The organism is Pandoraea pnomenusa (assembly GCF_040391475.1).
GTDB lineage: Bacteria > Pseudomonadota > Gammaproteobacteria > Burkholderiales > Burkholderiaceae > Pandoraea > Pandoraea pnomenusa_C.
Genome location: NZ_JBEBXS010000008.1, coordinates 56,568 through 113,176, shown reverse-complemented (window position 1 = coordinate 113,176; position 56,609 = coordinate 56,568). Strand labels below are relative to the sequence as shown.

50 protein-coding genes and 1 tRNA gene (2 of these 51 cut by a window edge) are annotated in these 56,609 nt (G+C 64.2%); 22 read left to right on the top strand and 29 right to left on the bottom strand.

Annotated features, from left to right (window positions below; all coding sequences use genetic code 11):
• Positions 1 to 899: the 5' portion of a tRNA glutamyl-Q(34) synthetase GluQRS gene (gene gluQRS, locus ABWO90_RS10980; RefSeq protein WP_353191257.1), read on the bottom strand. It extends 148 nt beyond the left edge of the window; the window shows 899 of its 1,047 coding nt (coding positions 1-899); it begins with the start codon at positions 897 to 899; its stop codon lies beyond the left edge, outside the window.
• A complete protein-coding gene (locus ABWO90_RS10975; protein ID WP_353191256.1) occupies positions 833 to 1,714 on the bottom strand; it encodes a sulfurtransferase in 882 nt (293 codons plus the stop codon). The genes gluQRS and ABWO90_RS10975 overlap by 67 nt, the downstream gene beginning before the upstream one ends.
• A 329-nt stretch (positions 1,715 to 2,043) precedes the next feature.
• Between ABWO90_RS10975 and dnaE the strand changes: the two genes are divergently transcribed.
• Both dnaE and ABWO90_RS10965 read left to right on the top strand, forming a co-directional pair.
• Positions 2,044 to 5,622 (top strand): DNA polymerase III subunit alpha, encoded by a 3,579-nt coding sequence (dnaE, locus tag ABWO90_RS10970; protein ID WP_353191340.1) that lies wholly within the window; start codon positions 2,044 to 2,046, stop codon positions 5,620 to 5,622.
• Positions 5,623 to 5,732: 110 nt separating this feature from the next.
• On the top strand, positions 5,733 to 6,584 hold the full coding sequence (locus tag ABWO90_RS10965; RefSeq protein WP_353191255.1) for a glycosyltransferase family 2 protein: 852 nt from the start codon (positions 5,733 to 5,735) through the stop codon (positions 6,582 to 6,584).
• Between the two features lie 26 nt (positions 6,585 to 6,610).
• Here ABWO90_RS10965 and ABWO90_RS10960 read toward each other — a convergent pair whose 3' ends face one another.
• On the bottom strand, positions 6,611 to 7,417 hold the full coding sequence (locus ABWO90_RS10960) for a glycosyltransferase family 2 protein (protein ID WP_502922593.1): 807 nt from the start codon (positions 7,415 to 7,417) through the stop codon (positions 6,611 to 6,613).
• Positions 7,418 to 7,490: 73 nt separating this feature from the next.
• Positions 7,491 to 9,299 (bottom strand): DNA helicase RecQ, encoded by a 1,809-nt coding sequence (recQ, locus tag ABWO90_RS10955; RefSeq protein ID WP_353191254.1) that lies wholly within the window; start codon positions 9,297 to 9,299, stop codon positions 7,491 to 7,493.
• Positions 9,300 to 9,472: 173 nt separating this feature from the next.
• Between recQ and msbA the strand changes: the two genes are divergently transcribed.
• The 5 genes from msbA to rfbC all read left to right on the top strand — a co-directional run bounded on the left by msbA (position 9,473) and on the right by rfbC (position 14,457).
• Positions 9,473 to 11,224 (top strand): lipid A export permease/ATP-binding protein MsbA, encoded by a 1,752-nt coding sequence (gene msbA, locus ABWO90_RS10950; protein ID WP_353191253.1) that lies wholly within the window; start codon positions 9,473 to 9,475, stop codon positions 11,222 to 11,224.
• 71 nt (positions 11,225 to 11,295) lie between these two features.
• The gene (locus tag ABWO90_RS10945; protein WP_353191252.1) at positions 11,296 to 11,877 is read left to right on the top strand and encodes a peroxidase-related enzyme; all 582 of its coding nucleotides are present in this window, start codon (positions 11,296 to 11,298) and stop codon (positions 11,875 to 11,877) included.
• Between the two features lie 34 nt (positions 11,878 to 11,911).
• Positions 11,912 to 12,976, top strand: coding sequence for a dTDP-glucose 4,6-dehydratase (rfbB, locus tag ABWO90_RS10940; protein WP_353191251.1), 1,065 nt, complete (start codon positions 11,912 to 11,914; stop codon positions 12,974 to 12,976).
• A gap of 18 nt (positions 12,977 to 12,994) precedes the next feature.
• Positions 12,995 to 13,882 (top strand): glucose-1-phosphate thymidylyltransferase RfbA, encoded by an 888-nt coding sequence (gene rfbA, locus ABWO90_RS10935; protein ID WP_353191250.1) that lies wholly within the window; start codon positions 12,995 to 12,997, stop codon positions 13,880 to 13,882.
• Between the two features lie 26 nt (positions 13,883 to 13,908).
• A complete protein-coding gene (gene rfbC, locus ABWO90_RS10930; RefSeq protein ID WP_353191249.1) occupies positions 13,909 to 14,457 on the top strand; it encodes a dTDP-4-dehydrorhamnose 3,5-epimerase in 549 nt (182 codons plus the stop codon).
• Between the two features lie 69 nt (positions 14,458 to 14,526).
• Here rfbC and ABWO90_RS10925 read toward each other — a convergent pair whose 3' ends face one another.
• From ABWO90_RS10925 to ABWO90_RS10855, 15 genes are all read right to left on the bottom strand, one after another.
• Positions 14,527 to 15,843: a cation diffusion facilitator family transporter gene (locus tag ABWO90_RS10925; protein WP_353191248.1), complete on the bottom strand. Its 1,317-nt coding sequence runs from the start codon at positions 15,841 to 15,843 to the stop codon at positions 14,527 to 14,529.
• 30 nt (positions 15,844 to 15,873) lie between these two features.
• Positions 15,874 to 17,343, bottom strand: coding sequence for a ribonuclease G (gene rng / locus ABWO90_RS10920; RefSeq protein WP_353191247.1), 1,470 nt, complete (start codon positions 17,341 to 17,343; stop codon positions 15,874 to 15,876).
• A 44-nt stretch (positions 17,344 to 17,387) separates the two neighbouring features.
• The gene (locus ABWO90_RS10915; protein ID WP_353191246.1) at positions 17,388 to 17,987 is read right to left on the bottom strand and encodes a Maf family protein; all 600 of its coding nucleotides are present in this window, start codon (positions 17,985 to 17,987) and stop codon (positions 17,388 to 17,390) included.
• Positions 17,988 to 18,272: 285 nt separating this feature from the next.
• Positions 18,273 to 19,055 (bottom strand): glycerophosphodiester phosphodiesterase, encoded by a 783-nt coding sequence (gene ugpQ, locus ABWO90_RS10910; RefSeq protein WP_353191245.1) that lies wholly within the window; start codon positions 19,053 to 19,055, stop codon positions 18,273 to 18,275.
• A complete protein-coding gene (locus ABWO90_RS10905; protein WP_353191244.1) occupies positions 19,052 to 20,149 on the bottom strand; it encodes a sn-glycerol-3-phosphate import ATP-binding protein UgpC in 1,098 nt (365 codons plus the stop codon). The genes ugpQ and ABWO90_RS10905 overlap by 4 nt, the downstream gene beginning before the upstream one ends.
• Before the next feature lie 2 nt (positions 20,150 to 20,151).
• Positions 20,152 to 20,997 (bottom strand): sn-glycerol-3-phosphate ABC transporter permease UgpE, encoded by an 846-nt coding sequence (ugpE, locus tag ABWO90_RS10900; protein WP_353191243.1) that lies wholly within the window; start codon positions 20,995 to 20,997, stop codon positions 20,152 to 20,154.
• Positions 20,994 to 21,890 carry a sn-glycerol-3-phosphate ABC transporter permease UgpA gene (gene ugpA / locus ABWO90_RS10895; protein WP_353191242.1) on the bottom strand — a complete coding sequence of 299 codons (897 nt, stop codon included), beginning with the start codon at positions 21,888 to 21,890 and terminating at the stop codon, positions 20,994 to 20,996. The genes ugpE and ugpA overlap by 4 nt, the downstream gene beginning before the upstream one ends.
• Positions 21,891 to 22,027: 137 nt before the next feature.
• Complete coding sequence (ugpB, locus tag ABWO90_RS10890; RefSeq protein ID WP_353191241.1) at positions 22,028 to 23,359, bottom strand: sn-glycerol-3-phosphate ABC transporter substrate-binding protein UgpB; 1,332 nt, start codon at positions 23,357 to 23,359, stop codon at positions 22,028 to 22,030.
• A gap of 326 nt (positions 23,360 to 23,685) precedes the next feature.
• Positions 23,686 to 24,156, bottom strand: coding sequence for a 23S rRNA (pseudouridine(1915)-N(3))-methyltransferase RlmH (rlmH, locus tag ABWO90_RS10885; protein WP_353191240.1), 471 nt, complete (start codon positions 24,154 to 24,156; stop codon positions 23,686 to 23,688).
• Positions 24,157 to 24,173: 17 nt separating this feature from the next.
• Positions 24,174 to 24,614, bottom strand: a complete 441-nt coding sequence (rsfS, locus tag ABWO90_RS10880) for a ribosome silencing factor (protein WP_353191239.1) — start codon at positions 24,612 to 24,614, stop codon at positions 24,174 to 24,176.
• Positions 24,615 to 24,667: 53 nt separating this feature from the next.
• The gene (locus ABWO90_RS10875; RefSeq protein ID WP_353191238.1) at positions 24,668 to 25,435 is read right to left on the bottom strand and encodes a nicotinate-nucleotide adenylyltransferase; all 768 of its coding nucleotides are present in this window, start codon (positions 25,433 to 25,435) and stop codon (positions 24,668 to 24,670) included.
• A gap of 13 nt (positions 25,436 to 25,448) precedes the next feature.
• Entirely contained in the window at positions 25,449 to 26,384 is a 936-nt protein-coding gene (gene hemF / locus ABWO90_RS10870; RefSeq protein ID WP_353191237.1) for an oxygen-dependent coproporphyrinogen oxidase, read from the bottom strand.
• Positions 26,385 to 26,571: 187 nt separating this feature from the next.
• A complete protein-coding gene (locus ABWO90_RS10865; RefSeq protein ID WP_353191236.1) occupies positions 26,572 to 27,474 on the bottom strand; it encodes a mechanosensitive ion channel family protein in 903 nt (300 codons plus the stop codon).
• A gap of 284 nt (positions 27,475 to 27,758) precedes the next feature.
• The gene (purD, locus tag ABWO90_RS10860; RefSeq protein WP_353191235.1) at positions 27,759 to 29,036 is read right to left on the bottom strand and encodes a phosphoribosylamine--glycine ligase; all 1,278 of its coding nucleotides are present in this window, start codon (positions 29,034 to 29,036) and stop codon (positions 27,759 to 27,761) included.
• 1 nt (position 29,037) lies between these two features.
• Positions 29,038 to 29,763: a YebC/PmpR family DNA-binding transcriptional regulator gene (locus ABWO90_RS10855; protein WP_353191234.1), complete on the bottom strand. Its 726-nt coding sequence runs from the start codon at positions 29,761 to 29,763 to the stop codon at positions 29,038 to 29,040.
• Positions 29,764 to 30,091: 328 nt separating this feature from the next.
• Here ABWO90_RS10855 and ABWO90_RS10850 point away from each other — a divergent pair, with 328 nt between their 5' ends.
• Positions 30,092 to 31,552 (top strand): helicase HerA-like domain-containing protein, encoded by a 1,461-nt coding sequence (locus ABWO90_RS10850; protein WP_502922595.1) that lies wholly within the window; start codon positions 30,092 to 30,094, stop codon positions 31,550 to 31,552.
• A gap of 100 nt (positions 31,553 to 31,652) precedes the next feature.
• Positions 31,653 to 32,573 carry a DMT family transporter gene (locus tag ABWO90_RS10845; RefSeq protein ID WP_353191232.1) on the top strand — a complete coding sequence of 307 codons (921 nt, stop codon included), beginning with the start codon at positions 31,653 to 31,655 and terminating at the stop codon, positions 32,571 to 32,573.
• 45 nt (positions 32,574 to 32,618) lie between these two features.
• Here ABWO90_RS10845 and upp read toward each other — a convergent pair whose 3' ends face one another.
• Positions 32,619 to 33,269 (bottom strand): uracil phosphoribosyltransferase, encoded by a 651-nt coding sequence (upp, locus tag ABWO90_RS10840; RefSeq protein WP_353191231.1) that lies wholly within the window; start codon positions 33,267 to 33,269, stop codon positions 32,619 to 32,621.
• A 191-nt stretch (positions 33,270 to 33,460) separates the two neighbouring features.
• Between upp and ABWO90_RS10835 the strand changes: the two genes are divergently transcribed.
• The 3 genes from ABWO90_RS10835 to ABWO90_RS10825 all read left to right on the top strand — a co-directional run bounded on the left by ABWO90_RS10835 (position 33,461) and on the right by ABWO90_RS10825 (position 35,735).
• Entirely contained in the window at positions 33,461 to 34,240 is a 780-nt protein-coding gene (locus ABWO90_RS10835; RefSeq protein WP_353191230.1) for an SDR family oxidoreductase, read from the top strand.
• 21 nt (positions 34,241 to 34,261) lie between these two features.
• On the top strand, positions 34,262 to 34,675 hold the full coding sequence (locus ABWO90_RS10830) for a methylglyoxal synthase (protein WP_353191229.1): 414 nt from the start codon (positions 34,262 to 34,264) through the stop codon (positions 34,673 to 34,675).
• Between the two features lie 85 nt (positions 34,676 to 34,760).
• Positions 34,761 to 35,735 (top strand): quinone oxidoreductase family protein, encoded by a 975-nt coding sequence (locus ABWO90_RS10825; RefSeq protein ID WP_353191228.1) that lies wholly within the window; start codon positions 34,761 to 34,763, stop codon positions 35,733 to 35,735.
• 65 nt (positions 35,736 to 35,800) lie between these two features.
• On the opposite strand, the gene ABWO90_RS10820 is transcribed toward ABWO90_RS10825, so the two are convergent.
• Positions 35,801 to 36,082 (bottom strand): YkvA family protein, encoded by a 282-nt coding sequence (locus ABWO90_RS10820; protein ID WP_353191227.1) that lies wholly within the window; start codon positions 36,080 to 36,082, stop codon positions 35,801 to 35,803.
• A gap of 365 nt (positions 36,083 to 36,447) precedes the next feature.
• Here ABWO90_RS10820 and ABWO90_RS10815 point away from each other — a divergent pair, with 365 nt between their 5' ends.
• Positions 36,448 to 37,926 (top strand): gamma-glutamyl-gamma-aminobutyrate hydrolase family protein, encoded by a 1,479-nt coding sequence (locus tag ABWO90_RS10815; RefSeq protein ID WP_353191226.1) that lies wholly within the window; start codon positions 36,448 to 36,450, stop codon positions 37,924 to 37,926.
• 134 nt (positions 37,927 to 38,060) lie between these two features.
• Here the strand turns inward: ABWO90_RS10815 and ABWO90_RS10810 are convergent, their stop codons facing one another.
• Together ABWO90_RS10810 and ABWO90_RS10805 are read right to left on the bottom strand one after the other, a co-directional pair.
• On the bottom strand, positions 38,061 to 39,224 hold the full coding sequence (locus ABWO90_RS10810; protein ID WP_353191225.1) for a porin: 1,164 nt from the start codon (positions 39,222 to 39,224) through the stop codon (positions 38,061 to 38,063).
• 858 nt (positions 39,225 to 40,082) lie between these two features.
• Positions 40,083 to 41,324, bottom strand: a complete 1,242-nt coding sequence (locus ABWO90_RS10805; RefSeq protein WP_353191224.1) for a sigma-54-dependent Fis family transcriptional regulator — start codon at positions 41,322 to 41,324, stop codon at positions 40,083 to 40,085.
• Positions 41,325 to 41,505: 181 nt separating this feature from the next.
• Here ABWO90_RS10805 and ABWO90_RS10800 point away from each other — a divergent pair, with 181 nt between their 5' ends.
• A complete protein-coding gene (locus ABWO90_RS10800) occupies positions 41,506 to 42,450 on the top strand; it encodes a LysR family transcriptional regulator (protein WP_353191223.1) in 945 nt (314 codons plus the stop codon).
• Between the two features lie 99 nt (positions 42,451 to 42,549).
• On the opposite strand, the gene ABWO90_RS10795 is transcribed toward ABWO90_RS10800, so the two are convergent.
• The 3 genes from ABWO90_RS10795 to ABWO90_RS10785 form a co-directional block, all read right to left on the bottom strand.
• Positions 42,550 to 43,305, bottom strand: a complete 756-nt coding sequence (locus tag ABWO90_RS10795; protein ID WP_353191222.1) for an SDR family NAD(P)-dependent oxidoreductase — start codon at positions 43,303 to 43,305, stop codon at positions 42,550 to 42,552.
• A 102-nt stretch (positions 43,306 to 43,407) separates the two neighbouring features.
• Positions 43,408 to 45,270 (bottom strand): TRAP transporter large permease, encoded by a 1,863-nt coding sequence (locus ABWO90_RS10790; RefSeq protein ID WP_353191338.1) that lies wholly within the window; start codon positions 45,268 to 45,270, stop codon positions 43,408 to 43,410.
• A 15-nt stretch (positions 45,271 to 45,285) separates the two neighbouring features.
• On the bottom strand, positions 45,286 to 46,305 hold the full coding sequence (locus tag ABWO90_RS10785; RefSeq protein WP_353191221.1) for a TRAP transporter substrate-binding protein: 1,020 nt from the start codon (positions 46,303 to 46,305) through the stop codon (positions 45,286 to 45,288).
• A gap of 694 nt (positions 46,306 to 46,999) precedes the next feature.
• On the opposite strand from ABWO90_RS10785, the gene ABWO90_RS10780 reads away from it, so the two are divergent.
• The 4 genes from ABWO90_RS10780 to ABWO90_RS10765 all read left to right on the top strand — a co-directional run bounded on the left by ABWO90_RS10780 (position 47,000) and on the right by ABWO90_RS10765 (position 50,831).
• Positions 47,000 to 48,166, top strand: coding sequence for an acetyl-CoA acetyltransferase (locus ABWO90_RS10780; RefSeq protein WP_353191220.1), 1,167 nt, complete (start codon positions 47,000 to 47,002; stop codon positions 48,164 to 48,166).
• Positions 48,167 to 48,268: 102 nt separating this feature from the next.
• Positions 48,269 to 49,879, top strand: a complete 1,611-nt coding sequence (locus ABWO90_RS10775) for an acyl-CoA synthetase (RefSeq protein ID WP_353191337.1) — start codon at positions 48,269 to 48,271, stop codon at positions 49,877 to 49,879.
• Positions 49,876 to 50,421, top strand: a complete 546-nt coding sequence (locus ABWO90_RS10770; RefSeq protein ID WP_353191219.1) for a PPC domain-containing DNA-binding protein — start codon at positions 49,876 to 49,878, stop codon at positions 50,419 to 50,421. The genes ABWO90_RS10775 and ABWO90_RS10770 overlap by 4 nt, the downstream gene beginning before the upstream one ends.
• Positions 50,418 to 50,831, top strand: coding sequence for a PPC domain-containing DNA-binding protein (locus tag ABWO90_RS10765; protein ID WP_353191218.1), 414 nt, complete (start codon positions 50,418 to 50,420; stop codon positions 50,829 to 50,831). Before ABWO90_RS10770 ends, ABWO90_RS10765 begins: the two co-directional genes overlap by 4 nt.
• An 88-nt stretch (positions 50,832 to 50,919) precedes the next feature.
• Here the strand turns inward: ABWO90_RS10765 and alaC are convergent, their stop codons facing one another.
• Entirely contained in the window at positions 50,920 to 52,137 is a 1,218-nt protein-coding gene (gene alaC, locus ABWO90_RS10760) for an alanine transaminase (protein ID WP_353191217.1), read from the bottom strand.
• Between the two features lie 178 nt (positions 52,138 to 52,315).
• On the opposite strand from alaC, the gene ABWO90_RS10755 reads away from it, so the two are divergent.
• Entirely contained in the window at positions 52,316 to 52,645 is a 330-nt protein-coding gene (locus ABWO90_RS10755) for a DMT family transporter (protein ID WP_353191216.1), read from the top strand.
• Positions 52,646 to 52,675: 30 nt separating this feature from the next.
• Here ABWO90_RS10755 and rocD read toward each other — a convergent pair whose 3' ends face one another.
• On the bottom strand, positions 52,676 to 53,875 hold the full coding sequence (gene rocD, locus ABWO90_RS10750) for an ornithine--oxo-acid transaminase (RefSeq protein WP_353191215.1): 1,200 nt from the start codon (positions 53,873 to 53,875) through the stop codon (positions 52,676 to 52,678).
• 192 nt (positions 53,876 to 54,067) lie between these two features.
• On the opposite strand from rocD, the gene ABWO90_RS10745 reads away from it, so the two are divergent.
• Positions 54,068 to 54,144, top strand: a tRNA-Arg gene (locus ABWO90_RS10745).
• A gap of 354 nt (positions 54,145 to 54,498) precedes the next feature.
• Here the strand turns inward: ABWO90_RS10745 and ABWO90_RS10740 are convergent.
• Positions 54,499 to 55,473 (bottom strand): LysR family transcriptional regulator, encoded by a 975-nt coding sequence (locus tag ABWO90_RS10740; protein ID WP_353191214.1) that lies wholly within the window; start codon positions 55,471 to 55,473, stop codon positions 54,499 to 54,501.
• 91 nt (positions 55,474 to 55,564) lie between these two features.
• Here ABWO90_RS10740 and ABWO90_RS10735 point away from each other — a divergent pair, with 91 nt between their 5' ends.
• On the top strand, positions 55,565 to 56,410 hold the full coding sequence (locus ABWO90_RS10735) for an ureidoglycolate lyase (RefSeq protein ID WP_353191213.1): 846 nt from the start codon (positions 55,565 to 55,567) through the stop codon (positions 56,408 to 56,410).
• A 12-nt stretch (positions 56,411 to 56,422) separates the two neighbouring features.
• Positions 56,423 to 56,609 carry the 5' end (the start) of an SDR family NAD(P)-dependent oxidoreductase gene (locus ABWO90_RS10730; RefSeq protein WP_353191212.1) on the top strand. 566 nt of this gene lie beyond the right edge of the window, so the window shows 187 of its 753 coding nt (coding positions 1-187); it begins with the start codon at positions 56,423 to 56,425; its stop codon lies off the right edge, out of view.

Genomic DNA, 56,609 nt, shown 5'->3' with positions numbered 1-56,609 from the left:
AGCGGCGCTGCGCCGTTCTGTTTGCTCAGTTTTTCGCCGTCATCGGCCATGACCAGCGGCACGTGCAGATACCGTGGCGTCGGCGCTTCCAGGCATGTCTGAAGGTAGATCTGGCGTGCAGTCGAATCGAGCAGGTCCGCGCCACGCACGACATCGGTGATCTGCTGCAACTGATCGTCGACGACCACGGCCAACTGGTAAGCCCATTGACCGTCGGCGCGTTTGAGGACGAAATCCCCGACCTCCGCCGCCAAGTCCTGCGTCTGCGGCCCCATCCAGCGATCGTCGAACCGAATGCATGCGGCCGCGCCATCGGGTACCCGCAGCCGCCAGGCGCGCGGCGGCTTGCCATGCAGGCCGTCACGGCAGGTGCCCGGATAGGCCAGCGTACTGTGGCGCTCATGAACCCGGGTGAGGGAGTCGGCGATTTCGCGGCGCGTACAGCCGCAGGGGTAGACGCGACCTTGCGCGGTCAGCGTGTCCAGCGCAGCCTGATAGTGGGCGTGCCGCTGACTCTGCCAGACGATCGGTTCGTCGGAATGCAGGCCCAGACGCGTGAGGGTATTCAGAATGTCCTCGGCGGCGCCCGGTACGCTACGCGGCTCGTCGAGATCCTCCATGCGAACGATCCAGATGCCGTCGTGCGCGCGGGCGTCGAGCCAGCTCGCCAGTGCTGTCACGAGCGAGCCGCGATGCAGCGGCCCGGTCGGCGAAGGGGCGAATCGCCCCCGGTAGTGCGACGCGCGTGACGACTGCGATGCGTGTGACGCGCAGGCCGTCGAATCGACGGGCAACGTCGTGTCACACGCCGGGGCGGGGGCCACGGGCGGGATCAGGCCGATGCCGCCTGCGGCACTGCGGCGGAGTCCGCGCCGGCCGACGAGCGGCTCCCCGCGCATGTCGGGCACTGCTCGCCTTCGATGTAGTCGGCGCTGGCCTGATCCTCGGCCGTCACGACGGCGCGGCAGGCGAAGCACTGTTTGGTGCTCGAAGGGGCGAGTTCGGGCGTGAGCGCGGTGCGGTAGTCGAACACGAAGCAGTCGCCCTGGTAGTGTGCGCCACCCACATCCTCGAAGTACTTGAGAATGCCGCCGTCGAGTTGGTACGTGTGCTCGAGGCCGATGTCGCGCATGTAGATCGCGGCCTTCTCGCACCGGATGCCGCCTGTGCAGAACGAGACGATGGTCTTGCCCTCGTAATCGGCACGATGTTCGGCGATGACGTCGGGAAATTCCGAGAATTTCGTCAGACGATAGTCGACGGCGTTGTCGAACGTGCCGACATCGACTTCGAAATCGTTGCGCGTGTCGAGCATTACGACCGGACGGCCTTCGTCGTCGTGACCGGCGTCGAGCCAGCGCTTGAGCGTGACGGGGTCGATGCCGGGCGCGCGGCCGTCTGCCGGCTTGATGACCGGCATTTTCATCGTGATGATTTCCTTCTTCTGACGCACCAGCATTCGGCGGAACGGTTGTTCGGCCGAGAAGCTTTCCTTGGTCGTCAGATCGGCAAAGCGGGCGTCGGCGCGCAGTCCGGCGAGGAAGGCGTCAACGGAGTCTCGCGAACCGGCGAGAAACAGGTTGATGCCTTCCGGCGCAAGCAGGATGGTGCCCTTCAGGTCGAGTGCCTGACAGCGTTCGAGCAGTGCCGGACGCAGGGTCGCGATGTCGTCGAGCGTGACGAACTTGTACGCAGCGATATTGACGATAGACATGGCAACGGGAATTCGCAAAAGCGTGAAGCAATAAACCGCCATTATCGCCGATTCGCCGCTTGTTCGTGGTTGATTCAAGGCAAATGGAATGCGGAAGGCGGGCGATGGCGCTATCGGTCATGATCCGGCCCGCGCCGGGCACCGGCTGGCGGTCACGGACAGGCGCGGGCGTGGCGCCCGGGTCCCGCTCGGCGAAACGGGTTTGTCTCGGGGCGCGGCGCCGAGGCTGTGGCGGCCGCCGTGACACCGTTGGCACGACGGCCCGGATCGGCCGCCAACCAAGATTTCGGAATTCCGGAAGGAAGTGATTGGTCGGGCGGCGCGTTACAATATCGCCCATGTCAGAACCTCGCTTCGTCCACCTCCGTCTCCATTCCGAATACTCGATCGCCGATGGCATCGTGCGGCTCGACGACGTCGTCAAGGCCGCCGCCAAGGATGGTCAGGGCGCGCTCGCGCTGACCGATCTCGCGAACATGTTCGGCGCCATCCGTTTCTACAAGGGAGCCCGCGGCAAGGGGGTCAAGCCGATCATCGGCTGCGACGCCTGGATCACGAACCCGGCCGATCGCGACAAGCCGTCGCGGCTGTTGCTGCTCGCCCGCGACCGGGAAGGCTACCTGAACCTGTGCCAATTGCTGTCCAGGGCGTGGCTCGGTAATCAATGGCGAGGCCGCGCGGAGCTTGAGGCGTCTTGGCTGCAGCCCGACGGTCTCGCTCGCGGCCTGCTGGCGCTCTCGGGCGCGCAAATGGGCGACGTCGGCGCAGCGCTGGCGGCGGGGAATCCCGAGCTGGCCCTGCAGTGCGCGAAGCACTGGGAGAGTGTCTTCCCCGGCGCGTTCTACATCGAACTGCAACGCACCGGCCAGCCGGGCATGGAAACGTACGTGCAGCAGGCGGTGCAACTGGCGGCGAAGGCTGGTTTGCCGGTCGTGGCCACGCACCCGATCCAGTTCATGACGTCGGACGATTTCACCGCGCACGAAGCGCGCGTGTGTATTTCGGAAGGCGAGATGCTCGGCAATGCGCGCCGCGTGCGCCGCTTCACGCAGGACCAGAGCTTCCGGACGCAGGACGACATGATCGCCGCGTTCGATGACGTGCCGTCCGCGATTGCCAACACCGTCGAAATCTCCAAGCGTTGCAACCTGACGCTCGAACTCGGCAAGCCGAAGCTGCCGCTGTTCCCGACGCCGGACGGCATGTCGCTCGACGACTATCTCGTGCAGTTGTCCAAGGAGGGGCTGGAGACGCGCCTCGCGCTGCTCTTCCCGGACGAGGCCGAGCGCGACACGCAACGCCCCGACTATTACAAGCGGCTCGACTTCGAGACCGGCACGATCATCAAGATGGGCTTTCCCGGCTACTTCCTGATCGTGGCGGACTTCATCCAGTGGGCGAAGAACAACGGCGTGCCCGTCGGGCCGGGCCGGGGTTCGGGGGCCGGGTCGCTGGTCGCGTATGCGCTGGGCATTACCGATCTCGACCCGCTCAAGTACAACCTGCTGTTCGAGCGCTTCCTGAATCCGGAACGTGTCTCGATGCCCGACTTCGACATCGACTTCTGTCAGGACGGTCGCGACCGCGTGATCCAGTACGTGAAGGAGAAGTACGGCGCCGATGCCGTCTCGCAGATCGCCACCTTCGGCTCGATGGCCGCCAAGGCGGCGGTGCGCGACGTGGGTCGTGTGCTCGATCTCGGCTACAACTTCGTCGATGGCATTTCCAAGCTGATTCCGTTCAAGCCGGGCAAGCACGTCACCATCGATGATGCCCTCAAGGAAGAGCCGCAACTCGCAGAGCGCTTCCAGACGGAGGACGAGGTCAAGCAGTTGATCGAGCTGGCGCAGCGTGTCGAGGGCCTGACCCGTAACGTCGGCATGCACGCGGGGGGCGTGTTGATCGCGCCCGGCAAGCTGACCGATTTCTGCCCGCTGTACACGCAGGGCAGCGGCGAAGACGCCAGCGGTGTGGTGAGCCAGTACGACAAGGACGACGTGGAAGCCGTCGGCCTCGTGAAGTTCGACTTTCTGGGCCTGACCACGCTCACCATCCTGAATTGGGCGGAGCGCTACATCAAGCGTTTGCATCCGGAGATGGCGGACTGGTCGCTCGATCAGGTCTCGCTGACCGACCCGGCGGCATTCAGCATTCTCAAGAAAGCCAACACCGTGGCGGTGTTCCAGCTGGAAAGCCGGGGCATGCAGGGCATGCTCAAGGACGCCCAGCCCGACCGCTTCGAGGACATCATCGCGCTGGTGGCGTTGTATCGTCCGGGCCCGATGGACCTGATCCCGAGCTTCTGCGCCCGTAAGCACGGCCGCGAGAAGGTGGAATACCCGGATCCGCGCGTCGAGCCGGTGCTCCAGGAGACCTACGGCATCATGGTCTATCAGGAGCAGGTGATGCAGATGGCGCAGATCATCGGCGGTTACTCGCTCGGTGGCGCCGACTTGCTGCGCCGCGCGATGGGCAAGAAGAAGGCCGAGGAAATGGCCGAGCACCGCGAGATCTTCGCCAAGGGTGCCGCCAACAATGGCCTGACCCGCGAAAAGTCGGACGAAATCTTCGACTTGATGGAGAAGTTCGCGGGCTACGGCTTCAACAAGTCACACGCCGCAGCGTATGCGTTGCTCGCGTATTACACGGCATGGCTCAAGGCGCATCATCCGGCCGAATTCATGGCAGCCAACATGAGCTTGGCCATGGACGACACGGACAAGGTCAAGATTCTCTACGAAGACTGCCTGACCAACGGCATGGGCGTGCTGCCGCCCGACGTGAACGTGTCGGCCTATCGCTTCGAGCCGGCGGACGCGAAGACCGTCCGCTATGGCCTGGGCGCGATCAAGGGCAGCGGCCAGTCGGCCATCGAGGAAATTCTGCGGGCCCGAGAAGGCAAGCCATTCACCGATCTGTTCGACTTCTGCGCGCGTATCGACCGTCGCGTGGTGAACCGTCGCACCATTGAAGCACTGATTCGCGCCGGCGCGTTCGACACGATTCACGATAATCGTGCGCAGTTGATGGCATCGGTGCCGATGGCGATGGAAGCCGCCGAGCAGGCGAGCGCCGCAGCCAACCAGGTCAGCCTCTTCGATCTCGGTGACGAGAGCTTGCAAGCGCCGCTCGAACTCGCGAACGAGCCCGCCTGGACAGACAAGCGCAAGTTGCAGGAAGAGAAGCAGGCGCTCGGCTTCTATCTGTCGGGGCACATGTTCGACTCCTACGCGGAGGAAGTGCGTCGCTTCGTCCGCACGCGCATTCGGGACCTTACCGATGGTCGCGACAAGCTGGTCGCCGGGGTGATTTCGAGCCTGCGCACGATGATGACCCAGCGCGGCAAGATGTTGATCGTGCAACTCGACGACGGTACCAGCACGCTGGAAGTCACGATCTTCAACGAGCAGTTCGAAGCGAACAAGCATCTGTTCAAGGAAGACGAACTGCTGATCGTGCAAGGCAATGCACGTCCCGACAGCTTCACGGGGGGGCTGCGTTTTACCACGGAAAGCGTGATGGATCTGGGCCGTGCCCGCGCGCGATTCGCGCGCGCACTGAAGCTGTCGTTCAATGGCAATGCCGACTGGACTCGCCTGCGCGCCACGCTGCAGCCGCACTGCACGATGTACCGTGTCGCCGCGACGGCGGGCGCCGGAGGCGGCGGGTTCAATGGCAACGGCGGCGGAGGCTTTAACGGTGGCGGCGGTGGCGGCGGCTTCGGCAGGCGCAACGGCGATGGCGACGGCGACAAGCAGAACGGCTTGCCGGTGCACATTGTGTATCGTCGCCCGGACGCCGAATGCGAGTCGCGCCTCGGCGACGACTGGAAGGTACAGCCGGGCGACGAGTTGCTCGGTGAGCTTCGTCAGTGGCTGACCACCGACTCGGTGCAAATCGTCTATTGATACGGGCAGGGCGGCGCGACGCCGTGCGACGTGCATGCGCATGACGTGCGCAGCGTTGGACGTCGTCGCCCGGCTCGCGGTCCGCTGCAAGTCATAACAAGGAAATCCGGATGTTCTCCATCATCGTTCCGACGTGGAACAACCTCGCGTTGCTGCAACTTTGCGTGCGCAGCATTCGCCAGAATTCGCGCCACCCGCACCAGATCATCGTCCATGTGAACGATGGGTCCGACGGCTCGCTCGACTGGGTGCGCGCCGAGGGGATCGAACATACGGCCTCGCCGGACAACATCGGTATCTGCTACGCCGTGAATCAGGCGGCGGCGCTCGCACGCGAGAAGTACATCGTGTATCTGAACGACGACATGTATTGCTGTCCGGGCTGGGACACGGCATTGCTCGAGCGTGCCGAAGCCATGCCGGATAACGCGTTCATGCTCTCGGGCACGATGATCGAGCCGGTCGACACGGGCAACCCCTGCGTGCTCGTGCAGAATTTCGGCCGTGAGGTCGACACGTTCGACGAAGCCGCGCTGCTCGCGGCGGTGCCCACCTATCAGAAGCCCGACTGGTTCGGCGCCACATGGCCGCCGACGCTGGTGCACCGCGACTGGTGGTTCCTGGTGGGCGGTTACAGCACGGAGCTCAGCCCGGGCATGAGTAGCGACAACGATTTCTCGATGAAAATGTGGGCCGCCGGTGCACGCCGATTCGTGGGCGTGGGGGCGAGCCTCGTGTATCACTTCCAGTGCAAGAGCACGGGCAAGGTCGTGAAGAACGATGGGCGTACGCAATTCCTGCGCAAGTGGGGCATGACGCAGTCGATTTTCGACCGCTACTATCTGCGCCGCGGCAAGCCGGTGCCGGTGGGCAACGACGGCCGTCTTGCCGAGCCGGTCGAGGATGGGAAGCTGCGTTGGGAGCTTTTCCGCTCGCGGGTGAAGCGCGCGCTGGCGAAGTAACCACGCGCCGCACGCTGCTGAAGGCGCTAGGCCTCGCCGCGACGCAGCAGGTCGTACTTCAGGAAGGCGCTGCGGGCGTTCATGCGGGCAATGGCGGCACCGGTGGCGCCATCCAGGAATCCACGGCGCAACACGTACGTGCGCACGAATGCCCATCCGCCGTTGATCCAGGGCTTGAGCGGCGACACACGCTTGCCGCGCAGCGCCATCTCTTTCGCACCCGCTCGGGCATACCGCTGCACCTTGTCGTCGACCTGACGCGCCTCGGTGTAGCTGTAGTGAAGCAGGTGATGCGTCAGCGTACCGATCTCGCCCTCGACGATCACGCGCTCATGCACGAGGTTGTCGGAGAAGCGCCCGGCGTCGCGGCGGAACAACCGCAGCACGTAGTCGGGATACCAGCCGCAGTGCTTGACCCACTGTCCGAGAAACTGCGACAGGCGCGGCATACGGTAGCCGGCATGCGCGCCATTCGCGCCATTCGCGACGGCGGTCGCGATCTCGGCCGCCGATTCTGGCGTCACGCGTTCGTCGGCGTCCAGCGAGAGCACCCACGGTTGTGTGGCATACGAGAGCGCGCGATTCTTCTGCGGGCCGAAGCCGGGCCAGTCCGGGGTGACGTGGACCTCGGCACCGGCGGCGCGTGCGATGTCCGCCGTGCCATCGGTGCTCGCGTTATCCACCACGACAATCTGCGACGCGAACGATTGCACCGAGGCAATGCACTCGGCAATGTTATGGCGCTCGTTGCGCGTGAGAATCGTCACAGTGAGCGGCAGACGCTGCGAAGCAGCGTCGGCGCGCGCAGAGGCGAGGGTTGTGGCTTCGGTCATGAGCACTCACGAATGGGCAGCATTGGGCACGGCGAGTCCGGCAGGCGTCGCGCGAGACGCGGGTTCACGACCCTCAGGCATTCAGCAATTCGACGAGTGCTTCGCCATAGCGCTCGATCTTCGCTTCCCCTAGGCCGGTGATGTCGGTAAGCCCCTCGCGATGTCGCGGGCGGCGCTGGGCAAGTTCTCGCAGCGTGCGGTCATGCAGAATAACGTAGGCGGGGACCTGCTGGGTCTTGGCCATGTCCTGACGCCAGGCGCGCAACGTTTCGAACAATTTCTGATCCGCAACGTCGAGCTCGATGGCCGGCGCGGACGCGTAGCCCGCAAAACGCCCCTTCTTACCCACGGCGGCCCGCTGGCGCCGCAGAGACAGCGTCGTCTCCCCCTTGAGCACCGGGCGCGCCGCCGCGTTGAGCGTGAGGGCGCCGTACTGGCTGCTGTCGGGTTCGATGATGCCGTGCGCGATCAGTTGGCGAAACACGGCCCGCCAGCCCTGGTCGTCGAGCTCGCCGCCTACGCCGAACGTGGGCAGCGCCTCGTGGCCGAACATGCGGATCTTGTCGGTGCTGCGCCCGCGCAGGAGATCGATCAGGTGGCCAGCGCCGAAGCGCTGACCGGTGCGCAGGATCGCCGAGAGCGCCTTCTGCGCGGCAATGGTGCCGTCAAAGACTTCCGGCGGATTCAGGCAGACGTCGCAGTTGCCGCAGGGCTCGCTTGTCTCTCCGAAATAAGACAGCAGCACGGTGCGTCGGCAGCGGGGCGCTTCGCAATACCCGAGCAGCGCGTCGAGCTTCTGGCGCTCGATCCGCTTCTGCAGATCCGGCGCATTCGACTCGTCGATCCGGCTGCGGTGCACCACCACGTCGTTCAGGCCGTAGGTCATCCAGGCTTCGGCGGGCTCGCCATCGCGACCGGCGCGTCCGGTCTCCTGATAATAGGCTTCGAGGCTCTTGGGCAGATCCAGGTGCGCGACGAAGCGCACGTCCGGCTTGTCGATGCCCATGCCGAAGGCAACGGTGGCGGCCATCACGAGACCTTCCTCGCGCAGGAATCGCTGTTGGTGCGTGCGCCTGACTTCGGCGTCCAGCCCGGCGTGATACGGCAGGGCAGGGATGCCCTGCGTTTCGAGCCACGCGGCGGTTTCTTCCACTTTCTTGCGCGACAGGCAGTAGACGATGCCCGCTTCGCCGCGATGGCGTCCGAGAAACGCCAGCAACTGCTTGCGCGGATTGTCGCGATCGACGATCTCGTAACGGATATTCGGCCGGTCGAAGCTCGAGATGAACAGACGCGCCTCGGTCAGGCCCAGACGCGCCTGGATTTCCTCACGGGTCGCGGCATCCGCCGTGGCCGTGAGCGCAATGCGGGGTACGCGCGGATAGCGCTCGTGCAGCGCCGAGAGCTGAATGTATTCGGGGCGGAAGTCGTGTCCCCACTGTGAGACACAGTGCGCTTCGTCGATGGCGAACAGCGCCAGCTGACCGCGCTCGTCGAGCCGGTCCAGCAGGTCGAGGAAGCGATCGGTCAGCAGCCGCTCGGGCGCGACGTACAGCAGATCCAGTTCGCCGCGTGCGGCACGGCGTTCGGTATCCAGTGCCTCGTCAAAGCTGAGACTGGAATTCAGATAGGCGGCGCGTACCCCCGCTTGCAGCAGCGCGTCCACCTGATCCTGCATGAGCGCGATGAGCGGGGAGACGACGATGCCGATGCCGGGGCGCAGCAGGGCAGGGATCTGGTAGCAGAGCGACTTGCCGCCGCCGGTGGGCATCAGGACGAGCGCATCGCCCCCGTCGGCGACATGGTCGACGATGGCGGCCTGATCGCCACGGAATGCGTTATAGCCGAATACGGTACGGAGGACTTCGAGTGCGCTTGCCATGGGCGGGAGTATACCGGTTCCCTTCCCCGTTCGGCGCGCCATCCCCCCGGATTCGCCCCGGATTGCGGGCATTGTGGTGATTTTTGAGGCGGCGTCCGAGGGCGGCTCGGACACGTCCCGGTGAGACCGCCCGGTACGATAGAATAGCGGTTTTTCCGCCGTCCCCGACTTACATGAGCGCACCGCACAAGCCCACCGGACCGATTCTTCGCCGTCTGCTGGGCTATCTCCAGCCGTACTGGCATATGGGCCTGCTGGCCGTTCTTGCCATGGCGCTCGTGGCCGGCACCGAAGCGGCCATTCCGGCGGTGCTCAAGCCGGTGCTCGACAAGGGCTTCTCGGGCGGCGATCCGTGGAAACTCTGGTACGTGCCGGCAGCCGTGATTGGTCTGGCCGTGATCCGGGGGCTGGCGCAATATGCCGCCAACTACATGCTCTCGTGGGTCTCCAACCGTGTGCTGCTCGATCTGCGCGTGCGCATGTTCGAGCGTCTGCTGCACGCCCCGGCGGCGTATTACCAGCGCGAGACGACCAGCACGCTCATCAACGCGATCGTCTACGAAGTCAATCAGGTGCTGGGCGTGCTGACCACGGTGCTCATCACGCTCGTGCGCGACTCGCTCACCGTCGTGGGACTGCTGGGCTATCTGTTCTATCTGAACTGGCGCCTCACGCTGGTCGTGGCCATCATTTTGCCGTTCATCGGCTGGCTGGTCGGCAAGATCAACCGTCGCCTGCGTCGCCTGAACCGCGAGCAGCAAACACTGACCAACGCGCTGTCATATGTCGTTGAAGAGGCGGTGGGCGGCTATAAGGTCGTGAAGATCCACAACGGCGAAGACTACGAAAAATCGCGTTTCGACAAGATGACCAGCAAGCTGCGCGGCTATGCCATGCGCGTGACGGTCTCGGGCGGCCTGGCCCAGCCGGTCACGCAGGCGCTCGCCTCGCTGGCGCTGGCCATCGTGATCACGGTGGCGATGATCGAGTCGTCGTCGGGCGAGATGACGGTGGGTGGCTTCACTGCATTTGTCACGGCGCTGCTGCTCGTGGTGTCGCCGCTCAAGCACCTGATGGACGTCAACCAGCCGCTGCAACGTGGCGTGACGGCCGCCGAGCTGATTTTTGAAGTGATGGACGTCGAAGTCGAACCGTCCGGCGGCGACCGCGCGCTCGAGCGCGCCAAGGGCCGCGTGACGTTCGATCAGGTGAGCTTCCATTACGGCGCGAGCGAGCGCCCGACGCTCGACAAGATTTCGCTGAACGTCGCCCCGGGGGAGATGGTGGCGCTGGTCGGCCCGTCCGGCAGCGGCAAGACGACGCTGGTCAATCTGGTACCGCGCTTCTTCGATCCGACCGGTGGCCGGATTCTGCTCGACGACATTCCGCTCGACGACCTGCGACTGGCCGACCTGCGTAGCCAGATTGCCTTCGTGAGCCAGGACGTGGTGCTCTTTAACGACACCATTGCGGCAAACGTGGCCTACGGGCAGGAAGTTGACGCCGAGCGCGTGCAGGCGGCACTTCGCGCGGCCAACCTGGCCGATGCCGTCGCGGCGATGCCCGAGGGCGTCGATACGCTCGTCGGCGACAACGGCATGCGACTGTCGGGCGGCCAGCGTCAGCGTCTGGCCATCGCACGCGCGATCTACAAGGATGCACCGATTCTGATTCTCGATGAAGCGACCTCGGCGCTCGATTCCGAGTCCGAGCGTCATGTGCAGGCGGCGCTCGAAGTGCTGATGGAAGGCCGCACCACATTGGTCATCGCGCACCGTCTGTCGACCATCGAGCGCGCGGATCGCATCGTGGTTCTCGAGCACGGCAAGATCGTCGAGCAAGGTTCGCATAGCGAACTCGTGGCGCATAATGGCCTCTACGCGCATTTGCACCGCATTCAGTACGCCCAGCAGCAGGAAGCCTGACGTCGTGCCTCCTGCGCCATGCCGGGCGTAGCGAGGGACGCCGCCAGCGTCATGTCATTGAGGAGATTGCGATGAGCCAGCCGCCGATCAGTCGTTTTCCAGTGCCGGATCTGGCAGCGTTGCCAGCCGATGTCCGTGCGCGTATCGACGAAGTACAGGAGAAGGCCGGGTTCGTCCCGAATGTCTTTCTCACGCTGGCGCACCGTCCCGATGAGTTTCGCGCGTTCTTCGCCTATCACGACGCGCTGATGCTCAGGGAGGGCAATCTGAGCAAGGGCGAGCGCGAGATGATCGTGGTCGCCACCAGTGCCGTGAATCAGTGTCTGTACTGTGTCGTGGCGCACGGTGCGCTGGTGCGCATCTACGAAAAGCAGCCGCTGCTGGCCGATCAGGTCGCCGTCAACTATCTGAAGGCGGATCTGACGGTGCGTCAAAAGGCGATTCTGGCCTATGCGATGAAGGTGTGCGAGCGTTCCCACGAGGTGAACGACAGCGATTACGCCACGCTGCGCGAGCACGGCCTGAACGACGAGGATATCTGGGACATCGCCGCGATCACGGCATTTTTCGGCATGTCCAACCGCATCGCGAATGCGATTTCGATGCGTCCGAACGACGAATTTTTCCTGATGGGACGCGTGCCGCGCAAGTAGTGCCGCGCCTGAAACTCCGTTACCTGCACACTCCATGATTTTTGTGACTGGCGGCGCCGGCTTCATCGGTGCGAACTTCGTGTTGGACTGGCTCGCGCAACATGACGAGCCTGTCCTGACCATCGACAAGCTGACCTACGCGGGCAATCTGGCCAACCTCGCCAGCCTGGAGCACGACCCGCGGCACGATTTCGCACAGGTCGATATCTGCGATCGCGCGGCGCTCGATCGTCTCTACGCCGAGTATGGTCCGCGCGCGGTGCTGCATTTCGCTGCAGAGAGCCACGTCGACCGGTCCATCCACGGTCCGGGCGATTTCGTGCAGACAAACATCGTCGGCACATTCACGATGCTCGAAGCGGCACGCGGCTACTGGGGCGCGCTCGAAGGCGAAGCGCGCGAAGCCTTTCGCTTTCTGCATGTCTCGACCGACGAAGTCTATGGCTCGTTGAGCCCGACCGATCCGGCGTTCAGCGAGACCACGCCTTACGCGCCCAACAGCCCGTATTCGGCCTCCAAGGCCGGCTCGGACCATCTGGTACGGGCGTACCACCACACGTACGGCTTGCCGGTTCTCACGACCAACTGCTCGAACAACTACGGTCCCTATCAATTCCCCGAGAAGCTGATTCCGCTGGTGATCGCCAACGCGATCGCGGGCAAACCGCTGCCGATCTACGGCGACGGCAGCAACGTGCGCGACTGGCTGTACGTGGGCGACCATTGCTCGGCGATTCGCGAAGTGCTCGCGAAGGGCGTGCTGGGCGAGGTCTACAACGTAGGGGGCTGGAACGAGCAGAACAACCTGTCGGTGGTGAAGCATCTGTGCGCGTTGCTCGACGAACTCGCGCCGCGCGCGGACGGCAAGTCCTACGCGGAGCAGATCACGTTCGTGACCGACCGTCCCGGCCATGACCGCCGTTACGCCATCGATGCACGCAAGCTCGAGCGTGAACTCGGTTGGCGTCCGGCAGAGACCTTCGAGACCGGCATGCGCAAGACCGTGCAGTGGTATCTGGCCAACGGCGAATGGGTACGCCAGGTGCAATCGGGCGAGTACCAGCGCTGGATCGAAACGCACTATCAGAAGAACGACTAAGGCAAGGCAGAGGCACGCATGAGCACGAAACGCAAAGGCATTATCCTCGCGGGTGGATCCGGTACCCGCCTGTATCCCGCCACACTGGCCGTCTCCAAGCAATTGCTGCCGGTGTATGACAAGCCGATGATCTACTACCCGCTGACCACGCTCATGCTGGCGGGAATTCGCGACGTGCTGATCATTTCCACGCCCCAGGACACCCCTCGTTTCGAGCAACTGCTCGGCGACGGCAGCCAATGGGGCCTGAATTTGCAATACGCCGTGCAGCCGTCGCCGGATGGTCTGGCACAGGCGTTCCTGATCGGCGCGGATTTCATCGGCAGCGATCCGTGCGCACTGGTGCTCGGCGACAACCTTTTCTATGGTCACGACTTCGCAAAGCTGTTGAGCGCGGCGAATGCCCAGACCGACGGCGCGACGGTTTTCGCCTATCCGGTCAACGATCCTGAACGGTACGGTGTGGTGACGTTCGACGACGCGGGGCGGGCCATCGAACTGATTGAAAAGCCGAAGACACCGAAGTCGCGGTATGCCGTCACCGGCCTGTACTTCTGCGATAACGACGTGATCGAGATCGCACGTTCGATCAAGCCATCGGCGCGCGGCGAGCTTGAAATCACCGACGTCAACAACGCGTACCTGAAGCAAGGCAAGCTGAACGTGCAGATGATGGGCCGCGGCTATGCGTGGCTCGATACCGGCACGCATGAGTCGATGCTCGAAGCGAGTACGTTCATCCAGACCATCGAGAGTCGTCAGGGCCTGAAGGTCGCCTGCCCGGAAGAGATCGCCTATCGCCGTGGCTGGATCAACGCAGCAGACATCGAAGCGCTGGCGCAACCGCTCGCAAAGACCGGCTACGGCCAGTATCTGCTCGCCATGCTGCGCGAACGCGTCTTCTGATCGATCCGACTGCCAGGACATTTGACATGCAATTGATTTCCACCGCCATCCCCGACGTCAAGGTCGTCGAACCCAAAGTGTTCGGCGACTCGCGGGGTTATTTCTTCGAGAGCTTCAACCAGCGCAACTTCGACAGCGGGCTCGGCCAGACGCTCACGTTCGTGCAGGATAACCAGTCGTGTTCGGCGCGCGGCGTGCTTCGCGGGCTGCACTATCAGGTGAAGCAGCCGCAGGGCAAGCTCGTGCGCGTATTGCAGGGCGAGATTTACGACGTGGCTGTCGATATCCGCGAAGGCTCACCGACATTCGGCCAGTGGGTGGCGGAAGTGTTGAGCAGCGAGAACAAGAAGCAGTTGTGGATTCCAGCGGGCTTCGCGCACGGCTTTGTCGTGACGTCGGCATCGGCCGAGGTGCTGTACAAGACGACTGACTACTGGGCGCCGCAGTTCGAGCGCTGCATCCGGTGGGACGATCCGATGCTGGCGATCCCCTGGCCGCTCGATGGCATCACCCCGGTGGTCTCCGACAAGGATCGTCAGGGCATGCTGTTCGCGGACTTCAAGCACGAAGACTGACGCCGCAAGGGGGCAGGCGCCAGGTCTTGCTCCCGCGGCACAATCCATCCGGCCGCCGCAGGACTTCCGTCAGTTGACGGCGGGCCCGGCGGCCGATGTCGTTTCAGGCGCTTCCGAGGCAGTGGGCGGCGAATCTGCGCGGGTGCCGATGTTCCCGCCTTCACCCGCTGCGGCTGCCGTCTCTCCCGTCACGCGCAGGATTCGCACGTATCGCAGCCCGAGCGGCGCGAAGCGTGCGGCGAGGGCGTCGGCGACTGTCTGTGACGACGGCTCCATCCCGCCATCGCTCTGCGTCGTCTGGTGTGCCGGACGCGCCAGATCCTGCAGCCCCTCGACGATCACGTCCGCTTCCAGCCCGTTGTTCAGATAGTGCAGCTTGACGTCGTGCAATGCGAGCGCATTCGCGCGGCACAGCACCTCGGCGGCGCCGACGACCACCGCGCGTGCCGGCCATTGCTGCAGCGCCGTGCCCTTGGCATCGCTCTCCGGATCGACGTGCACCAGAACGTCGAGGATCTGCGGCTCGCGCATGACGGCTGCACGGGCCTGCTCCGCGATGTAATGTCCCTCGGAAACGGACAGGCGCGCATCGACGAGGATGTGGACGTCGACGACGATCTCGTCGCCCATGCGGCGCGTGCGCAGCATGTCGAGCGACCGCACGCCGGGTGTGGCCAGCAGGCGTTCGCGAATGGTCACGGTCGTGGCGTCGTCCACGCCGCGATCGATGAGGTCCTGCAACGCATTCCAGCCGAACTTCCAGCCGGTGCGCCCGATCATCAGGCCGACGAGAGCGGCCGCCAGCGGATCGAGAATGCGATAGCCGGCGAGATTGCCGAGAATGCCGCAGGCGACCACGAGCGACGAGAGGGCATCGGAACGGGCGTGCCACGCATTGGCGACGAGCATGGCCGAGCGTACGCGCTGCGCGGCGCGCAGCATGTAGCGGAACAGCCCTTCCTTGCTGACCAGCACGAATACCGCGACGACGAGTGCGACGGTGTGGACTTCCGGAATCTCGTCCGGGTGCAGCAGGCGTTCGATGCCGCGCCACAACATGCCGGCGCCCACCGCCACAAGAATCACGCCAAGAAAGAGCGACGCCGCATTCTCATAGCGGCTGTGGCCGTAGGGGTGATCGGCGTCCGGCGCACGTGCACTGCCGCGTGCGGCGGCCAGCACCACGAAGTCGGAGACGATGTCCGAGAACGAGTGAACGCCATCGGCAATCAACGCCTGCGAACGGGCGAAGATGCCGATGACGATCTGTGCGGTCGTGAGTACGACATTGACCCAGATACTGACCCAGGTCGAATGGCGCGCAACTGCGTGTTTGTCGAGCGCCTCGCTCGATGCCGCCAGATTGTCGTAGTTGGTGTAGGGCATGACGTCGGAGCGCTGGGCGGTTGGGACGCTTTACATCAGAATGATGTCGTACTGCTCTTGATGGAACGTCGATTCCACCTGGAGGGAAATGGGCTTGCCGATGAAGTCGATGAGCATTGCGAGATGCTGCGACTCCTCCTCGAGGAACAGATCGACGACTTCCTGCGAAGCGATCAGACGGAACTCACGCGGATTGAACTGGCGCGATTCGCGCAGGATCTCGCGCAGAATGTCGTAGCACAGCGTGCGGGGCGTCTTGACCTGGCCCTTTCCCTGACACACGGCGCATGGCTCGCACAGCACGTGCGCGAGCGACTCGCGCGTGCGCTTGCGGGTCATCTCCACGAGCCCGAGCTGCGAGAAACCATTCACCGTAATGCGCGTGCGGTCGCGGGCCAGCGCCTTCTTCAGTTCGGCCAGCACCGAGTCACGATGTTCCGCGCTTTCCATGTCGATGAAGTCGATGATGATGATCCCGCCGAGGTTACGCAGGCGCAACTGGCGCGCAATCATCAGCGCGGCTTCGAGGTTCGTCTTGAAGATCGTGTCGTCGAAATTGCGCGCGCCGACGTAGCCGCCGGTGTTCACGTCGATCGTGGTCATCGCCTCCGTCTGATCGATCATCAGATACCCGCCGGACTTCAGATCGACGCGACGCGAGAGCGCCCGCTCGATTTCCGTCTCCACGTTGTAAAGATCGAACAGCGGGCGCTCGCCGGTGTAATGCGTGAGCTTGCCCAGCACTGCCGGCGTGTAGACGGTGGCGAATTCGGCCAGCTTCTGGAACGTCTCGCGCGAGTCGACGAGGATCTTGCCCGTTTCCTCGTGCACGAAATCGCGCAGCACGCGCTGGGCGAGGTTCAGATCCTGGTACAACAGCGCCGGCGCGGGCACACGCGTGCTCTGCTCGCCGATGGTCTGCCACGACTTGCGCAGATAGGCGATGTCGTTGGCCAGTTCGGCTTCGGCCGCGTCCTCCGCGATCGTGCGTACGATGAAACCGCCTTTCTCGTCCGCAGGCACCAGCGACTGGATCTTGCTGCGCAACGCTTCGCGCTCCGCCTCGCTCTCGATGCGCTGCGAGATTCCGATGTGCGGCTCCTGCGGCAGATACACGAGTGTGCGCCCGGCAATGCTGATCTGCGTGGACAGACGCGCACCCTTGGTGCCGATGGGGTCCTTGATGACCTGAACCATCAGTGTCTGCCCTTCGAAAACCGTTTTCTCGATGGGCGGTTGCGGATGCGGCGTGGACGTGTCGTTATTCGTGCGCGGATGCCAGATGTCCGCCACGTGCAGGAACGCGGCGCGCTCCAGCCCGATGTCGATGAACGCCGATTGCATGCCCGGGAGCACACGCACGACCTTGCCCAGATAGATGTTGCCGACCAGGCCGCGCGAGAGCGTGCGCTCGATGTGCAGTTCCTGCACCGCCCCGAGCTGCATGAGCGCCACACGGGTTTCCTGTGGCGTGATGTTGACCAGAATGTCTTCGTTCATAAAGTGTCGACCAGACTCGAATGGCTTGGCAAATGCAGTACGCGTCAGAAGTCGACGCCCGCCTGACGCAGCAGCGCGGCGGTTTCACACAGCGGCAGTCCCATGATGCCGGAATAGCTGCCGTCGATGCGCATCACGAATTCGGCGGCCTTGCCCTGAATGCCGTAGGCGCCCGCTTTGCCTTTCGGCTCGCCCGACGCGACATAGCGCTCGATCTCCTCGCGGCGCAACGGACGGAACCACACGTGCGAGATGTTCACCGCCTGATGGATCTGCCCGTCCGCACACACGGCGACCGCCGTCAGCACGCGGTGACGGGTGCCGGACAGACGCGCGAGCACGGCGCGGGCGTCGGCGTCGTCGAACGGCTTGCCGAGAATGGTGCCGTCGAGGCAGACGGTCGTGTCGGCGGTGAGGATCGGCGCGTTGGGCAGGCCTGCACGCGCGAGACGCGCCATGCCGGCCTCGGCCTTGGCCCGCGTCACGCGCTGCACGTAATCGTCGGGTGGCTCGCCTGGCAGTACGGCTTCGAGCGCTTCGGCGTCTTCGTTGGCTCCGGGCAACAGCAGTTCGTATCGAACGCCGAGCTGGTGCAGCAATTCCTGACGGCGGGGGCTTTGCGAAGCGAGATAAATGTACGGCATGGCGGCTTGGCTTGAATTCGTCCAGCCCGGTACAGGATGCCGTCTCGATTTCGAATCGGATGCATGCACCGGGCCGCTGGATAGGCTGGGCGAGGGGAACGCCCTATTATGCCGCCTTGCGCCCACGCCCGCCAGCCATTGACGGTGGCCGCGGGGGCAGCGCACGAAGGCGAATGAGAGCGATTTACGACACCCGGGAGGGCGCCACGCGGGGGGCTTCGTACGGCAAGGTGCGCCGACAAGCCCCCCCCGGGGGGGCGCCCGGCCTCGGGGAGATCGTGGCGATCAGGCTTCGTCGAGGAAGTTGACGCCGATCAGGTCGATGCGGTCGGTGCAGATGGCGTCCACGCCCCACGCCGCGAGCTCGCGCGCGCGGGCCGGATCGTTGACCGTATAGACGAGCATTTGCAGACCCGAGGCCTTGATCTCGGCGACTTGCGGGCCGTCGAGATGCTTGTGGCTGGCGTGCAGCGAGACGGTGCCGAGCTTGCGGGCGTCGTCGCGCCAGTGCGCCGGAACGGCGTCGTACAGCATGCCGCGCGGCAGTTCGGGCACGGCGGCGGCGGCCGCTTCGAGTGCTTCGTACGAAAACGACGAGAGCAGCGGCGGCTGGGCCTGTCCGGCCCACAAGGCGCGCACGGCCTCGGCCACGCGCTTGCCCGTCTCGACCTCGCGGCCCGGGCACGGCTTGATCTCGACATTTGCCGCAAGCCCCAACGCCAGGCAGCGTTCGGCCACCTGCGCGAGCGTCGGCATTGCCTGACCCGCGAAGCGGGCGTCGAACCAGCTACCGGCATCGAGCTGCGCGATCTCGGCGTAGGTCATCGCGGCGGCGGCGCCGTGGCCATTGCTGGTGCGATCGACGGTGTCGTCGTGCAGCAGGAAGACGACGTCATCCGCCGAGAGCTTTGCGTCGAACTCGACCATGCGCAGGCCGAGCGACGCCCCCATTTCAAACGCCGCAAGGGTGTTCTCCGGCGCCAGCTTGCCGCCGCCGCGATGCGCGACGATACGCGGGTAGGGCCACTGGCGCCAAAGGGGCGCCGACGAGGTCGGGGTATCGCTCATGCTTCGACTCGCTTGCCCGTCGCCGGGTCGAACAGGTGCAGTGCCTTGGCCGAGATGGCGAGTGGCACGATCGTACCTGCCGCCGGGCGCAACTCGTGCGGCAGACGCACCGTCACATTCTGATCGCCCCAACGGCCGTGGGCCAGATTGTCGGCGCCGAGCAGCTCGAGCTGATCGACCTTGAGGCTCGTTTGCGCGGCGAAGGCACCCATTCCCGTCTGTTGTTCTGCGGGGACGAGATGCTCGGGGCGCACACCCAGCACCAGTTCGCGATTGGCATGCGCCATGCTGGTGGGCGGCAGACGCAGCGACGGCCCGTCACCGTCGACCTGGAAGGTGCGGCCTTCCGAGTCGATGCGGCCCTTGAGCAGGTTCATCGCCGGCGAACCCATGAAGCTCGCCACGAAGAGCGATGCCGGACGCTCGTACACATCCGTCGGCGTGCCGATCTGCTCGGCGTAGCCCTTGTTCATGACGATCACGCGATCGGCCAGCGTCATGGCCTCGACCTGATCGTGCGTCACGTAGAGGCTGGTGGTCTTCAGGCGAGCATGCAGGCGCTGGATCTCGAGACGCATTTGCACACGCAGCTTGGCGTCGAGGTTCGAGAGCGGTTCGTCGAACAGGAACACGGCCGGTTCGCGCACGATGGCGCGGCCCATCGCCACGCGCTGACGCTGACCGCCGGAGAGTTCACGCGGCCGACGCGCGAGCAGCGGTTCGAGTTCGAGAATCCGGGCCGCGGCGAGTACGCGCTCGTCGATGGTCTTCTTGTCGATGCCGCGAATCTTCAGGCCGTACGACATGTTCTGGCGCACGTCCATATGCGGATAGAGCGCATAGTTCTGGAACACCATCGCGATGTTGCGATCTTTCGGTTCTAGCTGATTGACGACCTGCGAGCCGATCAGGATGCTGCCCTCGCTCACCGTTTCGAGGCCGGCGACCATACGCAGCAGCGTGGACTTGCCGCAGCCCGATGGGCCGACAATGACCACGAACTCGCCGTCTTCGATGTCGATGTCGACACCGTGCAGCACATAGTTCTTCTGGTCGTAGGTTTTCTTGACGCTATGGAGTTTGAGATTTGCCATGTTTACTTATCCGAATCGACCAGACCACGCACGAACCAACGCTGCATGAGCAACACCACGGCCAGCGGGGGCAGCATGGCGAGCAGCGTTGCGCTCATGACGAGTTGCCATTGGGTGGCGGTGTCGCCGCTGCCGATCATGCTTCTGATACCCACGACCGCCGTCGTCATCGACGGGGCGTTGGTCACGAGAATCGGCCACAGGTACTGATTCCAGCCATAGATGAACGTGATGACGAACAACGCCGCGATATTGGTCTTCGACAGCGGCAGCACCACGTCGATGAAAAAGCGGATCGGGCCCGCGCCGTCGATGCGCGCGGCCTCGACGAGCTCGTCGGGCAGCGTCATGAAGAACTGGCGGAACAGGAACGTGGCCGTGGCCGAGGCGATCAGCGGCACCGTCAGACCGACGTAGCTGTTGATGAGCCCGAGGCTCGAGATCACTTGCACCGTCGGGAAAATCCGCACTTCGACCGGCAGCATCAGCGTGACGAAGATGAGCCAGAAGAACAGATTGCGCAGCGGGAAACGGAAATAGACGATAGCGAAGGCCGACAGGATCGACACCGAGATCTTGCCGATGGTGATGACCAGCGCCATGAACAGGCTGTTGCCCAGCATCAGCCCGAACGGCATGGCCGAGTCGCCCGTGCCCTGTCCCCAGATGGTGGCGAGGTTCTCGAACAGGTGCGTGCTCGGGATGAGCGACAGCGGAATGTTGAAGATTTCGCGCTCGTTCATGGTGGCGGCGACGAACGCCACATAGAGCGGAAAGACCACCAGTAACACGCCGATGATCAGCGTGACGTGGCAGAAGATATCCAGGCCGCGACGGTTCTCGATCATGCGTATTGCACCTTGCGTTCGATGAAGCGGAACTGCACGACCGTGAGCACGATGACGATCGCCATCAGCACCACCGACTGGGCAGCGGAGCTGCCGAGGTCGAGCCCCTTGAAGCCTTCGGAGTAGATCTTGTAGATCAAGGTCATGGTCGACTGGCCCGGACCGCCGCCGGTGGCCGCGTCGATCACCGGGAAGGTGTCGAAGAACGAGTACACGAGGTTCACCACGAGCAGGAAGAACGTCGTCGGCGAGATCAGCGGCAGCACCAGCCCGAAGAAGCGTCGCACGGGACCGGCGCCGTCAATCGCGGCCGCTTCCACGAGCGAGCGCGGAATGGCTTGCAGACCCGCGTAGAAGAACAGGAAGTTGTAGCTGATCTGCTTCCAGACCGAGGCGAGCACGATGAGGAACATCGCCTGACCGCCGTTGAGTGCGTGGTTCCACTCGATGCCGAGCTTCGCGAGTCCGAAGGTCACGAGGCCGATACTCGGATTGAACAGGAAGGCCCACAGCACGGCCGCGATGGCGGGCGCGACGGCGTAAGGCCAGATGAGCAGCGTCTGGTAAGCGCGCTTGCCGCGCGTCACGCGATCGGCCATTGCCGCGAGCAGCAGCGAGATGACCAGCCCGCAACCGGTGACAAGGCCGCTGAAGATCATCGTCGTGCGAAACGACGCGAGGTAAAGCGGATCGTGCAACAGCGCCGTGAAGTTTTCGATACCGACGAACTCGCTGGACAACCCGAAGGCGTCTTGCATGGACGTCGACTGCCACAGGGCTTCGCCTGCCGGCCAAAGGAAGAACACGACCGTGATGAAGAGCTGCGGCGCGACGAGCGCGTAGGGCAGCCAGCCGGTGCCGAATCGAGGGCGTTCTCTGGTGTTGTGCGCCATAAACGTTGTGACCCAAAAAAACCAAACCCGGCCCGCGTTGTCGGCGAGCCGGGTGATGTCATTCTAACGACACGATCCGTGCGGCGAGTTCAGGCGTTGGGCCTGCCCCGCGCACGGGATCGCGCGTCAGGAACGGCTTAGCTGCCCTGCTTCTGGAAGCGGCGCAGCAGGTCGTCGCCACGGCTCACCGCCTTGTCGAGTGCGGCCTTGGGCGCTTGCTTGCCGTTCCACACGCCTTCGAGTTCCTCGTCGATGACCGTGCGGATCTGCGGCATGTTGCCCAGACGCAGGCCACGCGTGAACGGCAGGGGCGGTTTGTTGAGCATCTGCTTGATGGCCATGTCCGCGCCCGGATTCTTCGCGTAGAAGCCTTGCTTCTCGGTCAGCTCGAATGCAGCCTTCGTGACCGGGAGGTAGCCGGTGTCCTGGTGCCACTTCGCAGCCACGGGGGGCGAGGCGAGGTAGTTCAGGAACTTGGCCACGCCCTTGTACTCGGCCGGCGACTTGCCTGCGAGCACCCACAGGCTGGCGCCGCCGATGATGGCGTTCTGCGGCGCGCCTTTCACGTCGGCGTCGTACGGCATCATGCCCACGCCGTAGCTGAACTTGGCGTACTTGGCGATGTTCGCGAGCGCACCCGAGGTCGTCATGGCGATACCGCAGTCGCCGCTGTAGAACTTCGAGGTCACTTCATCCTTGCGGCCCACATACGTGAACGTGCCTTCCTTGGCCATGTCGGCGAGGAACTGGATGTGCTTGGTCTGCTGCGGACCGTTGAATTCGAGCTTCGCGTCGAGGCCGTCGAAGCCGTTGTTCTTCGAGGCGAACGGCAGGGCGTGCCATGCGCTGTAGTTCTCGAGTTGGGTCCAGCTCTGCCAGCCCATGGTGAAGCCGCAAGCCAGGCCGGCGGCCTTGAGCTTCTGCGCATCGGTGCGCACGTCGGCCCAGGTCTTCGGCGGGGTGTTCGGATCGAGGCCGGCCTTCTTGAAGGCGTCCTTGTTGTAGTACAGCACCGGGGTCGAGCTGTTGAACGGCATCGACACGAGATGGTTCGTCTTGCTATCGGCGTAGTAGCTCGCCACGGTCGGCACGAAGGCGGCTTCGTCGAACGGCTCGCCGGCGTCCTTCATCACTTGCCACACCGGCTTCACGGCCTTCTTGGCCTGCATCATCGTGGCCGTGCCGACTTCGTACACCTGAAGAATGGCCGGAGCGTTACCGGCGCGGAAGGCGGCGATACCCGCGGCCAGACCCTGCTCGTAGTTGCCCTTGTAGATAGGGACGATCTTGTAGTCGCTCTGCGATGCGTTGAAGTCGTTGGCGATCTGGTTGACGCGCTCGCCGAGCGCCGATTCCATCGAGTGCCAGAACTGAATCTCGGTCACGGCCAGGGCCGACGTGCTCATGCCGAGCGCCAGGGCAGCGCCGACGCCAGCGAGGGCGAACTTGCGCAGGGAAGGTTGCTTCATGCCAATCTCCGGTGGTTCACGAGAAGTCTTGTTGTTCGCGGTGCGAACCTTGTAGCGCCGCGTAGACTAACACGCTGTCGTGTTTTTTCCATTCGCAGTGCACAACGGCTGTTGCTTCGCTGCGTCTCGCGGGGATTGACAGTATCGAGGTGTACGTCCGGCCTGCAAGGCGGGGCAGGCGATTGGCAGTGCCGCACAACGTGGCGTTGCGCTGCACAAGAGACAATGACTTATTTTTGACGCATTTCCGTCACATGCGGCAGGGTACGCGTAATGCGTTGCTGGCTTGACCGAACCGCGCCGATACGGGCAGGCGGGCGCCGACGTCAGACGCGATGGTACGGATGGTTGGCGTTGATGCTCCACGCGCGGTAGAGCTGTTCGGCGAGCAACACACGCACCATGCCGTGCGGCAGGGTGAGGCTCGAGAGGCGGATGAGGGTGTCGGCCCGCGCCTTGAGGGTCGGGTCGAGCCCGTCGGCGCCGCCGATCACGAACGCCACGTCGCGCCCGTCCTGCTGCCAGCCGGTGAGCGACTGGGCGAGGCGCATCGTGGTGAGGTCCTGGCCGCGTTCGTCCAGGCAGACGAGACGGCAGCCGCGCGGCAGGGCCGCGTCGATACGCTGTGCCTCGGCCGCCATCACCGTCTCGGCCGTGCGGGAGTTGGAGCGTTGCTCCGGCTTGATTTCCTTGAGCTCGATGCGCAGCTCGGGGGGCATGCGCTTGGCGTACTCGGCGAAGGCGGTCTCGATCCAGCCGGGCATCTTGTGCCCGACTGCGAGAATGAACAGACGCATGACGGCGGTGTGCGGTCTTACTTGGTCTTGCGGCGTGCCGGGGCGGGCGCGGCCGACGGCTCGTCGCCTTCCTGATCGTCGTCCTCGGCGCTGGCCTTGGCACCGGCCTTGGTGCCGGCGGCCTTCAGGCGAACGGGCTTCTCGCCCCAGATTTCCTCGAGGTTGTAATACTGGCGCAGGGCCGGCTGCATGATGTGCACGATGGCGTCGCCGGTGTCGACCAGCACCCATTCGCCCACGTCTTCACCTTCCATGCTGATGATGTCGCCGCCGGCGGCCTTGACCTTGTCGCGCACGCTCGCGGCGAGGGCCTTGGTCTGGCGATTGGAGGTGCCGCTCGCGATGATCACGCGCTCGAACAGGGCGGTGAGGTGCTCGGTGTTGAACACCTTGATGTCCTGTGCCTTGACGTCCTCGAGGGCGTCGACGATCAGGCGCTGCAGTTTACGAATATCCATAGTGCGTCTTCTTGTGAAACAGGGGGCGCCCGGTCAGGGCCCGCAGGGGGCTCTCAGGCGCGATACAGGTGTTGCGCGCGGATGTACTGCCACACGGATTCGGGCAAGTTCGCCGGAGGCGTGGCCGCGTCTCGCGCATGTGCCAGCGTGGCGCGCAACTCGGTGGCGGATATGTCGACGGCCAGTGAGTCGTCGATCAGGATGCCGCCGCATGGCGTGGATTGTACCCCGAGCGCGGACTTTTCCCGTTGGGCGAAGACTTCACGCAGTTGGACGGAGGCCGCGTCGCGGCTGAAACCGGGGCGGGCGGCCGCGCAAACGTGGGCGTAGTCGAACAATTCACGCCATGCGTGCCACGTATCCAGGCGGACCAGTTGGTCGGAGCCGATGAGCAGCGACAGCGAGGCATGCGGGCCGATGTCGCGGCGCACGTCGCGCAGCGTGTCCACGGTGTAGCTCGGGCCGGCCCGTTCGATTTCGCGCGTGCTCACGATCAATTGCGTGGACGGCTGCACGCGCGCCAGTTCCGCGGCCAGTCCTTCGGCGGCCAGGCGGGTCATGGCCAGCCGGTGCTCGGCCGGGGTGCTGCCTTGCTTTTGGGGCTGCTGGCCGGCAGGCATCAGCACCAGTTCGTCGAGCGCGAGCGCGCGGGCGAACAGGGCGCCCAGGGCCAGATGGCCGGTGTGAATCGGATCGAACGTACCGCCGAGCACGCCGATGCGCCGCCGGCGCGTGTCGGGCGTGTCGGGCGAGTCGGTTGGCACGTGGGCGCTGGCAGCGGGGGAGGCAGCAGAAGCGGCAGCAGAAGACGAGACGGTCATGCGCAGGCGGCCTTCACACCCAGTCGCGGCGAACGAGGAAGTCGGTGTAGAGCTTCGCTTCCGGGGTATCGGGTTCCGGCTTCCAGTCGTAATGCCACTTCACGATCGGTGGCATCGACATCAGGATCGATTCGGTGCGTCCGCCCGATTGCAGGCCGAAGTGCGTGCCGCGATCCCAGACCAGATTGAATTCGACGTAGCGGCCGCGGCGATGCGCCTGGAAATCGCGTTCGCGCTCGCCATACGGCATGCCGCGGCGGCGCTCGACGATCGGCACGTAGGCGTCGAGAAAGGCATCGCCCACGCTTTGCATGACAGCGAAGCCCGTGTCGAAGCCGCCGCCCGAGAAGTCGTCGAAGAAGATACCGCCGATGCCGCGCGGCTCCTGACGGTGCTTCAGATAGAAGTATTCGTCGCACCAGCTCTTGAAGCGCGGATACCACTCGGTGCCGAACGGGTCGAGCGCGTTCTTGCATGTCTGATGGAAGTGCTGGCAGTCCTCTTCGTACGGGTAGTACGGCGTGAGATCCATGCCGCCGCCGAACCAGAAGGCGGGGGCTTCGCCCGGGGCGGTCGCAATCAGAATGCGCACGTTGAAGTGTACGGTCGGGCAGTACGGGTTGCGCGGGTGCAGGACCAGCGAGACGCCGAGGGCCTCGAAACCGCGCCCGGCCAGCTCGGGGCGCGAGGCGCTGGCCGAGCCCGGGAGCTTGTCGCCCACCACGTGGGAGAAGTTCACGCCGCCGCGCTCGAAGAAGTCGCCGTCGTCGAGCACGCGCGTGCGGCCGTCACCACGCAGCGCGCCATCGGCCGGGCGTTGCCAGTCGTCGGCGAAGAAGCGTTTGCCGTCGAGGCGCTCGAGCGTTTCGACGATACGGTCCTGAAGGCCAAGAAGATAGGTGCGTACCGCGGCCGTATCCGGCGACGGTGCGGCGTCTTGCGCTGCCATGCTGTCACATCCCTGTACGTGGTCGTTACCGCGATTGTACCGGCAGCGACCCGTTCGGGGCAGACCCGGGCGGCGAAGCGGCTTGCCGAATGCCGCCCGGATGACCTGCATCAACCGGACCGGAATGCCGAGGCGTGCCGCATGTCTCGAATTACCGATCCGGCGCGCCGAGGCAGTGCAGGGGCGTTCAGGCCGTGGGGGCGGCTGGCGAAGCCGGGGCGTTCGGCAAGGGCGGCATGGCAGCCGAGCCGCCTGCCGCGATGGGCGATGCGGCGTTGCCGAGGTCTGACGGTGGCGGCATGTAGATCTGACGCGGCGCCGGTACCGGCCAGTGGGCCGTGCCGCCGACTTCCGAGATGGCCTTGTTGGTATCGAAATACACCTGCCAGTAGTCGCGGTTGTGGCAGTACGGGCGCACCGCCAGCACCGGCCCGGCCGGGTTGAACTCGAGAATCACGACGTCGACCGCCGGGGTGCTCATCACGTTGGGAATCTGCGCCACGCGGGCCTTGAGGCGGGCGATGGCGTCCTGCACGTCGACCGTGTGCGCGAGTTGCGCCGTGAGGTCGACCCGCCGGAACGCGTTGGCGTCGTACACCGTGATGTTGTCGCCGAAGACCTTGGTGTTGCCCACGTACACGCGCAGATTGTCGGCGGTCGTGAGCGTGGTCACGAACAGGCCGATCTCGTCGACGACGCCTGTCACACCGCCCGCGCTGATCATGTCGCCGGTCTTGAACGGACGCAGCACGATAAGGAAGATGCCGGAGGCGAAGTTCGACAGGAGGCCCGACCATGCCGCGCCGATGGCGATACCTGCGGCGGCGAGGAGTGCGGCGAACGACGTCGTCTCGATCCCGCAGACACTGAGGATGGAAATGATCAGTGCGATGCGCAAGGCAATGCGCAGCGTCGATTCGGTGTAGCGAACGAGGGTGGGATCGATGGCGCGTCGGGTCATCGCACTGCGAACGAGTCGCGCCACCACGTTGATGACGAGGCCGCCGATGACCCAGATGACGACGGCCATCACGATCTTCAGACCGAACGGCACCAGGTAGTTATTGACCAGCTTGTCGAGGTCGAACATGAAAGTCTCCGTCGAACGAATCGATGACTGCGTCTGTCGGGAAAACTGCATGAATTCCGCCGGGCCGGCCGGATACGTCGAAGCGCACGGGGAGAAGGAAAGGGCGTCGACGTCGTGCCAGCGTGCCAACTTGGTCATCGCTTGTCAATCGCGGCCCCGCGACGGTGTTGCGACGCCAGAATGACAACGGCCCGGGAGAACGCAATGGTTTCCCGGGCCGTGGCCTGCCGACTCAGCGGATATCGAGGGCTCGATGCTTCGCGACCCGCTTGCGGCGGTGGTGCTTACTCCGGCTTGCGCGCGAGGGCGCGGTTACCGATGTCGTGGCGATACTGCATGCCGTCGAAATTGATCTGATTGACGGTCTGGTACGCCACGCTCTGGGCGCCGCGCACGGTGTCGGACAGGCCGACCACGCACAGCACGCGTCCACCGGTGACTTGCAGCACGTCGTTCTCGAGCTGGGTACCGGCGTGGAACGTCACGCACTCGGACGTCTCGGCAGGAATCTCCGAGATACGGTCGCCCTTGCGCGGGGTGTCCGGGTAGCCGTGTGCGGCGAGCACCACGCCCAGCGCATAGCGACGATCCCAGTCGAGTTCGACCTTGTCGAGCGTGCCGGCGATCGCGTGCTCGACCACGACCGAGAAGTCGCCCTTCAGACGTGCCATGATCGGCTGCGTCTCGGGGTCGCCCATGCGGCAGTTGAATTCGAGCGTCTTGACGTTGCCGTCGCCGTCGATCATCAGGCCGGCGTACAGGAAGCCGGTGAAGCGAATGCCGTCGGTCTCCATGCCGCGCACGGTCGGCATGATGATCTCGCGCATGACCTTCGCGTGAATCTGCGGCGTGACGATCGGCGCGGGCGAGTAGGCGCCCATGCCGCCCGTGTTCGGGCCCTGATCGTTATCGAGCAGACGCTTGTGGTCCTGCGACGTGGCCAGCGGCAGCACGTTCTTGCCGTCGACCATCACGATGAAGCTGGCTTCCTCGCCCTGCAGGAACCCTTCGATTACCACGCGCGCGCCGGCGTCGCCGAGCTTGTTGTCGGCGAGCATCATGTCCACGGCGTGGTGGGCTTCGTCGAGCGACATCGCCACGACCACGCCCTTGCCGGCAGCCAGGCCGTCGGCCTTGATGACGATCGGTGCGCCCTTGGCGTCGATGTAGGCGTGCGCGGCGGCGGCGTCGGAGAACGTTTCGTAATCGGCCGTCGGAATGCCGTGGCGCTTCATGAACGCCTTGGCGAAGTCCTTGGACGATTCGAGCTGTGCCGCTTCCCTGGTCGGGCCGAAGATCTTCAGGCCGCGGGCGCGGAAGATGTTGACGATACCGGCGGCGAGCGGCGTTTCCGGGCCGACCACCGTGAGGGCGATGCCTTCGCGTGCGGCGAACTCGGCCAGCACGTTCGGATCGCTGATGGGCACGTTGCGCAGGCGCTCGTCGAGCGCCGTGCCGCCGTTACCCGGTGCAACGTAGACCAGCTGGATGCGCGGCGATTGCGCGAGCTTCCATGCCAGCGCGTGTTCGCGGCCACCCGAGCCGACAACCATGATTTTCATCTTATTCCTCGATGACGGCGTTGGTGAATACTTCCTGCACGTCGTCGAGGTTTTCGAGCGCGTCGAGCAGCTTCTGCATCTTCACGGCGTCATCGCCGGTGAAGACCACTTCGGTTTGCGGCTTCATCGTGACTTCGGCGACTTCGGCCTTCAGGCCGGCCGCTTCGAGCTTGTCCTTGACCGCCTGGAAATCGTTGGGCGGGCAAACGACTTCGAAACTGCCGTCGTCATTGGTGATCACGTCGTCCGCACCGGCGTCGAGCGCCACTTCCATGAGCTTGTCTTCCGAGGTTTCCGGCGAGAACAGGAACTGACCGCAGTGCGTGAAGAGGAAGGCCACCGAGCCGTCGGTGCCCATGTTGCCGCCGAACTTCGAGAAGGCGTGACGCACTTCCGCGACCGTACGCACGCGGTTGTCCGTCATGGTGTCGACGATCACGGCCGCGCCGCTCAGGCCATAGCCTTCGTAACGGATTTCTTCGTAGTTGGCGCCGTCAAGACCGCCCACGCCGCGATCGATCGCGCGTTTGACGTTGTCCTTGGGCATGTTCGCGTCGGCAGCCTTTTCCACGGCCAGACGCAGGCGCGGGTTGCTGTCGGCGTCACCGCCGCCCAGGCGCGCGGCCACGGTGATTTCCTTGATCAGGCGTGTCCAGACTTTACCGCGCTTGGCATCGGCTGCTGCCTTTTTGTGTTTGATGTTGGCCCATTTGCTATGACCCGCCATGAATTTCTCCGTCGTGCCGCGCTGGGCGGCGATGTATGCCCTGTCGTTCGAGCGGCAACCTGCCGCTATAATCGGAGGCAATTTTATCATGCCGCCGCACCGTGCCACGGGTGTTTGCTGCGCCGTGTCACGACCCCCGCCGCGTCTACCGCCGAGGTCTCTCATGCCCAAGAAGCCCGTGCCGCCGCAAGCGCCCCAGAGCGCGGCCGCCTCCGTCGCTCCCGCCTCCGCCGTTCCCGAGGCGCAGACGCCCGCCCCCGCGCCGGACACCGGCGATCTCCTCGTCATCGCCCGCAACAACGAGCATGTTCTTGGCCTGCTGCCCGCAATGGGCAATCGCCACGGCCTGATCACCGGCGCCACTGGCACCGGCAAGACCGTGACGCTGCAAGTCATGGCGCAGGCGTTCTCCGACATCGGCGTGCCGGTTTTCCTGGCCGACGTGAAGGGCGACCTGACAGGCATCACGCAGCCGGGCGTCGAGACGCCCAAGCTCAAGGATCGTATCGCCAATCTGGGCTTCGAGACGCCGGACTGGCACGGTAGCCCTGCCACGCTGTGGGATGTGTTCGGCGAGCAGGGGCATCCGGTGCGCGCGACCGTCTCCGATCTCGGGCCGTTGCTCCTCTCGCGCCTGCTGGGCCTGAACGAGACGCAGACCGGCGTGCTCAACCTCGTCTTCAAGATTGCCGACGACAACGGTCTGTTGCTGCTCGACAGCAAGGACCTGCGCGCCATGCTCCAGCATGTGGGCGACAACGCGTCGACCTTCACCACCCAGTACGGCAACATCTCGGCCGCGTCGGTCGGTGCGATCCAGCGCGGACTGCTCACGCTCGAACAGCAAGGCGCGGACAAGTTCTTCGGCGAGCCGATGCTCAACATCGAGGACTTCATGCAGACCGACGCGCAGGGTCGCGGTGTGGTGAATATTCTCGCGGCGGACAAGCTGCTGGCCGCGCCGCGCATCTACGCGACTTTCCTGCTCTGGCTGCTCGCCGAGCTGTTCGAGCGGTTGCCCGAGGTGGGCGATCCCGACAAGCCCAAGCTCGTTTTCTTCTTCGACGAAGCGCACCTGTTGTTCAACGAAGCGCCCAAGCCGCTGCTCGAACGCATCGAACAGATGGTGCGGCTGATTCGTTCCAAGGGCGTGGGCGTGTATTTCGTGACGCAGAACCCGGTCGACGTGCCCGACACCGTGCTCGGCCAATTGGGCAACCGCGTGCAGCACGCGCTGCGGGCCTATTCGCCGCGCGACCAGAAGGCGGTGAAGGTGGCGGCGCAGACCATGCGGGCCAATCCGTCGCTCGACATCGAAACGGTGATCGGCGAACTGGGCGTCGGCGAGGCGCTGGTCTCGCTGCTCGACGAAAAGGGGCGTCCCGCCGTGACGGAGCGCGCGTACATTGCACCGCCCGCGTCGCGCATCGGGCCGATCACGCCGCAGGAGCGCGCGGCGCTCATGGCCACGTCGCTGGTTGCCGGGGTGTACGAGAACGCGGTGGATCGCGAGTCGGCGTACGAGAAGCTCGTGGGCCGCACGCAGGAACGCCAGCCGGGCGCGACCACCGCCCCGGGCGGCACGGTACCGTCGTCGGGCGGCGGCCTGCTCGACACGGTGAAGGATTCGCTCGGCGGCCTCTTCGGTGGCTCAGGTGGTTCGCGCAGCAAGGACACCGCCGTGGAGGCGATGGTCAAGAGCACCATGCGCACCGTCGGCAACCAGCTCGGGCGGGAGATCGTGCGCGGTGTGCTCGGCAGCATTCTGGGCGGCAACAAGCGTCGATGAATGCGAAGATGGCGGTGTCCTCCGCACACGGCTCGCTGTCCGGGCGAGCCGCAGAACCCGCGCGATTCCCACGAGATTCCCACGAGACCCTCGCTAACTCATGTCGCTGAAAACCTCGATGGACCCGGTGCGCACCGGCGTGGCACACGACCCGCTGTGGCTGCGCGCCGCGCCCCTCATCTTCCTGTTCCTGTGGTCCGTCGGCTTTACCGTCGCCAAGATCGGCCTGGCGTATGCCGACCCGCTCACGTTCCTCGCCCTGCGCTACGGTCTGGTGCTCGTGCTACTCGCCCCGCTGGCGATCGTCATGCGCCCGCCGCTACCGAAGACGGCGGCCGCATGGGGCCACCTCGTGGTCATCGGCCTGCTCATTCAGGCGCTGTATTTCAGCATGACGTATCTGGCCCTGCGCCTGGGGGTGTCGGCGGGGAGCGTGGCGCTGATTACGTCGCTCCAACCGATTCTCGTGGCGCTGGCGGTGCCGCATCTCGTTGGCGAGCGCGTGAGCGGACTGAACTGGATCGGGCTGGGGCTCGGACTGGCGGGGGCGGCGCTCGTGATCGTGGCGCGCTCGGCAGTGGAAGCGACGTCGACGCTGGGACTGGTGCTCACGTTCGTGGCGCTCGGCGCCATCACCTGCGGCACGCTCTACGAGAAACGCTTCGGCGTGGGACAACATCCGATCACGTCGAATCTGGTGCAGTACGCCGTGGGCTTTGCGGCCACGCTGCCGCTCGCATGGTGGCTCGAACCGATGCACGTCGACTGGACATGGCAACTCGGCCTCACGCTCGTCTATCTGGTGATCGGCAACTCGATCGTCGCGATCTCGCTGCTGCTGGCGATGATCCGCCGGGGCGAGGCCTCGCGCGTCTCGGCGCTGTTCTTCCTCGTGCCGCCCTCGGCGGCGCTGGCGGCGTGGCTCATGGTCGGGGAGCACATGCCGCCGCTGGCCTGGGCCGGCATGGTGCTGGCGGCCGTTGGGGTGGCGATGGCCACGCGCCGCAAGGCGGCCAGATAGCAAAAGCCCCGGCGGGGCCGGGGCTTTTGCGTCATCGATGCAACCTCAGTTCTTGGTGCCGAACAGGCGGTCGCCTGCGTCGCCCAGCCCGGGAATGATGTAGGCGTGGTCGTCCAGACGTTCGTCGAGCGAGGCCACGTACAGCTTCACGCCCGGATGCGCGTCGTGGAGCACCTTCACGCCTTCGGGCGCCGCCACCAGCGCGAGGAACGCAATGTTCTCCTCAGCCACGCCGCGCTTGCGCAGCACGTCTACGGCGTGCACGGCCGAGTAGCCGGTGGCGACCATCGGATCGCACAGGATGAAGCGGCGGTCGGCCACGTCGGGCAGGCGCACAAGGTATTCGACCGGACGATGCTGCTCGTCGCGGTACACGCCAATGTGACCCACACGCGCGGACGGCACCAGATCGAGCAGGCCGTCGCTCATGCCGACACCGGCGCGCAGCACCGGCACGATGGCGAGCTTCTTGCCTGCGATGACGGGGGCGTCCATGGCGACCATCGGCGTGTCGATGCGTTCGGTCGTGAGCGGCAGGTCGCGCGTGATTTCGTAGCCCATGAGCAAGGTAATCTCGCGCAGCAGGCCGCGGAACGTGCGCGTCGACGTTTCCTTGTCGCGCATGTGCGAGAGCTTGTGCTGGATCAGCGGGTGATCGCAGATAAAGAGATTCGGGAAGCGGGTGTCTTGTTTCATGGCAGGGCGCGCAATTGCGGCAGTCGGGGGCAGGGCCGGTTTAGCCCGCATGGCCGCGATTTTAACCGATGCGGCACGCAGCGGCGCGAACGCGATTCCCTTAGAATCGGTGCGAGGCGCCCCCAGGGGCCCACATTGTGCTGCATCGCCGTATTCGATTAATGCTTCACTCGTCTGGAAGGCTGGCTGACATGGATCTGGGAATCAAGGGCCGCACCGCGCTGGTGTGCGGCGCGAGCAAGGGGCTGGGGCGCGCGTGTGCGCAGGCGCTGGCCGACGCGGGCGTCAATCTCGTCATCGTGGCGCGCGGGGTCGACGCGCTGAACGTGGCCGCCGACGAGATTCGCGCCGCCACGGGGGTGAGCGTCACGGCCGTGGCGTGCGACATCACCACGCCTGAAGGCCGTGCACAGGCGCTCGCCGCATGTGCGCAGCCCGATATTCTCGTGACGAATGCGGGCGGTCCGCCCCCGGGCGACTTCCGCGACTGGCAACGCGACGACTGGATCCGCGCGCTCGACGCCAACATGCTCACGCCCATCGAACTCATCAAGGCGACGGTCGACAGCATGATCGCGCAGGGCTTCGGGCGTATCGTGAACATCACGTCCTCGGCCGTAAAGGCGCCGATCGATATCCTCGGCCTGTCCAACGGGGCGCGCTCGGGGTTGACGGGCTTTGTCGCCGGCCTGGCGCGCACGACCGTGGCGCACAACGTGACCATCAACAATCTGCTGCCGGGTGCGTTCGACACCGACCGCCTGGCCGGCACCATGCAGGCATGGGCCTCGAAGAGCGGTCAGACGGTCGACGAAGCGCGGGCCAGGCGCGCTGCCGCGATTCCGGCGCGCCGCTTCGGCCAGCCGGACGAATTCGGCGCGACCTGCGCATTCCTGTGCAGTGCCCGCGCAGGCTACATTACCGGGCAGAACGTGCTGATCGACGGCGGCGCCTACCCGGGCACGTTCTGACCCAAACTGGAAAACGCTTCAATGACTGTTTCGACCGTACCGAATGTCCGCATCGCGCTGATTGCGCACGACAAGAAGAAGGATGAGATTCTCGCGGTCGCCCGCGATTACGTCGACGTGCTGCGCCAGTGCCAGCTCGTGGCTACGGGCACGACGGGCGGACGCATCGCGACCGAGCTTGGCCTCGAAGTGGAGCGCAAGCTCTCGGGACCGCACGGTGGCGACCTCCAGATCGGCGCACAACTGGCCGAGGGGCGCGTCGACATGGTGCTGTTCCTGCGCGACCCGATGACGCCGCAGCCGCACGAGCCCGACATCAACGCGCTGGTGCGCGCCTGCGACGTGCATAACGTGCCATGTGCGACGAATAGCGCTACGGCGCGTTTGCTGCTTGAACAACTGATCGTGCGCCTGGCGGCCGAGCCGAAGGCGTGACGCATGCCGGATGCCGCCCGGCGGCCGCGAGGCACGGCGTGCGGCGACGATCCGCAATTCCCTGAAAAATAGCCAAGGAGCGAGGATGACAAAAGCGATCCGTATTGAACAGAACGGTGGCCCGGAAGTGATGAAGTGGGTCGATGTCGAAGTCGGTGAGCCGGGGCCGGGCGAGGCGCGCGTGCGCCACAACGCCGTGGGGCTGAATTACATCGACGTCTATTTCCGCACGGGCCTGTATCCGCAGCCGCTGCCGGCCGGTCTCGGCATGGAAGCGGCGGGCGTGGTCGAGGCTGTGGGCGAGGGCGTCACGCATGTCAAGCCGGGCGACCGTGTCGCGTATGCGAGCCGTCCGTGTGGCGCGTATTCGCAGGCGCGTGTGATGCCGGCCGCGCCGCTGGTGCGGTTGCCGGACAGCATCAGCGACGATCAGGCCGCGGCGATGATGCTGCAGGGCATGACGGCGCAGTATCTGCTGCGTCGCACGTATCCGGTGAAGGCGGGCGACACGATCCTGATTCACGCGGCGGCGGGCGGTGTCGGGTTGATCGTGTGTCAGTGGGCCAAGGCGCTCGGCGCGACGGTGATCGGCACGGTCGGTTCCGACGAGAAAGCGGCGCTCGTGCGCAAGCATGGCTGCGATCATCCGATCGTCTACACGCGCGAGAATTTCGTCGAGCGAGTCAAGGAGATTACCGGTGGCGAAGGCGTGCCGGTCGTCTACGATTCGATCGGCAAGGACACGTTCATCGGCTCGCTCGACTGCCTGCGTCCGCTGGGCACGATGGTGAACTTCGGTAACGCGTCCGGCGCCGTCACGCAGATCAACACGGCGGATCTCGTGTCGCGCGGCTCGCTGTTCTTCACGCGTCCGACGCTGTTCAACTACACGGCGAAGCGTGAAGACCTCGAAGCCACGGCCAATGAGTTGTTCGATGTCGTGGCCAAGGGCGCGGTGAAGATCGAGGTCAACCAGCGTTACGCGTTGGCCGATGTGGCGCAGGCGCATCGCGATCTCGAAGCCCGCAAGACGACGGGCTCGACATTGCTCATGCCTTGAGTGCGGCGTAGGGATTGACGAAAAAGGGACGCCTCGTGCGTCCCTTTTTCGTGGCGTGCCATCGTTCAGGCGCGCTGCGTGAACACATGGGCGCGCGCGTCTTCGCGCACGTCGAACGGCAGACGGCCGATCAGCCAGTGCACGACCATGCCGATCACGACAACATCGTCGAGCAGACCGAACACCGGCACGAAGTCCGGGATCAGGTCGAAGGGGCTGATCAGATAGACGCCGAGCAGCGCGACGGCGGGCAACAGCCACCACGGACGGCGCGGATCGCGGGCGGCGTGCCAAAGCACGCGGAAATCGTGGCGAGCAATTTGCCACAGGCGCAGAAAACGCTTCACTTGCAGGCTCCTGAAACTAAAGTGCCCGGCGTTAACGGGATAACGGGATAACGGCGGGCAATTTCATTCAATCGACGCAAACATCGCGCAAAATCGAACGAATGTCTTGCAATTTGTCTCGATTATACGCGTCGCCCGCCGAGTTTGCCGGCGATGCGATCAGGCTTCCGACGCGCGACAATTGTGTTCGACATCACGCCGGCGCGACGGTTGCATGGGGTGCCATCGAGCGTAGGCTGTGTGTGCCGGAGGCTGTGGCGGTGTGGGGTTCTCCGGTTGCGGCGGGATAGACGCGGCGGGATAATTTCCCGGTTCTCGTGGTCCATCCTTTTTTCCCCCTTTGCGGACGTTTTCAAAAAGCCATCATGACCGACGCTCAAGATCCGAAATCGCCGAAGCAACCCGACGGGCCGAGCCATCCGCAAACGCCCGAACCCGATGCGAGCAAGAGCGCAACGCCGCAACAAACCTCGTCGCCTGCGCCGTCGGGCGGGCCGTCCGACTACGTAGCGCCCGCGTCGCCGCAGACACCGCATCCGACTGCGAAGCCGGTGGCCGGCACGTCGGAAGGCTCGTCGGGCATGCCGCCGAACCCCGATACGCTCACGCGCCCGGTGCCGCCGGCCGAGTCCGCGGCATCGGCCGACGCAACGGCAGAAAAGCCGCAATCGGCACCGGCGACAGCGACAGCGTCGGCGAAACCGTCTGCGGAAGTCGCCTCGGACCGCAATCCGATCGGTGCGCCAGTGCCGAAGTCAGGCGACGACGTCAAAGCGGCCGGTGTCGGCAGTGCGGGCGGCGCGATCGGCGAGGCAGGCGCGGCAGGCGCCGCAAGTGGTTCGGCGCCCGGTGACGGTACTTCGGGTGCGGGCGGTGGCGGTGGGGGTGGCGGTGAACCGCCACATCAGCCGTCGTTCGGCTCGGGGGCGCCGCGTCCGGGGAGTCCGGCATCGATGGGTGGTCAGCCTTCGTATCTGCAGGCGGGCGACTCGCCGTGGTCGGTTTTGCGTCGCATCATGTCCGCACGATTTCGCGCCTGGTACGACCGCGCCGGGCAACGCATCACGCAGCGCACGCTGAAGATCGGTATCTCGGCGCGCATTTTCCATCCGGAGCCAGGCTCGAAAGGGTTGCGCAGTAAAACGTTGCAATACCTCGAAGAATCGATCGCCCACTGGGTGATGTCGCGCGACGTGCTGGTCTTCATGATTCCGACGGTCGACACGCAGGGCCAGTTGCATCCGAGCCATATCCGCCTGCACGACTACGCCAAGCATCTCGACGGCCTGGTGTTGCAGGGCGGTGCCGACGTGTCGCCATTGACCTATTCGGAAGTCGCGACGCGTCACGAATGGCAGGGCGATCGCATGCGCGACATGTACGAACTCGAGTTGCTGCACGAATTCGTCGAGCAGGGCAAGCCGATTCTCGGTGTGTGCCGGGGTTGTCAGTTGATCAATGTGGCATTCGGTGGCACGTTGCATCAGGACATCGCGACCGATCTTCCGGAAGCGATCCCGCACGTGACGGAAACCTACGAGCACAACCGCCACACGCTGACCTTCCCGGAAGGGTCGTCGCTCGCACAGATGCTCGCACCGACCGCCGTGCCGATCGTCAACTCGATTCATCACCAGTCGGTGAAGACACTCGGGCGCGATCTGAGCGTGGAAGCGGTGTGTGCGGAAGACGGCGTGGTGGAAGCGATCCGGTATCGCAAGGCGCCGTTCGTGATGGGATTGCAGTGGCACCCGGAGTTTCACCGCGCAGGCGGGCCGGAGTTCCTGGACTGCACGCCGGTACTCGATAACTTCCTGCGTGCCGCGCGTGAAACGCGCTTCTGACGTGAACGTCTGTGAGAGGTGAGATCGATGGCGGCGTGCGATATTGCACGCGACCATGAAAAAAGGGCAGCCGAGGCTGCCCTTTTTCGTGTCAGGAGTACCGCGATGCGACTGCGGTACTCACGCCGCTTTGATTAGAAGCGGTGACGGATACCCGTGCCCACAACGGTTTGCGAGCTGGTCGACGACATACCGCCGGCAGCGCCGACACCGGCTGCGAGGCCCGTGCCTTCGTTGTCGGAGATGTGCTGGTACGAACCCGTCAGGTACACATCGGTGCGCTTCGACAGACGGTAGTCAGCTTGCAGCGTAACGGTGTGGAACTTCGGCTTCTTGTCCGTCGAATCTTGCTTGGCCATCGTGTACACGTACGCGGCCGACAGCGAGACTGCCGGGGTCAGCATGTAGCGACCGTTGACTTCGAAGTTGTCGAACTTCAGGCCGTCGTTGTTGAAACCAACTGCGGTGCTGTTGTAGTTGATGCCAGCCAGACCTTGGAGTTGGGTGTGCGTGTACACCAGGCCGACCGTTGCCGGGCCGAAGGCGTAGTTACCACCGATACCCCAAACGCGTTGCTTCTGTGCGTTGAAGACCGAGTCACCGCCAGCCGACGTGTCGACTGCGCCCGTTGCGTTGTTGTTACCCGGATTGCCTTGGCGCTCCAAGTAAGCAGCAGCAACCGTCAGCGGGCCGTTAGCGTAGTTCACGCCGGCGCTGAATGCACGGTTGTTGGCGAAGTCACCAGCCTTGTTCGAGAAGCCATACAGGCCGCCGAAGGTCAGGCCGTTGTAGTTGGCGCTCGAGTACTTGACCGAGTTGTTCACACGGAACGAGTTGTTCGTGTTGTCGTTGTCATACGGGTGGGCTGCGATCGTGCCGCCGAACTGCGTACCGTTCAGGGTCAGCGGAGCGAGGTAATCAACCACCGAGTCGTACTGACGACCGAACGTGACGGCGCCGAACTTGTCGTTCTGCAGGCCGACGAAGGCTTGACGACCGAACATGCGGTTGTTTTGGCCCAGGTTGCCGTTGTTGATCGAGAAACCGTTTTCCAGCACGAAGATGGCCTTGTTACCGCCACCCAGGTCTTCCGAGCCCTTCAGGCCCCAACGGCTGCCGTTGATCAGGCCGCTCGTTGCGCGGAAGTTCTTCGAACCCGAAGCACCGATCGTGTTGGTCGAGTTGCTGGTGTAAGCAACGCCAGCGTCGATCAAGCCGTACAGCGTGACGCTGCTTTGTGCATGTGCGCCCACCGAGAACGCGCCGATCGCGGCTGCGGCAAGAAGAGTTTTTTTCATGGTTTAAGCTCCAGTAACGTGACACGAATCGCAGAATTCGCGTGAAAACAGAACGCGGCGAAACAGAACATGTCGAGGTGACGGTTTGTCATTCGCGGACCCGATCAGGTATCGGCACTGCTCTGTTGACAGGGGGCAGTGTATGAGTGCGCGTTACTCCCGCCTATTTCAGAATCCGCAAGAATCTATTTCATATCCGAAAACAATCTTGCAAACGTGCCGTAAAGCGTTGTCGGATAAGGGATTGGCTTGATTAAGCCTAGGCGAGAATTGGCAATGCAAGCGAGGTGTGTTGCGCTCGGGACACACTGGAACCTGCCCGAAGAAGCGCGTGGGAAGCGCCGTCAGCGCTGGATTTGCGCCGGACACGCATCGTTGAATTTAGTTCCGTGTGTGCGTGCTCATGTCGCGGCGGTGTATCGCGTGCGCAGCGCATCGAGCGAATTCGATGCACACGATCGAGAGAGGATCCGGACGTCGGACTCGGGACGATGATCGTTGCGTAGCGATGCGACTATATAGATACGCATGCTTCGAAGTGTCGAGACATCGCCATCGGCTTGTCATCGAGGCCACGTACTCGCGCGTGATGCGGGAATTCTGAAAATCTTTCAAGCGACAGAAAGCGGGATGGTCAAAAAATCCCTTTATTCATGGGGTTTTGTGGAACTATTTCGAGTCGGCAAATAATGAATTGCGTCGAATGATGAGAATGATTTTTGGCGTCGGACCTATACTACGTTCCGCGAGAAGTAGACTTTTGCGTTGAGTGAAAAGTCTCCAAACCTTGGCGCGGCCTGATTGGCCGCGCTTTTTTTTGCCCGCGCGATTTGCATGTCTTCGCGCGGGCGCGACGCGCTATGCGAAGCGCGCCGTGCTCAGTGCGTCACCGCAATCGCGCACGTGCGGAATGCTGAACTGCTTGAGCTTGCGATAGAGCGACGCGCGACAGAAGCCAAGTGTCCGTGCCGCTGCGGAAATATTCCAGCGATGTTGCGCCAGAGCTTGCACGATGCGCTCGCGTTCGTCGTCGTGATCCATGTCATGCATCGCGTGCGCATTGCCATCGACGCGCGATACAGTTTCGTTGTCTTGCCGTGAGCTCGCCAATGTCGTCACGGTGTCGCGATTCGGCAAGGCTTGTGCGCGCGACGCTTGCAACGTCGTCATCAACTCCGGCGGCAAGTCCATCGCGGTCAACTGATTCCCGTTCATCACCGCACACGCGTAGCGCAATGCCGCGCGCATCTGGCGCAGATTCCCCGGCCATGCGTGGGTGAGCAGACAGGTGAGCGCCTCGGCCGACACGCGAGCCAGCGCCTGATCGGCGCGCAACCCTTCCCATTCGTCACACAGCATGCGCGCGATGAGTTCCGGCTTGTCGTCACGTTCGCGCAGCGTCGGCAACGTCAGAACCCCCACGGCAATCCGGTAATAGAGATCTTCGCGGAATGCGCCCTGCGCGACGGCGCTCGCCAGATCCTGATGCGTCGCGCAGATGAGTTGCACGTCGACCGGCACCGGATGGCTGGCACCCAGCGGCGTAACTTCGCGTTCGGACAAGACACGCAGCAAGCGCGTTTGCAGCGCATAGGGCATGTCGCCGATTTCGTCGAGGAACAGCGTGCCGCCGTCGGCCTGTTGCAGCTTGCCTTTCATCCCGCCGGGCAACGCACCCGAGAACGCACCGCGCTGATAGCCAAATAGCTCGCTCTCGACGAGATGCTCGGGGAGCGACGCCGTGTTGATCGCCACGAACGCTTGCGCGCGGCGCTCGCTGTATTCGTGCAGTGCGCGGGCGAGAAACTCCTTGCCGGTTCCCGTCTCGCCGAGAATCAGCACCGGAATGCCGCGATCGACGAGACGTTTGCCGCGCGCGAGCAGGTCGCGCATGCGGGCGTCGGTGCCGCACAGGTCGTCGATCTCGAGATAGTCGGGGCGCATGCGGCATGCCGCAGCAGGGGCGGCGGGCGCGCGCGCGATGCGCTCTGCGAGCGCGGCAATGTGGTGGAAAGCGGTATTGGCATTGGCCGCGCCGAGGGGGCTTGCGTGGCCGACAGGTCGAGCGGGGGCAGACGCTACAGCGAGGTGAGCGGGCATGACTTGTCTCCTTCTCGTATTGGTACGAAAGGGCGCCGTCGTTGGCTTGTGGCCTGGCGATTCCTGACGTCTCTTTATGTGGCGGACAGCACGGGTGGCCAACCGCCAATGCAGGATACGACTGCACAGTCATAACATCCAATACAATATTGATGCGCTATTAATACCTTTGAGGTATCAAATGATCGAGTTGCGTCATTTCCAGTACTTTGTGGTGCTCGCGGAGACGTTGCATTTCGGCCGGGCCGCCCAGCAATTGCATATCTCGCAGCCACCGCTGTCGCGCCAGATTGCGCTCATGGAGGCGGAACTGGGCGTGCAGTTGTTCGAGCGCACGCGCCGCAGCGTGCGTTTGACGCGCGCGGGCGCACGCTTCTATCAGGACGCTGTGGATATCCTGAATTCCGTCGACCGGGCGCGGCGCAACGTGGTGGCGGCGAGCCGCGGGGAAGATGGCGCGATTACGGTGGGCTTCATGATGTCTTCCGCGTACAACATCCTGCCGGCGCTCACGCGGACTTACGCGTCGGCGTATGCGCGCGTGGACATGAAGCTGGCGGAAACGCTGCCGAATCTGCTGGCAGAAGCGGTGCGTACCGGACGGACCGACGTGGGCATCATGTACCGTCCGGAGGATCTCACGGGGCTGGAGACGGCGACGGTGTTTCGCGAGGAGATGGTGGCGGTGCTGCCGCGCACGCACGCGCTGGCATCGCTAGACGTGCTCGACGCCTCCCAACTGGCCGAGGAGTCATTCGTGAGCATTCCGCGCGAGATTGCGCCGCTCGTCTACGATCTGGTCGTCGATCATTGTCGCCGTGCGGGGTTCTCGCCGCACATCCGGCTGGAGACCAACCTGCAGCAGACGATTATCAACCTCGTGGGGGAGGGGCTCGGCGTGGCAATGGTGCCGATGTCGATGAGTAGTGCGAGCGCGTCGGGCAGCGCCGTCTTCAAACCGTTGCACAACGCGCCGGTGGCAGAGGTGGCCTTGCTGTGGAGCCGGGACAATCACAATCCGTGCGTGGAGACGTTCGTGGAGAATGCGCGGCAGGTGTGGCGCGACATGCAACGGGCGCCGAACGCGCGGCTGGTGCCCGATCTTCCGGACACCCGCCTGCGCTGAACGTCGGCGCATCGGCACTGCAGCACCACGGCACCTCAACACCGGGTGTGTCGACGTTCGCGCCAGTGCCCGGAACCTGATGAATCGGCGTGCGCCGCGTCAGATTTCCAGAATGCCCGCGGCGACGAAGCCGCCGTCGACCGGCAGGATGTGCCCGGTCACATACGACGAATCCTCCGACGCCAGAAAGCTCACCGCCCCGGCGATCTCACGCGGCTGCCCGTAGCGGCCGAGTGGCGTCGTCTCCGTGTAGTGACGGCGCGAGACGTCGGAATGCAGCACCTGCGTGAGCGGCGTGTCGACGGGGCCTGGGGCGATGCCGTTGGCCGTAATGCCGAACGGTGCCAGTTCGATGGCCATCTGCCGCGTGAGGCCGATCACGGCGGCTTTCGACGTGCCGTATGCCGTGCGACCGGCGCTCGCCAGAATGCCGGCGACCGACGCCAGGTTCACGATCCGTCCCCAGCGCTGCTCACGCATGAGCCGCGCGGCGTGCTGCCCACACAGCAGCGTGCCCGTGAGGTTCACGTTCATGACCTGATGCCAGTGATCGATCGGGTAATCGAGGAACGGGAACGTCTTGGCGATGCCTGCGTTGTTCACGAGTACATCGCACCGGCCATGCCGCTGGGCGACCTGCGCGAAACCGTCGGCAATCGACTGCGCGTCGCCCACGTTCATGCCCAGCGCCCATGCGGTGCCGCCGGCGGCGGTGAGCTTCGCCGCCGTCTCGGCCGCCGCCCCTTCGTTCAGGTCGGCAACGACCACCGTCATGCCGTCGTTCACCAACCGTTCGCAAATGGCGGCGCCAATGCCCATGCCGCCACCCGTGACCACTGCAACTTTCTCCGTCATGCTATGGACTCCTAATTTTATTGACATCTACAGCACGGGCCCCGCCGCCAGCAGCGCGGCGGAGCCCGTCGGTGAAAACGCGAAATCGTTAGCGGATTTGCCTTACTTGAGGAAACCGATCGAGATCCAGGGAACGAAGACCACGATCAGCAGGGCGATCAGCAGTGCGCCCATGTAGGTCCACATCCGGTTGAACACCTTGTCGGGCGACGTCTTGCCGATCGCGCATGCCGCATAGAACCCGACACCGAGCGGCGGTGCGAACAGGCCCATGCCCATCGACAGAATCACGACCATTGCGTAATGCACGTCGTGAATGCCCAGCGAGCGCGCCACGGGGAAGAGCAGCGGTCCGAACAGCACGATGGCCGGAATGCCTTCGAGCACGCTGCCCAGTACGATGAACACGACCATCGAGATGAGCAGGAAGCCGACCTGTCCGCCCGGCACGCCGTGCATCAGGCCGACGAGCTTTGCCGAGAAGCCCGATTGCGTGAGCGCCCACGCCATCGCCGTGGCCATGCCGATGATGAGCAGGATGGCGCCGGAGAGCGCCGCGGTTTCCGTAAGCAGCGGATACAGTCGCTTGAAGTCGAGATGCTTCTTGAAGATATGGACGATCAGGCCGATCACGATCGTGTAGGCGATGCCCACCGTCGAGACTTCGGTGGCCGTCGCTGCGCCTTCGATCACGGCGGTGCGAATCAGGATCGGCAGGGCGAGCGCCGGCAGCGCTATGACGAACGTCTTGCCGATCACGCCCCACGGCGCGCGCCGCGCCGCGTTCGGGGCCTCCTTGCGCGAACGCGCGAAGCACACCACCACGATGGCGAGCGTGGCGATGACCGCAGGCAGCAGGCCGCCCACGAAGAGCGCCGTGATCGACACGCCGCAAACGGCGCCGATGGTGATGAGCACGAGGCTCGGCGGGATCGTCTCCGTCATGGCGCCGGTCGACGAGAGCAGCGCCACGAGGTCTTCGGGTTTGGAGCCGCGCCGCTGCATCTCGGGGAAGAGCGCGGGGGCGACGGCGGCCATGTCGGCGGCCTTGGAGCCGGAAATCCCGGACACCAGGAACATGGCGCCGAGCAGCACGTACTGCAGGCCGCCGCGAACGTGGCCGAGCAACGACGCCATGAATTCGATCAGGCTGCGGGCGAGCCCGCTCATCTCGATGAGCGCGCCGAGCAGCACGAACAACGGCACCGACAGCAGGATCAGGCCCGACATGCCTTCGTCCATGCGACTCACGACGATTTGCAGCGGGGCGTCGGTCACGAGCGCGAGGTAGGCGAGCGTGGCCGTGCCGAAGGCGAAGGCGATGGGAATGCCGCCTGCCACGCACGCGCCCACGATCAGCACGAAGAACACCAGCAGGTTGTAGTTGCCCATCGCGATGAGCGCCGGGCGGCCGAGCCACAGCGCGGCGCCGAGGGCTGCCACGAACAGCACGCCGAGGCCGAACTGGCGCAGGCTCGAACAACGTGCCATGCGCGAAATGGCGGCGATCAGCATCAGTGCCGCACCGACCGGCAACGCCGCAGCGCGCAGTCCGTCAGGAATTTCCAGCGCGGGCGTGGTGATGTCCATCTGTTCGATGGCATGCGTGTACGCGGGCATGATGATGAGCGCGACGAACACGCAGACCGTGAGCGCGGCCATGGTCTGGAACCAATCGCGCCATGCCGGGGGAAGTTTGTTGACGATGGCGGACAGACGCATGTGCTCGCCGCGATCGAGCGCGATCACGGCACCGAGCATCGACAGCCAGATGAACAGAATCTGGGCGAGCTCGTCTGACCAGGTGAGCGGATTGTCGAACCCGTATCGCGAGATCACGCCCGCGAGCAGGATGAGTGTCTCCGCCACCACCAGCAGCACGGCAACCGTCTCGGTGACTTTCATCACCGCGCGGTTGACATGGCAGAAGAGGCGGGCGAGCGCGTGCGTCGGCTCGGCCGTCATCGTCAACGTTTCCATTTACGCGAGCTTCCCGGTGTACTTTTCCAACATGGCCCATGCCTCGTCGCCGAACTTCTTGTGCCATTCGGCGTAGAAGCCGGCGCTGCGAAGCTTGTCGCGGAACTGCTCGTTGTTCGGTGCGTTGAACACGAGACCCTTCTGCTTGAGCTCGGCCATCACGCCGTCGTTGAGCTTGCGCACGTCGTCGCGTTGCAGCATGGCAGCGGCGTTCACGTTGGCGGTCACGATGGCCTGCAGGTCCTTGGGCAGCTTGTCCCACTTCTGCTTGTTGGCGAGGAACCAGAAGCCGTCCCACATGTGGTTCGTCATCGACACGTACTTCTGCACCTCGTACAGCTTGGCCGTGGTGAGCAGCGCGAGCGGGTTCTCCTGCGCCTCGACGATGTGCGTCTGCAGGGCGGAATACACTTCGGCGAAGTTGATCGACGTGGGCGACGAATCGAATGCCTTGAACATCGAGGTCCACAGCGGGCTTGTCGGCACGCGGATCTTCAGGCCCTTGAGGTCGGTCGGCGAATTGATCGGGCGGCTGCTCGTCGTGATCTGGCGATACCCGTTTTCCCAGATCTTGTCGAACGCGAACACGGACGTCTTCGCGATCTGGCCGCGAACGTGCGCCCCGAGGTCGCCGTCCATGGCGGCCCACACCTGGCCGTAGTCCTTGAACGCGAAGCCCACGCCGGAGATCTGCGCCGAGGGCACGAGCGTGCCGAGAATCAGCGGCGAGAGCGTGAAGTAGTCGATGGCTCCCGAGCGAATCTGACTCAGCATGTCGCTATCGCTGCCGAGCTGGTTGTTCGGGTAGATCTGGAAGTCGATACGACCTTTCGATTGCTCCGCGATCTTCTGCGCCATTTCCTTGGCGCGGATGTTCATCGGGTGGCTGACAGGAAGGTTGTTGGCGAACTTCAGCGTGAATTCGGCGGCGTGGGCCTGCGTCTGATACAACCCCGTAGCGGCGGCGGCCGAAGTGGCTGCCACGACCTTGATGAAGTGGCGGCGATCCATGGTGCTCATACTGCATGTCTCCTGTTTATTGGTTTGGTGACTGCGTCTGAAGCGCGAGGCGCGCGAAGGTGTTGCCGTGCAATGCCCCGGCCAACTCGCGTCATGCGGCTCACAAGTGGCTTGGCTATCTTACGCAAGTCGAATGCCAGTTCGCGGCCCGAACGGGAAAACCCTTACGTTGTTAAGCATCAGTGAATTCCCGGGGGCGCGCGCGCTGCGGTGCCGCCTGTCCGGTCATGCCTTGCCGTGGCTTGCCCCGCTGCCTTTTACCTGATGGAACGGATTGCCTTCGGCTGTCCCCGCCCGGGCTTCGCGAGACACGCATGTCGCCGCGTCATCGTGAGACACCTGTCGCATTTCGGGTGTCCGTTGCGACACCTGTCGCACATGCTGGACACCTTCGATGCGACAGGTGTCGCACGCGCGAGGCGGGGCGAAGGCGTGTTGCGGCACAGCAAATTGCCGTCACGCGGTGCGCATCCGAATTCACTTGATGGAAGGTGGCGGGCGGCTTTACGCTTACGTCAATTGCGGGACGCGCCACAAGCGCGGACATTGCAGTGCACGTTGCTGAACCGCAAGGAGGACGCAAGGGGCAGTCGATGCCGCTCGCGGTACACCGCGACGCGCCAGGCGTGTTTGGGTCTGGCATCGAAATTGCTCACCGGAGTCTGGATGACCCCAATTTTCCGGAGAACATTTCATGGTTGCTGCATGCCTTACCGGCTGGGCCCACTCCCAGTTCGGAAAACTCGATAACGTCGACGCCGAAGTGCTGCTGGCCGACGTCGCACAAGCCGCCCTCGACGACGCGGGCCTCGCGCCCGAACAGATCGACTCGATTCACGTCGGTACCTTCAACGGCGGCTTCCTGTATCAGGACTTTCCGTCCTCGCTGGTCTTCAATCGCATTCCCGGTCTGCGCTTCAAGCCCGCCACGCGCTATGAGAACGCGTGCGCCACGGGATCGGCGGCCGTTCACGGCGGCCTGCAATCCATTGAAGCGGGCAAGGCCACGCACGTGCTGGTGATCGGCTTCGAGAAGATGACCGAACTCGCCACACCGCAGGTCGGCGACGTACTGCTCAAGTGCTCCTACGCGCGGGAAGAGGCCGGCATTCCGGGCGGCTTCGCGGGGGTGTTCGGCACCATCGCGCAGGCGTACTTCGATCGCTACGGCGATCAGTCCGACGCGCTCGCCCGCATCGCCGCCAAGAACCATCGCAACGGCTCGGTGAATCCGTATGCCCACATGCGTCGCGACTTCGGCTACGACTTCTGTCGCAATGTCTCCGAGAAGAACCCGTTCGTCGCCGGCCCGCTCAAGCGCACCGACTGCTCGATGGTGTCCGACGGCGCGGCAGCGCTGGTGATCTCCAAGGCGGACGTGGCGCGCACGATGCCCAAGGCCGTGGGCTTTCGCGCGGCGGTTCAGGTCAACGACTACCTGCCGCTCTCGCGCCGCGATCCGCTCGCGTTCGAAGGCGGCCAGCACGCATGGCGTCAGGCGCTGGGCGTGGCCGGCGTGTCCCTGAAGGACCTGTCGCTGGTCGAAACGCACGACTGCTTCACCATCGCCGAGCTGATCGAATACGAAGCGATGGGACTCGCCAAGCCCGGTCAGGGCGCGAACGTGATTGCCGAGGGCATCACGGAGAAGAGCGGTCTGCTGCCGGTGAATCCGTCGGGCGGTCTCAAGGCCAAGGGCCACCCGGTCGGGGCGACGGGCGTATCGATGCACGTCATGGCGGCCATGCAGCTTACGGGCACGGCCGGGGAAATGCAGATCCCGAACGCGAAGCTCGCCGGGGTGTTCAACATGGGCGGCGCGGCGGTGGCCAACTACGTGAGCATTCTCGAGGCGCGCTGAGTCGCGTCGACATCCATCGAAGCCCTTCGACAGGTCGCGAGCCTGGGTCAGGCAGGGTGCCCGGCGGCTGCCGGGCACGCCACATCGCAAGACATCGCAACACTGCGCAAGAAGAAAGAACAGGAGACGAGCGAAATGCTCAAGAAGGTGATGAATCTCGGCCGCCTGCTGGCCGATGTTGCCCGGCGTCATCCGGACGAGCCCGGCGTGATCGTCGGCGAGAAGGTCACCACGTGGGGCGAGATCGACGCCCGCGTGAACGCCGCCGTCGAGGCGCTGCGCAAGCTGGGCGTCGGCAAGGGCGACAAACTGCTGGTGCACTCGCGCAACAATCTGCCGATTTTCGAGAGCGCGTGGATCGCGTTCCGGCTCGGGGCCGTGTGGGTGCCGACGAACTTCCGTATCACCGCGCCGGAGGCCGCCTATCTGGGGCAGTCGAGTGGGGCGTGCGTCATGATCTACGACGCCGGTTTCGAAGGACATGTCGACGCGGTACGTGCCGCGTCGCCCGCGCTGCGCCACGTGATTGCGCTGGGCGCCCCTCGCGAGGGCGAGCTGCACTACGAGACGCTGGTCGCTGAACACCTCGGCGCGCCGGACTACGAAGCCGAGGTCGAGTACGAGGACCCGTTGTGGTTCTTCTATACATCCGGCACGACCGGGCATCCGAAGGCGGGCGTGCTCTCGCACGGACAGATGGCGTTCGTCGTCACGAATCATCTGGCCGACCTGATGCCCGGCATCACCTATCGCAGCCGGTCGATGGTCGTCGCGCCGCTCTCGCATGGCGCGGGCATTCACGCCATCGTCAATACCGCACGCGGCGCGGCGAGCGTGCTGCTGCCGGGCGAGAAGATGGACGCCGAACAAGTGTGGCAGGCCATCGAGCGTCATCGTGTCGACAACATGTTCACGGTGCCGACCATCGTCAAGATGCTGGTCGAAGATCCGGCCGTCGATCGCCATGACCATAGCTCGTTGCGCTTCGTCATCTACGCCGGTGCGCCGATGTACCGCGCCGATCAGAAGTACGCGTTGCAGAAGCTGGGCCGCGTGCTGGTGCAGTACTACGGCCTGGGCGAGGTGACGGGCAACATCACCGTGTTGCCGCCCTGGCTGCATGGCGACGACGACGACGCGCCGGACGCGCGCGTGGGCACCTGCGGCATGCCGCGTACCGGCATGGAGGTGGCGATTCTCAACGAGCGCGGCGAGCGTCAGGCGCCATTCGCCTCGGGGGAGATCTGCGTGCGCGGGCCGGCCGTCTTCATGGGGTATCACAACAATCCGGACGCCAATGCGAAGGCGTTCAAGGATGACTGGTTCCACACCGGCGATCTCGGTCACGTCGACGCACAGGGGTTTCTGTACATCACGGGACGCGCGTCGGACATGTACATCTCGGGCGGCTCGAACGTCTATCCGCGCGAGATCGAGGAGGCCCTGCTCACGCACCCGTGCGTGTCGGAGTGTGCGGTGCTCGGCGTGCCCGACCCCAAGTGGGGCGAGAGCGGGCTCGCGGTGGTGGTCGCCCGGGAAGGCATGGCCGCGCAGGCCGATGAACTGCTCGGACATCTCGAAGCGCGTATCGCCCGGTACAAGTGGCCGCGTCGCTTCGTGTTCTGGAATGCCATGCCCAAGTCGGGCTACGGCAAGATCGTGAAGAAGCAAATCAAGACGATGCTCGAAGAGCAAGGAGACTATCGACTATGAAACCTGCGCTTTCGCGGATCTATCGGCATGCAGGCGCCCCCACGTTACCCCGTGTGGAAGACTGCGTGTTGAGCGGGCAGCACGAACTGCGCGTGACGATCCGGTCTGGTGCGAATCTCGGCGAGTCCCTGCGCGCGGCGTTATCCCGCTATGCGTATGGTGGCGGCGTCGGGCGGTTTTGCGCGGGCACCGCGCGAGGACTGCGGTATCACATGATCGAAACGACCACGGACACGGAGCGTCCCTTCGGGTACGGGGCGCCGGTCGACGAAGCCCGCGAAGTGGATCTGATCGGCGGCGCGATCACCATCGGCCGCACGGCCGACGGCGCCACGCTGCTGCATTGCCATGCGGGGTTTTCCGATCCGACGGGGGCGTTGCATGGCGGGCATCTGATCCTCGATCACACCTGGGCCGGCGACGAGCCCGTGGTGATTCGTCTGTGTCTGTTCGAGCACGGCGGCTACGTGACGGGCGATGACGAGGAAACGCGCTTTCACTTGCTGCGTCCGTCTGCGGTGCGCCCGGGAGGTCTCTCATGAGCGCGGCACTGGAGGTGCCCGTCGCCATCGAGAACGGCACATTGGGACGGCTCGTCGTGGCGCGTCTCAAGCCCAATCAGGACCTGACGGAGAGCATCGAGGCGCTGTGCGCCGAGCATGGCATCTCGCGGGCCATCGTGCGCGGCGCGGTCGGCAGCCTGATCGACGCGCGTCTGGCGTTTCGTGCGGGCGACGGCTGGCGGGAGCAGGTCGTGAACGGGCCGGGGGTGGAGATCCTCAACGTGTTCGGTGAAGTCGATGTCGGGTCCGATGCTGCCCAGGCGTTGCCGATGCTCCACGGCATGGTGGCCGATACCGAGGGGCGCATGTTCGCGGGACGCTTCGTGCGCGGCGGCAATCTCTCGTTCATCACCATCGAAGTGACGTTGCAGGAGTGGTTGCCCGCGTAGCGCGTTGTCGTGCGCGGTGGTCGAAAAGCCAACGGGGAGTCTTTCGACTCCCCGTTGTCATTGGCGGCAGTGTTGTGCCGTGCGCGAATCAGGCGACCGTCGGGTGCACCAGTCCGTCTTCGCGGAACATGTGCTTGATGCCACGCACCGCCTGACGAATGCGCGATTCGTTCTCGATCAGCGCGAAGCGCACGTACTCGTCACCGTATTCGCCGAAGCCGATGCCGGGCGAGACCGATACCTTGGCTTGCGCGAGCAGCTTCTTCGCGAATTCGAGCGAGCCGAGCGCGCGGTACGGCTCGGGAATGCGCGCCCAGATGTACATCGACGCACGCGGCAGATCGACGGCCCAGCCTGCTTCCGTCAGCCCTTTGTAGAGCACGTCGCGGCGGCGTTGGTATTGCTCGCGAATTTCCTCGACGCACTGCTGGTCGCCTTCGAGTGCGGCGATTGCCGCGACCTGCACCGGCGTGAACGTGCCGTAATCGTGATAGCTCTTGATGCGCGCGAGCGCGGCAACCAGTTCCGCGTTGCCGACCATGAAGCCGATGCGCCAGCCCGCCATGTTGTAGCTCTTCGACAGCGTGAAGAACTCCACGGCGACGTCCTGTGCGCCGGGCACCTGCATGATCGACGGCGCTTTGTAGCCGTCGTAGACGATGTCGGCATAGGCCAGATCGTGCACCACCAGAATGTCGTGCTTGCGCGCGAGGTCGATCACACGTTCGAAGAACTCCAGCTCGACGCATTGCGCGGTGGGGTTCGACGGGAAGCCGAGAATCACCATCTTCGGCTTCGGATGGCTCTCGCGAATGCCGCGTTCGAGTTCGGTGAAGAAGTCGATGCCGGGCGTCATCGGCACCGAGCGGATGTTCGCGCCCGCGATGACCGCGCCGTAGATGTGAATCGGATACGACGGATTCGGCACCAGCACCGTGTCGCCCTGGTCCAGCGTGGCGAGCATCAGGTGGGCGAGGCCTTCCTTCGAGCCGATGGTGACGATCGCTTCACGCTCGGGGTCGAGCTCGACGTCGTAGCGGTCCTTGTACCAGCGCGTGATTGCGCGGCGCAGGCGCGGAATGCCGCGCGAGGTCGAATAGCCGTGCGTGTCGGGGCGCTGCGCTACCTCAACGAGCTTGTTGACGATATGCGGGGGCGTGGCGCCATCGGGATTGCCCATCGACAGATCGATGATGTCTTCGCCACGGCGGCGCGCCGCCATCTTCAGCTCGGCGGTGATATTGAAAACGTACGGGGGAAGGCGATTGATGCGCGCAAAGCTGCGCGAGCTCTGGGAGCTGGGCATGATGATCCTGGAACGTAAGCGCCCGGAACCGTCCGAGCGACGCCGGTGTGCTGGCCACACCGTGACGGCGACTGTAGCGCGGGGAGCGTCGCCTGCGCAAGCGATTTCTGCGAGGCGGGTGCCGCAGACCGTCGGTTATGATGGGCGCCCGTGAATTCGATTGAAGAGGGAGTGGCCGATGGCGTATCTGTATCTGCTGGTGGCGATCGTGGCGGAGGTGATTGCAACGTCGGCGCTGAAAGCCTCTGACGGATTCACGCGCGTGGGACCGTTGGCGCTGGTCGTCGTGGGCTATGGTTTGGCGTTCTACATGTTGTCGCTCACGCTGCGCACCGTGCCCGTGGGTATCGCCTATGCCATGTGGTCGGGGCTGGGCATCGTGTTGATTTCGATCGCGTCGCGCGTGTTGTTCGGCCAGAAGCTCGACGCGCCGGCCGTAATCGGCATGGCGCTCATCATTGCCGGGGTGCTGGTGATGAATCTCTGGTCGAAGTCGTCGGCCCATTGAGCGACGACGCGCGGCCGGACATCGTCACACCTAGTCTTCGGCTTCGGCAAATACCGCCTTGAGCGCCGAGACGCACAGATCGATCTCGGCGCGTTCGATCACGAGCGGCGGTGCGAGTCGCAGCACGGTCGAGCGCGTCTCCTTGGCCAATACGCGTCGGTGCAGCAGGCGCATGGCAAGGTCGTGGGCGTCGGCAAGCGCGGGGTCGATTTCGATGCCGACCCAAAGGCCCCGGCCGCGCACTTCGCGAATGATCGGCGAGTGAATCGCGCGCAATCGGGCGAGCAGGTATTCCCCCATTTCGGCACTTCTTCCCGGCAGGTCTTCGTCGGCCATGACGTCGAGCGCTTCGAGCGCGACGGCGGCGGCCAGTGCATTACCGCCGAAGGTCGAGCCATGGCTGCCCGGCTCGAACAGGTCGATGATGTCGCGCCGCGCGACGAAGGCCGACACCGGCAGCAGCCCACCGCCGAGCGCCTTGCCGAGCATGATGCCGTCGGGCACCACGTCTTCATGTTGATAGGCGAACCAGCGGCCGGTGCGTCCGAGCCCGGCCTGGATTTCGTCGAGCAACATGAGCACGTTCTGTTCGGTGCACAGGTCGCGCAAGGCGCGCAGGAAGCCGTCGGGCGGAATCACGATGCCGCCTTCGCCCTGGATCGTCTCGAAGAGCACCGCGCAGGTGTTGGGGGTGATGGCGGCGCGTACGGCATCGATATCGCCGAACGGCACACGCACGAACCCGGGAGCGAAGGGGCCGAAGTCGGCCCGATAGGCGGGTTCGGACGAGAATCCGACGATGGTGGTGGTGCGCCCGTGGAAGTTGCCGTCGGCGACGATGATCTCGGCCTTCTCGGCGGGAATGCGTTTGACGCTGTAGCCCCAACGACGCGCGGCCTTGATGGCGGTCTCCACCGCCTCGGCACCCGTGTTCATGGGCAATACGCCGCCTAGCGTGGTGAGGTCGCACAGGCGTTCGAGGAATGCGCCGAGCCGATCGGTGTAAAAGGCGCGGGAGACGACGGCCAGCCGCTGCGCCTGCGCGGCGAGGGCGGCCACGAGGCGCGGATGCGCGTGTCCGTGGCTCACGGCCGAGTAGGCGCTCATCATGTCGAGATAGCGATTGCCTTCGACGTCCCAGACCCAGACGCCCTTGGCATGCGAGAGCACGACGGGCAGCGGCGCGTAGTTGTGGGCGCCAAAGCGTTGTTCGCGTTCGATTTCGTTCATGACCGCGCTCCTCCACATTTGCAGTCTAGATGCGAACGGGATGTCACGTAAAGAGGGCAAGTGATGAGGTGACGTCGGTCAAATTGGCATGCGTGTGCGCTATAATCGGCGATTGTCCGCGCGGGATGCGTTGTTATCGCACTTTCGTCACGCGGACGCTCCGGCAGCGGTATCAGGCCGCCGCCACACGCACTGCCCATAGCTCAGTTGGATAGAGCATCGGCCTTCTAAGCCGACGGTCGGGGGTTCGAATCCCTCTGGGCAGGCCAATCGAATCAAGGGCCTCAAGTGATTGTCGGCCTCTTTCCAATCGGATTCTCGGCTTCGTTTAGGTGCTGTGCAGGTTATTCCGAGATCCCTCGATCAATCGTTCCATCGTGGAAAGCAGACGCTTTGCGATGGTTGCATCTCCTTCCATATAGTCGAAGCGCAGAGGCTCGACATCACGCAAGCAGAGATGTCTGAGACGATTAGCGCCACCACCGTTTGAACGCAACTGTGGCGCCCATGTCGCCTTGCGCCTTCACTTTCTCCCGCGCGTGGCAGGCGTGGTATGCGTGCTCACACCGACAGTACGTCGCCCTTCGAACACCATGATCTCCGGCATCCGTCATCCGTCAATGCTACGCGGGCGGGATGGCTTGTTTGCGGATGCAGTTCTTCAGTGTGACCAGTGCCTCCGGTTCCGCCGAGCCGGTGCGCGTGACTAAACCATACGGCTCGGCTTTTGTACTGACTTTCAGATCCAGGCGTGCAACCGTCCCGCGCGCAGCGAAGAACTGCAGTGTTTCGAGCGACATCAGCGCCACCATTTCGGGGCTCTTGTTAAGCAGTAGCGCCGTAGCGAACGTTGAAGACGTCTCCACAGGGCGGAAGGCCAGAACCACACCATTGCTGGCCGCCTCACGCTCAAGAAGCGTACGCAGGGGCATGTGGCCGGGAAACAAGATCCACGGATACTGAGATACCACCTTCCAACTCACGTCCTTAGTCTGGCTCAACGCGTGGGTAGGCGACACAGCCACCGCGACGCGTTCATCGCACAGCCATTCGAAGTCGAAGAGATCCACGCGCGGCGCGACGGATGTTCGACATAGCGCAAGATCCAATTTGCCGCTTTGAACGCCTTCTAGCAAGTCCGCACTGGTGCCTTCATGTAACTCCACCGTGGCATCTGGATGCAGTCGGTGGAAGTCGATTAACGCATTGGTCAGTACGGCGGCCAGGGCACCTGCGATGGAGCCCACTGCGATGCGCGCACCGGAGCTCCTTGCCATGCTGTGCAGTTCCTTGTGCATGTGCGAGAGGCTCGACAGCATCAGGCGTGCATGCCGGATAGCGCAGCGGCCCATATCGGTCGCGACAAGGCCTTGCGGAGTGCGGGCAAAGAGTAAGACGCCGATGGCCTCCTCGATCTCTCGCAGCGCCTTGCTCACGCCTGGCTGGGACATATGGAGAAATGTCGCAGCTTGGTGCACGGAACCCATGTCCTCAATTGCAATTAGCAACTTTAGCTGCTTGAACTTAAGCCGCCCCGATATGGCATGCAAGGTTGCCAGTTGCGGCTCATCGTCTTCGGGTTTTCCCGGGGATTCCATTCTGTTCTTCCAACGCCTGTATTCCGCATTAGCGGGCCTGGTTACCACTTCTAAACTGCTCTGCGTCAAAAGTGATATTTGGAGACGTTACATGAAATTCTTACGTTATGGCGCGCCTGGCGCGGAGAAACCCGGGGTGTTGGATGAGCAAGGCCGCATCCGAGACATTTCCGGCCTTACCGCCGACGTCGATGGGAAATTTTTGAGCAGCCGTGCATTCCAGGATCTGCAATCTATGGATTGCTCGACCCTGCCGCTGGTGTCGGGGGAGCCGCGCTTGGGCGCATGCGTGGGCAACATCGGCAAGTTTATTTGCATTGGTTTGAACTACGCCGACCATGCTGCGGAATCGAACATGCCGATCCCTAAGGAGCCCGTGGTATTCAACAAGTGGACCTCGGCCGTCGTCGGACCCAATGACGATGTGCGGATTCCGCGAGACTCAGTGAAAACGGACTGGGAAGTCGAGCTCGGCGTCATCATCGGAAAGACTGCGTCCTATGTCGACGAGAGTCAGGCGTTGGAGCATGTGGCTGGCTACTGCGTAGTGAACGATGTTTCGGAGCGCGAGTACCAAATTGAGCGGGGCGGTACGTGGGACAAGGGCAAGGGCTGCGACACGTTCGGACCGACGGGACCGTGGCTTGTCACCAAAGACGAGGTGCCTGACCCGCACCAACTCAACCTTTGGCTCGAAGTTGACGGCCACCGATATCAGAACGGCAACACGGCAACGATGATCTTCAACGTTCCGCAGATCGTTGCTTATCTCAGCCGTTTCATGACGCTGTATCCGGGTGACGTGATCTCAACGGGAACTCCTCCCGGCGTGGGCATGGGAATCAAGCCGGAGCCCGTGTATCTCCGCGCAGGCCAGACCATGCGACTGGGTATCGACGGTCTTGGCGAGCAACAGCAACGCGTCATTGGTGACTGAGGAGCTCGCGAAATGAATCAGTACGATTTTTCGGGCCAAGTCGCTGTTGTAACCGGGGGCGCTCAAGGTATCGGGCTTTCGGTGGCGACGCGCCTTCTCGAGGGCGGGGCTGCAGTCGCGATCTGGGATCGTGATGAGCTGGCGTTGCAAGATGCAAAGGCAACCCTGGCCGGTAAAGGCGTGGTGCATACGGTAGTCA

What these genes read in the sequence shown, in the direction of transcription:
- ABWO90_RS10975 (WP_353191256.1), bottom strand. Translation starts at nt 1,714, where the DNA reads ATGTCTATCGTCAATATCGCTGCGTACAAGTTCGTCACGCTCGACGAC.
- ABWO90_RS10965 (WP_353191255.1), top strand. Translation starts at nt 5,733, where the DNA reads ATGTTCTCCATCATCGTTCCGACGTGGAACAACCTCGCGTTGCTGCAA.
- ABWO90_RS10960 (WP_502922593.1), bottom strand. Translation starts at nt 7,417, where the DNA reads ATGACCGAAGCCACAACCCTCGCCTCTGCGCGCGCCGACGCTGCTTCG.
- recQ (WP_353191254.1), bottom strand. Translation starts at nt 9,299, where the DNA reads ATGGCAAGCGCACTCGAAGTCCTCCGTACCGTATTCGGCTATAACGCA.
- msbA (WP_353191253.1), top strand. Translation starts at nt 9,473, where the DNA reads ATGAGCGCACCGCACAAGCCCACCGGACCGATTCTTCGCCGTCTGCTG.
- ABWO90_RS10945 (WP_353191252.1), top strand. Translation starts at nt 11,296, where the DNA reads ATGAGCCAGCCGCCGATCAGTCGTTTTCCAGTGCCGGATCTGGCAGCG.
- rfbB (WP_353191251.1), top strand. Translation starts at nt 11,912, where the DNA reads ATGATTTTTGTGACTGGCGGCGCCGGCTTCATCGGTGCGAACTTCGTG.
- rfbA (WP_353191250.1), top strand. Translation starts at nt 12,995, where the DNA reads ATGAGCACGAAACGCAAAGGCATTATCCTCGCGGGTGGATCCGGTACC.
- rfbC (WP_353191249.1), top strand. Translation starts at nt 13,909, where the DNA reads ATGCAATTGATTTCCACCGCCATCCCCGACGTCAAGGTCGTCGAACCC.
- ABWO90_RS10925 (WP_353191248.1), bottom strand. Translation starts at nt 15,843, where the DNA reads ATGCCCTACACCAACTACGACAATCTGGCGGCATCGAGCGAGGCGCTC.
- rng (WP_353191247.1), bottom strand. Translation starts at nt 17,343, where the DNA reads ATGAACGAAGACATTCTGGTCAACATCACGCCACAGGAAACCCGTGTG.
- ABWO90_RS10915 (WP_353191246.1), bottom strand. Translation starts at nt 17,987, where the DNA reads ATGCCGTACATTTATCTCGCTTCGCAAAGCCCCCGCCGTCAGGAATTG.
- ugpQ (WP_353191245.1), bottom strand. Translation starts at nt 19,055, where the DNA reads ATGAGCGATACCCCGACCTCGTCGGCGCCCCTTTGGCGCCAGTGGCCC.
- ABWO90_RS10905 (WP_353191244.1), bottom strand. Translation starts at nt 20,149, where the DNA reads ATGGCAAATCTCAAACTCCATAGCGTCAAGAAAACCTACGACCAGAAG.
- ugpE (WP_353191243.1), bottom strand. Translation starts at nt 20,997, where the DNA reads ATGATCGAGAACCGTCGCGGCCTGGATATCTTCTGCCACGTCACGCTG.
- ugpA (WP_353191242.1), bottom strand. Translation starts at nt 21,890, where the DNA reads ATGGCGCACAACACCAGAGAACGCCCTCGATTCGGCACCGGCTGGCTG.
- ugpB (WP_353191241.1), bottom strand. Translation starts at nt 23,359, where the DNA reads ATGAAGCAACCTTCCCTGCGCAAGTTCGCCCTCGCTGGCGTCGGCGCT.
- rlmH (WP_353191240.1), bottom strand. Translation starts at nt 24,156, where the DNA reads ATGCGTCTGTTCATTCTCGCAGTCGGGCACAAGATGCCCGGCTGGATC.
- rsfS (WP_353191239.1), bottom strand. Translation starts at nt 24,614, where the DNA reads ATGGATATTCGTAAACTGCAGCGCCTGATCGTCGACGCCCTCGAGGAC.
- ABWO90_RS10875 (WP_353191238.1), bottom strand. Translation starts at nt 25,435, where the DNA reads ATGACCGTCTCGTCTTCTGCTGCCGCTTCTGCTGCCTCCCCCGCTGCC.
- hemF (WP_353191237.1), bottom strand. Translation starts at nt 26,384, where the DNA reads ATGGCAGCGCAAGACGCCGCACCGTCGCCGGATACGGCCGCGGTACGC.
- ABWO90_RS10865 (WP_353191236.1), bottom strand. Translation starts at nt 27,474, where the DNA reads ATGTTCGACCTCGACAAGCTGGTCAATAACTACCTGGTGCCGTTCGGT.
- purD (WP_353191235.1), bottom strand. Translation starts at nt 29,036, where the DNA reads ATGAAAATCATGGTTGTCGGCTCGGGTGGCCGCGAACACGCGCTGGCA.
- ABWO90_RS10855 (WP_353191234.1), bottom strand. Translation starts at nt 29,763, where the DNA reads ATGGCGGGTCATAGCAAATGGGCCAACATCAAACACAAAAAGGCAGCA.
- ABWO90_RS10850 (WP_502922595.1), top strand. Translation starts at nt 30,092, where the DNA reads ATGGGCAATCGCCACGGCCTGATCACCGGCGCCACTGGCACCGGCAAG.
- ABWO90_RS10845 (WP_353191232.1), top strand. Translation starts at nt 31,653, where the DNA reads ATGTCGCTGAAAACCTCGATGGACCCGGTGCGCACCGGCGTGGCACAC.
- upp (WP_353191231.1), bottom strand. Translation starts at nt 33,269, where the DNA reads ATGAAACAAGACACCCGCTTCCCGAATCTCTTTATCTGCGATCACCCG.
- ABWO90_RS10835 (WP_353191230.1), top strand. Translation starts at nt 33,461, where the DNA reads ATGGATCTGGGAATCAAGGGCCGCACCGCGCTGGTGTGCGGCGCGAGC.
- ABWO90_RS10830 (WP_353191229.1), top strand. Translation starts at nt 34,262, where the DNA reads ATGACTGTTTCGACCGTACCGAATGTCCGCATCGCGCTGATTGCGCAC.
- ABWO90_RS10825 (WP_353191228.1), top strand. Translation starts at nt 34,761, where the DNA reads ATGACAAAAGCGATCCGTATTGAACAGAACGGTGGCCCGGAAGTGATG.
- ABWO90_RS10815 (WP_353191226.1), top strand. Translation starts at nt 36,448, where the DNA reads ATGACCGACGCTCAAGATCCGAAATCGCCGAAGCAACCCGACGGGCCG.
- ABWO90_RS10810 (WP_353191225.1), bottom strand. Translation starts at nt 39,224, where the DNA reads ATGAAAAAAACTCTTCTTGCCGCAGCCGCGATCGGCGCGTTCTCGGTG.
- ABWO90_RS10805 (WP_353191224.1), bottom strand. Translation starts at nt 41,324, where the DNA reads ATGCCCGCTCACCTCGCTGTAGCGTCTGCCCCCGCTCGACCTGTCGGC.
- ABWO90_RS10800 (WP_353191223.1), top strand. Translation starts at nt 41,506, where the DNA reads ATGATCGAGTTGCGTCATTTCCAGTACTTTGTGGTGCTCGCGGAGACG.
- ABWO90_RS10795 (WP_353191222.1), bottom strand. Translation starts at nt 43,305, where the DNA reads ATGACGGAGAAAGTTGCAGTGGTCACGGGTGGCGGCATGGGCATTGGC.
- ABWO90_RS10790 (WP_353191338.1), bottom strand. Translation starts at nt 45,270, where the DNA reads ATGACGGCCGAGCCGACGCACGCGCTCGCCCGCCTCTTCTGCCATGTC.
- ABWO90_RS10785 (WP_353191221.1), bottom strand. Translation starts at nt 46,305, where the DNA reads ATGAGCACCATGGATCGCCGCCACTTCATCAAGGTCGTGGCAGCCACT.
- ABWO90_RS10780 (WP_353191220.1), top strand. Translation starts at nt 47,000, where the DNA reads ATGGTTGCTGCATGCCTTACCGGCTGGGCCCACTCCCAGTTCGGAAAA.
- ABWO90_RS10770 (WP_353191219.1), top strand. Translation starts at nt 49,876, where the DNA reads ATGAAACCTGCGCTTTCGCGGATCTATCGGCATGCAGGCGCCCCCACG.
- ABWO90_RS10765 (WP_353191218.1), top strand. Translation starts at nt 50,418, where the DNA reads ATGAGCGCGGCACTGGAGGTGCCCGTCGCCATCGAGAACGGCACATTG.
- alaC (WP_353191217.1), bottom strand. Translation starts at nt 52,137, where the DNA reads ATGCCCAGCTCCCAGAGCTCGCGCAGCTTTGCGCGCATCAATCGCCTT.
- ABWO90_RS10755 (WP_353191216.1), top strand. Translation starts at nt 52,316, where the DNA reads ATGGCGTATCTGTATCTGCTGGTGGCGATCGTGGCGGAGGTGATTGCA.
- rocD (WP_353191215.1), bottom strand. Translation starts at nt 53,875, where the DNA reads ATGAACGAAATCGAACGCGAACAACGCTTTGGCGCCCACAACTACGCG.
- ABWO90_RS10740 (WP_353191214.1), bottom strand. Translation starts at nt 55,473, where the DNA reads ATGGAATCCCCGGGAAAACCCGAAGACGATGAGCCGCAACTGGCAACC.
- ABWO90_RS10735 (WP_353191213.1), top strand. Translation starts at nt 55,565, where the DNA reads ATGAAATTCTTACGTTATGGCGCGCCTGGCGCGGAGAAACCCGGGGTG.